Source organism: Brevibacillus agri, assembly GCF_004117055.1.
Classification (GTDB): Bacteria; Bacillota; Bacilli; order Brevibacillales; family Brevibacillaceae; genus Brevibacillus; species Brevibacillus agri.
This window is the reverse complement of record NZ_CP026363.1, coordinates 5305001-5361693: the sequence shown is the minus strand read 5'-3', so window position 1 is coordinate 5361693 and position 56693 is coordinate 5305001. Positions and strand designations below refer to the sequence as shown.

Below are 56693 nucleotides of genomic sequence, written 5' to 3'. Positions count from 1 at the left end.
TGGGTGGTCAGGTGGGATTTGCGCGGGCAAGCTCCTTACTCCCAAACCGTTTTGGCCCACCCCAATGTGAATCTGGTGTTTGAAGAGGGCGCCACAGGCATATTCGGTGTCGCTTTGTCCACGTCCTCGCATTTGCTGGCTGGCCAAGGCCATGTGTTCGGAGTGAAGTTCAAACCAGGCGGCTTTTATCCATTTTGGCAAAAGCCGGTTTCGCAGTTGTACGGCACGGTTACTACGTTGGAAGAAGTGTTTCAGGTGGAGACAGCCCCGCTGGAAGCCGAGATGCTTGCCATGCCGGAAGACGCCCAGATGGTTCGCCGCATCGAAGCGTTTTTGGGCGAGCGTCTGCCGGAGCGCGATCCGAATGTAAAGAGAGTAAGCGAGCTGGTCGGCTTGATTCAGGCAGATCGGACGGTGCTGAAGGTAGAGGATGCGAGCCGACTGTCCGGAATGAGCATCCGGACGATGCAGCGCTTGTTTGACCGCTATGTTGGCGTCAGTCCGAAATCGGTAATCCAGCGCTACCGACTGCACGAAGCGGCGCAGATGATCGACCAGGGAGCCGTCAGCGACTGGCTGGACTTGTCCATCGCGCTCGGCTACTACGACCACTCGCATTTTATCCGCGACTTCCGGGCGATTGTCGGTGTATCGCCGCAAGAATACCGGCAGACCCAAACTTTATAATTGTAAACAAAGTCCCCTGTGACGTCGCTTTTTCGCGATGGGAGGGGGCTTTTTGTTTTGCCTCGGTGAGCGGCGATACTCCTAAGATTTGCATAGTTTTTCTTGTGCGAGGCATACTTCATGTAATGAAGAATGTGAATTTATTTCCCTTAATATAATTTGATCTTTGAATAAAACATAATTAAACTTGCTTAAAATGTCTTCAATATTACTAAAAATGCAGTATATTTGTTGAAGTAGCTTTCCATGGAGTGTTACACATACAAAGGGGGTCAACACTAATGAAAAAAAGCGTATTTGCAGCGATGAGTTCCATCCTGGTTCTGAGTGCGGCGCTGGCTGGCTGTGGCGGCGGCGAGAAAGCAGGAGAGCAAGGAAATTCTGCTGGAAGTGAACAAACTAGCGGTCCAAAAGTTCTGCGCATGAACATGAAGAGTGAGCCGCCGACGGCTGACCCTGGCTTGGCTGAAGATTCCACATCCGGTGCTGTTTTGCGTGCGACTTTTGATGGTTTGACTCGTATCGGTGAAGATGGCAAACCGCATGAATCCGTAGCGGAAAAAATCGACGTTTCTGAAGATGGACTTACTTATACATTCCACCTGCGCGACAGCAAATGGAGCAACGGTGACCCGGTAACAGCGAAAGACTTTGAATACGCGTGGAAGCGAGCGCTCGATCCGAAGCTCGGCTCCACTTATGCTTACCAATTGTACTACCTGAAAAACGCTGAGGAGTACAACACCGGAAAAGCGAAAGCAGAAGATGTGGGCGTGAAAGCAACCGATGACAAAACATTGGTTGTTACGTTGAAAAACCCGACTCCGTTCTTCCTGGAGCTGACTGCTTTCTACACCTACTACCCGGTGAACCAAAAAGTGGTCGAATCCACACAAAACTGGGCGGGTGACGCCAAAACGCACGTAGGTAACGGTCCGTTCAAGATCGAGACTTGGGAGCATAAGAGCAAGCTCATTCTCGCGAAAAACGAAAACTACTGGGATAAAGATGCTGTAAAACTGGACAAGATCGACTTCTCCATGGTAGAGGATGAAAACACCGAGCTGTCCATGTTTGACAACGGCGACCTCGATTGGGCAGGTGCTCCTACAAGCGCACTCCCAACAGATGCAATCCCGGCACTGAAAGAGTCCGGCAAAATGCAAACCCGTGCGATTGCGGGTACGTACCTGTACAAATTCAACACGGAGAAACCGCCGTTCAACAACGCGAAAATCCGTAAAGCGTTCGCTTATGCGATTGACCGCAAAACGATCATCGACAACGTAACGCAAGCGAACCAGGAGCCGGCAATGGGTCTGGTACCTCCAACAATGGCTGTGGCAACTAGCCCGTACTTCAAGGACGGCGACGTGGAAACAGCGAAAAAACTGCTGGAGGAAGGGATGAAGGAAGAAGGCATCACCAAGCTGCCAACTCTGACTCTTTCCTATAATACGTCCGAAGGTCACAAGAAAATCGCGGAAGCTATCCAAGACCAATGGAAAAAAGCGCTCGGCGTAGAAGTGAAGCTGGAAAACAAAGAGTGGAAAGTATTCCTGGACGACCTGCACCAAGGCAAGTTCCAGATCGCTCGCTCTAGCTGGACTGGCGACTACAACGATCCGTACACCTTCCTGGATCTGTTCAAACTGAAAAAAGGCAGCAACAACGATACCAACTGGGAAAATCCCAAGTATCAAGAGCTGCTGAACCAATCCGCGGTGGAAAAAGACCCGGAAAAACGCAAACAAATCCTGGCGCAAGCGGAAGCGCTGCTCATGGACGAAATGCCAGCCGCGCCAATTTACTACTACACGCATTCCTATGTGAAGAGCGACAAAGTACAAGGCGTTGTGCTCGACGGTCTCGGCTTCGTAGACTGGAAATGGGCAGACATTAAATAAGAAAGCCAAGCGAACGATAAGAAGAAGGGCGAATAGCCCTTCTTTTTTTGGCGAAAAATAAAGCGCAAAGGATGGGAGATTCTTCATCTATCAACAAAATGGGGAGGAGAGCTGTTCGCAACTATAAATATTTTTAAAATTCAAACGAGGCGTGGGACAAGCCTCTCACTGACGCTGTCTCATGGTAATCTTGTGTGCAGCAAAGAAAAAGGTGGGGAGGTCCATGGAGAAAACCGCGATAAATCAACATTTTCAAGCTGTCTATACTAACGGGAATCATTTTCCATCGAGTTTTATCAATAAATTATTTTTTATAAATCATTAATCATCTTTATAAATAAATAAAAATTTATTAAATCATTCTAAAACATATCATTAGCGTTGCATAAAAAATGAATCCATCTATTGTCAAATTATTCTGAATGACATTTTCAACTTCACAACCAAAAACGAGAACAGCCAAGCAAAAGGTAGCCACTATCCATTTGGTAGTTTTATACATTTATTACAACATCGACAACAACAAACAACACTTACTTCCTTTTCTGTCGCCCTCTGGATGTTCGTTTGGATTGGTAATCCATTCTGCCTATCCATTGTTCAAAGGTCTGCCAGAGAAACACTTTGAGCCATCTACTGATTTGCAGCAGACTGTGCTGACTGTTTCTTTCCAGCTTTACAAGAAGCAACAAGCAGTAAGCAATGAGAGCGAGAAAAACTTGATTCCAGACCGCATTTTCACTTGTTCCATAGAACGTCTTGATCTTTGCGTGTTGTTTCATCCATTTGAAAAACAGTTCTATTTGCCAGCGCCAACGGTAGATGTCGCTCAATTCTTCTGCTTCTAAGTCGAACCGATTGGTGATGATTCGAATACGATTTCCTTTCGAATCATGCGTTTCAATCAGTCGTAACACATTATCCACCCGTTTTTGTGGCGTTCCAAGAAGGATCATGGAGTCAGATAAAACGGAGCTTTCTGGTGGTACTTTGAAAGTATACAAATGACGAGTTTCCGCGTTATCCTTGAGACGTGAAGCAAAAAAGATGCCCTGATCGGTATACTCATCGAACTTTTCATAATCCACGTACCCTCGATCAAAGACGTACATGGCTCCGATCTCATCAATCAGCGACTCCATTTGGGTGCGGTCATTGGATTTGGCACAAGTTAGGGAAATCTTTTCAGGATAGACATCCTCCTGGCTTGCGAAAACGAGACGAAGATGAATTTTGATTCCTGCCTTTGTTTCGCGAAAGGTTGCCCACTTATACTTTTGCAAACATAATCCAATTGTAGTGGAATCAATGATCTTTATGTGTTTTCGAAGAGAGCAGGCTTTTCCGGAAACGCGTTGAATTTGCTGGACAAGGTCGACAAAAACTTCTTCAAGCAAAGCAGGTTCTACCCGATTGTTTTTTCGACTAAGCTGTGCGGGGCTGATCGATGACAGTCCTAATTCTTGCTGAAATTTCTTTGATAGAACATCGTCAGCAATGGCTCGAAGCCCTTCGCGTTGCTGAAGTTGGGCATGTAAAAATAGGAGAAGATACGCTTTTGTCGTCAGCTTCTTCACGTACTTGTCTTGATCCGTTTCGTCAATTCGTTGTTGAAGTTTCATAATATTGATGGGTGCAACCCATTTACCAAATGAAGAAAATAGGGTATTCTTGTCCATGAGCTATCCTTTGCGTTGGATTTGGACAGGAACTACCTGACCTTTCCAGTGTAAAGGATTTTTTTGTTCCCTAGACAACCAAATACCAAAGATTATGTGTATTTTGAATGATGGGAAAAGATTAATGCAACGCTAGTGAAAACATATTTAAAAATAATATAAAAGCATGTATATTGAAAAAAGATTTAGAAAAGGGGGATTACTTGTATGAAAAAGAATGTTTTCGTAGCAATGAGTTCTATCCTCGTTCTTGGTGCGGCACTCGCAGGATGCGGCGGCGGCAACCAAGCAGCGCCAGCAGATAACAACGCAGCAGGCAATAAAACAGAAACCACTGCACCAGCAGCGGGACCAAAAGTACTGAAATTGAACCTGCACTCCGAGCCGCCAACAGCAGACCCAGGTATCGCGGAAGACACTACTTCCAGCACAATCATCACTGCTACCTTCGAAGGTCTGACTCGCGTAGGCAAAGACAACAAAGTGCATGAAGCAGCAGCAGAAAGCTATACCGTATCTGAAGACGGTAAAAAATATACATTCAAAATTCGCGATGCAAAATGGAGCAACGGCGATCCTGTAACAGCGAAAGACTTCGAATTCGCCTGGAAACGCGCGCTCGATCCGAAAACAGCTTCCAACTACGCTTACCAACTGTACTATGTGAAGGGTGCGGAAGCATTCAACAAAGGTACTGGTAAAGTAGAAGACGTTGGCGTAAAAGCGCTCGACGACAAAACACTGGAAGTGGAACTGACAAACCCAACTCCGTTCTTCCTGGAGCTGGTAGCGTTCAAAACATACTTCCCGGTTCACCAAAAAACAGTTGAAGCCAACGACAAATGGGCTACTGACGCGAAAACAATCGTGGGTAACGGTCCATTCAAAATGGAAACATGGGAACACAAGAGCAAACTGGTTGTCGTGAAAAACGAGAACTACTGGGATAAAGACAACGTAAAACTGGACAAAATCGAGTTCTCCATGGTAGAGGATGAGAACACTGAGCTGTCCATGTTTGAAAACGGCGAGCTGGATTGGGCAGGTGCTCCAACTTCCGCATTGCCAACTGACGCGATTCCTGCTCTGAAAGAGTCTGGAAAAATGACAACCCAACCAATCGCGGGTACTTACTTCTACCGCTTCAACACAGAAAAAGCGCCATTCAACAACGCGAAAATCCGTAAAGCGTTTGCTTACGCGATCGACCGTCAAAGCCTGATCGACAACATCCTCCAGGCAGGTCAGTTGCCAGCAACCGGTTATGTACCACCGAGCATGGCTCTGAACAAAGATGGCTACTTCAAGGACAAAGACCTCGAAACAGCGAAAAAATTGCTGGAAGAAGGTATGAAAGAAGCTGGCATCAGCAAGCTGCCAACTCTGACTCTGTCCTACAACACTTCCGAAGGTCACAAAAAGATCGCAGAAGCAATCCAAGACCAATGGAAGAAAAACCTCGGTGTAGACGTGAAGCTGGAAAACAAAGAGTGGAAAGTATACCTGGATGACGTACACCAAGGTAAATACCAAGTAGCTCGCGCTGGTTGGCTGGGTGACTTCAACGATCCGATCAACTTCCTGGAAATGTTCAAGGAAAAAGACGGCGGAAACAACGATACTCGTTGGGAAAATCCGAAGTACAAAGAGCTGCTGAACCAATCCGCTCTGGAAACAGATCCGGAAAAACGGAAAGCGATCCTGGCTGAAGCTGAGCAAATCCTGATGGATGAAATGCCAGTCATGCCAATCTACTTCTACACGCAATCTTGGGTGAAAAACGACAAGGTTGACGGCGTAATCATCGACGGTCTGGGTGCTGTTGACTACAAATACGCTGACATCAAACAATAATAGAAGCAAAGCAACCGATTTAAGGAAGAGGGGCGTTTTTGACGCTTCTCTTCTTTTTTGTTTGAAAAGCGGGTGTTGATCGGGGCTGAAAATTCTCACCCGAAAAGGGGCGAACCATTTTTTTCCTAGTCGAGTTGCATCAAAACTAACTAAAAGAAAAAACATCCAAAAATCCCTTTTTCTTGTATACTGATGATAGAAGTGTATACAAAAAAACGAGGTGCTTGATCGTGAAAAAGAATGTCGTTGCAGTCGCAGGTGCGATGCTGATTCTCGGCGGGAGCTTGGCAGGGTATGCGGATGCCGGGCAAGCGGCGGAGCCAAAAGCAAAAGTATTAAGAATGAACATGCATTCCAATCCCCCAACCGTAGATCCGGGCATTGCTGAAGATTCAACGTCCGGCACAATAAGCAGGGCAATCTTCGAAGGGTTGACTCGTTTGGGCAAAGACGGAAAAGTACATGTAGCAGCGGCAGAAAGCTATACCGTTTCGGCTGACGGCAAAACTTATACGTTCAAAATTCGCCCTGCCAAATGGAGCAATGGCGATCCGGTCACCGCCTATGACTTCGAATACGCCTGGAAACGTGCGCTAAGCCCCAGGACAGCATCGAATTACGCCTACCAGCTCTACTATTTAAAAGGAGCGGAAGCGTATAACAAGGGAACCGGGACGGCGAGTGACGTTGGTGTCAAAGCCGTCGACGCCAAAACATTGGTTGTGGAACTGACGAATCCGACCCCGTTTTTCACGGAGTTGACGGCTTTTTACACCTATTATCCTGTTAACAAAAAAGTCGTGGAAGCCGACAAGGAATGGGCAAGCAATCCCAAGACGATAGTAGGGAACGGTCCGTTTCAAATCGAGACATGGAAGCCCAAGCACCAGCTCGTTCTGACGAAAAACCAGAACTACTGGGACAAACAAAATGTAAAATTGGACAAGATTGATTTTTCTATGATTGATGACGGGTATGTAGAGCTGGAGATGTTTCGCAACGGCGATCTGGATTGGGCAGGCGCCCCTTTGTCTGAAGTCCCCATGGATTTCGAGCTTTCCTGGAAGTCGCCTGCGCTGTTTCATACGCAAGCGATCGCGGGCACTTACTTCTACCGCTTCAACACAGAGCAAGCGCCTTTTCACAATGCCAAAATCCGCAAAGCTTTTGCTTATGCACTGGATCGTCAAGCTTTGGTGGAGACCATGTTGGCCAACCACCTTCCCGCGACAGGTTTTGTGCCGCCGAGCATGGCTGTTGCATCTGGTGGCTACTTTACAGACAATCACACAGAAGAGGCCAAAAAGCTGCTTCAGGAGGGCATGAAGGAAGCGGGAATCGCAAAACTTCCTCCCATCACCGTCTCCTATAACACGTCGATGGGCCATAAAGCGATTGCTGAAGAAATCAGGGACCAGTGGAAGAAAAAGCTCGGGGTAGACGTGAAGCTGGAAAACAAAGAGTGGAAAGTATACATAGAGGACGTACACCAGGGGAAATACCAGATTGCGCGTGCGGGTTGGCTAGCCGACTTCAACGATCCGATCAACTTTTTGGAAATGTTCAAGGACAAAAACGGCGGAAACAACGACACGGGCTGGGAACACCCCAAATACAAAGAGCTCTTGAACCAATCCGCTTTGGAGCAGGACCCGGAAAAACGGAAGGCGATTTTGGCCAAGGCCGAGCAAATTTTAATGGACGAAATGCCGATTATGCCGATCTACTACTATGCCCAGAGCTGGCTGCAAAGCGAGAAAGTCGACGGCGCGATTTTGGACGGGCTCGGCATGATCGACTTCAAGTACGTCGATATCAAGCCTTAATCTTATATAGAGGAAATGATTCAAAGAAGAGGGGTGCCGCTGCCCTTCTTCTTTTTTTCTCCCGCATGGACAAATGACCAATCCATTGTGCTCCTGGCTACATAGAGTAAAAAGGAACAAACTGCAACCAGGGGGGATCGCTGTGGATATTGGCAAACTGCTCAGTATTGTAAGGTCAATTCCCAAGGATAAGCTGAAGACGGATGCAGGCTTGAAGGAAGTCATCCGCGATTTGGGCAAAAAAGCCGGTAAAAACTTCACGGATAAGGAACTGAACGGATATGTGGCGCAGTTTCGGCATATGTCCAAGACAGAAAACGTCGGCAGCCTGCTGAACAAGCTTTCCAAAAAAGGCGTCAACGCCAAAGACATCGACAGCCTGAAAAAGCGCTTTAAATAAAGGGGGGCTTACCAGGAGGGAGGTGGGATTATCGCTGCCAAAACGAGAAAGAAAAAGAAACAGGCCGGTGCCCAGGGGCAACTGATAGAGACGATGAACAAGCTGGCGGATGCGCACAATGTGAGCAATGCTCAGGTGATGCGCGAGATGAGCCAGATGAAGCAAGAACTGCAGGACATGAAGGATACGCTCGGAAGGCTGAAGGCCGCTCCCAATCAGGGGCCGCGGCGCAGCATTCTGTTTGGACCGCGCCGGCGTCCGATTCCCGTGCAGTCCGTCCCTGAGAAAGCAAAGCCTGCGATTTCCATTGAGGATTTGCTGCCATTGCTGCCGCATTTGAGCGGGGCTATCCCGCAACTGAAAAATCCGAAGGTGGCCGATTCCATCAAAGTGCTGTCCAATCCGGCCGTCCTGTCGATGATTCAACAGTTTATCGCCAACGGCGGCTTGAACATGCTGAAAGCGCCTGTAGAAGAAGTGAGCAGACGAGAACGGCGCGGGTTGTTTCGCTAATCGACAACTTTCTTGGTTTTCTGGACTGCTTCTTTGTCAAAAAGGAGCAGTCTTTTGTCTTTTTGGTACGAAAAGACTATAAACTTTACAGATGTTGACGCGTCTAATAGAATGGTGAACGTTGCACAATGGTCTAACGCCACACAACAGAACAGACATCACGGAGGAGGTCAGGATGAAAAGACGATTTTACCCTCTGCTTCTGGCGCTGCTGGTCCTGCTGCTTATCCCCGGTTGGGCGGCTGCGGCAAGTAGTGCAACTGAGGAAGCCGTCAACCTGATGATCGGTGGACAAGCAGTGACCCCGGACGTGCCACCAGTCATCAAGAGCGGGCGGACATTGGTTCCCGTGCGTGTCATCGCAGAAGGTTTGGGCGCGGATGTCGCCTGGAACGAAGCGAAGCGGACAGCGGTGATTACACGGGGTACGACGCAGCTTTCCCTCACATTGGACTCGCGCACAGCGCTATTGAACGGCAAGCAGGTAAAGCTGGATACGCCGCCTGTCATCTCCCAGCAGCGCATGCTGCTCCCTCTGCGGTTTGTCGGGGAATCGCTCGGGATCACTGTAGGGTGGGACAACAGCTCCCGCACCGTCATTGCTAACGAAACGCCACAGGTTACGCTGAACGGCCGTGCTCCTGAAAAAGCGATCAAGCTGTATCAAGTGTCGGACACCATGTACGTGTCTGCCGATGCGGTCGCGGAGCAGGTCGGACAAAAAGGCTTTGTATGGAATCGCCCGGAACGCGGCATGACGATCGACAGTCAACTGGTTCTTCCAATTGAGCAAGTAGAGGACGAGCTAGGCGGTTCGATCACTTGGAACAAGAAAAAGAATCTGCTTGAAATCGAAAGACTCAATCGGCTGACAGGTGTTACAAAGGATGGGGATCGCGTACATATTGAGATGAAGCTGCCCGTGCAGGCCAATTCTTTTGTGCTCACAGGCCCCCATCGCATCGTGCTGGACCTCCCGCAAACCGCTTTGGCGGACGATTTGGTGGAAGAGTTGAAAAAGAACGAAGAAAACGGCAGTATCGGAGAGTCAGAGGAGCGCAAGCAAGCAGCTTCTTCCGGCGAAGAGGACGAGCAGTCAGCAGCCAGCGAGCCAAAAGAAGAGCCGCTGATCGCAAGCCTGCGGTACAGCCAGTACAGTGCTTCGCCAGAGACCGTGCGTGTCGTGATTGAGCTGAACCAGAAGAGCGAGTATAATCTGGCCTATACAAAAGACGGCATTGAAGTGAAGCTGACGCCCAAGCCTAAGAAAACAGGCTACCTGATCGTAGTCGACGCGGGTCATGGCGGAAAAGACCCAGGTGCATTGGGCGTGGCGGGCAACCACGAGAAAGACTACACGCTGGCTGTCGCCAACAAAGTAGTCGCTTTGCTGAAGCAATATCCGGAGTTTCAAGTAGTGCCTGTGCGCACGACAGATGTGTTCTACGAGCTGTCCGAGCGTGTGGCAATCGCGAATGAGCTGGAGGCGGACCTGTTCTTGTCCATTCACGCCAACTCGTTCCCGAAACCGACGACAGGCGGTACGGAAACCTTCTATTACAATGCAAACAGCAAGACGTTTGCGCAATTGGTGCACAAGCACCTACAAGGAGCAACGCAGTTCCCGGATCGGGGAGTCAAGGCGAGCGGCTTTTACGTTATCAAGAACACGAAAATGCCAGCCGTGTTGACAGAGACAGGTTTCCTGTCCAATCCGCAAGAAAATGCGCTGCTGACCTCGCCTGCATTCCAGGACAAAATCGCGAAAGCCCTCGTTGCGGCTATCCGTGAATACTATCAGTCTTATCAGTAAGGGAGGCTTTCACGATGAAAAAAAGTCGGATGATCTGGGTGGCGGCTTTGGCTGTGCTGCTAATGGCTGGTTGCGGACAAAATGCGGCTCCTGCACCGCAGCCTACGGCACCTGTTGAACAGCCATCTGGCACGAACACTGACCCATCGACAGCAGAGCCGACACTCAACAAACAGGTCGTTACCGTCTACTATTCCGACGGCGACCTGATGGAGCTGCAAAAAGAGGAACAAGAAATCACTTTTGCAGAAGACATCGAAAAGTACAAGAAAACCCTCTCGCTTTTGGAGAAGCCGACAAAAGCAGAAGAGCACTTTCCGCTCTGGAAAGACTTCCGATACCATGACATCACTTTTGCGGATGGCACGTTGACGATTGATGCCGACAGCAAAAACCAGTACAACCTCGGCTCAAGCGGCGAAGGGATGGCGCTGGACGCGCTGAAGAAAACCTTTTTTCAGTTCCCGGAAGTAAAGCAAATCGTCTTCCTGGAAGATGGCAAAAAAGTCGAATCGTTGATGGGCCATGTCGATGTATCGGAGCCATTGACGCGCGACAACTAAACAGGCAATCGCCGAGTGAAGGCGGCACAACCTGGTAGCATCCAGGCTGTGCCGCCTTTTTGCTGTTTCGTCAAGCGGCTTGTTTTCGTTTTATACAGGGTTGGCTCCATCTTTAAAAAAGCTTAACAATCGCATCACAATCCTACAACATTCGACCTGTATAGTTTGTACTTGTAAGAGAGAAAAACAAACCGAACCTGTTAAGGAGGATTTTCATCCAATGAAAAAACTCAGCAAAATGTTTATGGCGCTGACATTTGTAGGGGCACTGCTCGCCGGATGTGGCAGCAACAGTGCGGCTCCATCGCAACAACAACCAGCGCAGCAACAACCAGCTACCCCGGCTCCGGAAAGCAACTCTGGTTCGACTACAACAACATCCGGTGAACCGATCACAGCAGTTGGTTCCACCGCTTTGCAGCCTCTGGTCGAGCAAACGGCCAAAGACTTTATGGCGAAAAATCAAGGTGTACAAATTCAAGTACAAGGCGGGGGAAGCGGAACAGGGCTGAGCCAGGTAGCAAGCGGCGCAGCAACAATCGGTAACTCCGACATTTTCGCAGAAGAGAAAAAAGGCATTCCGGCAAACGAACTGGTTGACCATAAAGTAGCCGTTGTCGGAATGGCAGCAGCGGTTAGCCCGCAAGTAAAAGTAGACAACCTGACCAAGCAACAACTGATCGACATCTTCACTGGCAAAATCACCAACTGGAAAGAAGTTGGCGGCGATGACATGAAAATCACGCTGGTGAACCGTCCGAAGTCTTCCGGTACTCGTGCAACATTCAGCAAATTCGCACTGGACGGAAAAGAAGAAGCAGAAGGCATCACAGAGGATTCCTCCGGTACTGTTCGCAAAATCATTGCCGAAACACCGGGCGCAATCGGCTACCTGGCTCTGTCCTACTTCAATGACTCCGTAAAAGCATTGAAACTGGATGGCGTGGAAGCAAACGCAGAAAACATCGCAACGAACAAATACCCAGTGTGGGCATACGAGCACATGTACACAAAAGGCGAGCCTACTGGTAACGCAAAAGCGTTCCTGGATTACATCCTGTCTGAAGAAGTGCAAAAGAAAACGATTGTCGATCTGGGCTTCCTGCCAATCACAGACATGAAAGTAGAACGCGACGCTGAAGGAAAAGTAACACAAAAATAAGACACTCACGGGTCAACAGCAAAATAGAGGGGTGGAGGGGCCTTACCCCTCATTTTGCTTGCGCGAAAGCCGTTTTCTTTCTAGGAGGGAGAACATGAACCATCGTATTGAAGGGGTAGAGACAAATCGCCAATCGCTGATTGCGCGAAAAATGCTGACATATAACAAACGTCAATTTACAGAGAACATGACGGGCCGAACGATTGCCATGGTCTGTGCGGCCTTGCTGGTCATCGTCGTTTTGTCGATTACGTACTTCATCGCTTCAAAAGGGCTGTCCACCTTTTTTGTCGACGGCGTCAGTATCAGCGAATTTTTAACACAGGTGAAATGGGACCCGGAGGGCGAGCCTGCACTCTACGGTGTGTTCCCGTTCATTCTCGGATCGTTTTTGGTGACGGCTTTGGCTGCGTTGATCGCGGCACCGCTCGGGATCGGGGCGGCTATTTTCATGACGGAAATTTTTCCGGGCTTCGGCAAAAAAGTGTTGAAGCCGGTGATCGAGCTTTTGGTTGGCATTCCATCCGTTGTGTACGGATATGTTGGTCTTACTCTTCTGGTTCCTTTTATTCGCGAACAATTTGACGTTCTTGGTTTCAGTCTTTTGGCAGGGGGGCTTGTGCTTGCCCTGATGATCCTGCCTACGATCACCAGCGTGGCGACAGACGCCATTGAAGCCGTACCGCAAGATTTGCGCAACGCTTCTCTCGCTTTGGGAGCCACACGCTGGCAGACGATCTGGAATGTGGTGCTGCATTCTTCGCTTCCCGGCTGCCTGACCGCGGTTGTATTGGGGATGGCTCGCGCTTTTGGCGAAGCGCTCGCCGTACAGATGGTCATCGGGAACACGACGAAGCTTCCGGGCAGTCTCTTGGACCCGATCAGCACGCTGACCAGCGGCATCACGCTGAACATGGGGAATACGATTCAGGGAACCCCGTACAACAATGCACTCTGGTCCATGGCGCTTCTGCTGCTTCTGATGTCGTTCGTCTTCATTATGATCTTGCGCTTTTTGGGCAGAAAGAGGCTGGTGAAGTAGATGAGAGCGAGACTGATGGACCGCGTTGCTACGATCGTTTTGACGTTGATTGCCGCTTTGATTATCGGCACGCTCATTGGCTTGCTCGGCTTCATTTTGACGCAAGGCTGGCACAAGCTGAACCTGGACTTTTTGACCTCGCCGCCAGATATCGTCAATGCAGGGGGCGGGATTGGTCCGCAGTTGTTCAACTCGTTTTATTTGCTGGTCTTGACCATGCTGATCGCCTTGCCGATTGGAATCGGAGCAGGTATTTATATGGCTGAATACGCGCCGGATAACAAGTTTACGCAGTTTATCCGCATGAGTATAGAAGTGCTTTCTTCTTTGCCGTCCATTGTCGTTGGTTTGTTTGGCTTGCTCGTCTTCGTAAACATGACAGGCTGGGGCTATACGCTTTTCTCCGGTGCCCTCGCGCTGACCGTCTTCAACCTGCCGCTGCTCGTGCGCGTGACAGAGGATGCGTTGCGCAACGTGCCGCGCAGCCAAAAAGAAGCGAGCCTGGCGCTTGGCATCACCAAATGGCGGACAATTGTCTCCGTCATTCTTCCGGCGGCTTTGCCTGGGATCATTACGGGGGCGATTCTCGCTTCCGGACGCGTCTTCGGGGAAGCGGCTGCCTTGCTGTTTACCGCAGGGATGTCTTCACCGAACCTGAACTTTGCTGATTTCTCGCTGAACAGCCCGACTTCGCCGCTGAATCCGTTCCGCCCGGCCGAAACGCTGGCTGTGCATATCTGGAAAGTAAACAGCGAAGGGCTGACGCCGGATGCGCGCGACGTGGCGGATGGCGCTGCCGCTGTGCTGATTATTGCCGTGCTGCTCTTTAACGTCTCGGCCCGCTGGTTCGGGACGTGGGTGTACAAAAAGATGACGTCAGGTTCCAACTAAGGAGAGGTGATAGCGATGTCCGTACTCACCATGCAAGATACGATTATTCAGACGAACAATGTCTCGGTTTACTACGGGGATAAGCAAGCGGTCAAAAATATTTCGATGGACATTGAACGCAACTCGGTGACGGCCTTTATCGGGCCGTCCGGCTGCGGGAAGTCCACGCTTTTGCGCAGCCTGAACCGGATGAACGATCTCGTGCCTTCCTGCCGCGTCACAGGCTCCATCGTCGTCGACGGCATTGACATCAACAGCCAGCAGGTCAACATCGAGAGCTTGCGGCAAATCGTCGGAATGGTGTTTCAGCGCGCCAATCCGTTTTTTAAATCGATTTATGAAAATATCGCCTTCGCTCCGCGCTTTCACGGAATGACAGACCGCCGCGAGCTGGATGAGCTGGTCGAGACGAGCTTGCGCAAAGCGGCGTTGTGGGACGAGGTAAAAGACCGTCTGCGCGACTCTGCGCTCTCCCTGTCAGGAGGACAGCAGCAGCGCCTGTGCATCGCCCGCGCCATTGCCATGCAGCCGACGATTTTGCTTCTGGATGAGCCGGCTTCCGCGCTCGACCCGATCTCGACGATGAAAATTGAAGAGCTGGTCACGCAGCTAAAGGAAGAGTACACGATCGTGATCGTGACGCACAATCTGCACCAGGCGGCCCGCATCTCGGACAAAACGGCATTCTTTTTGCTCGGGGAGCTGATCGAGATGGACGAGACCGCAAAAATTTTCACCTCGCCGGAAAACGATAAGACCGAAGCGTATATTAGCGGCCGTTTTGGCTGAACCGCACAAAAAAATGCCTTCCTTGCGCCTGACGCGCAAACGGAGGGCTTTTTGCATGGTGCAACGCAGTCTGGAATGGGTGTGCTATAGCGCCGTGCAGCTTGCCGGGGCCGACGTTTTCTCCTACCTGTTTCTCTACAGATGTGCAATCGTACAAGAAAAAAGCCTTCTATGCAGAAGGCTTTTCCACTGCCCGGAAGAAGTGGATTTCCTGCTCCAAATCTTCCACGATGCCCGCCAGCCGCTCGGAATCGTGCAGGAACTGCTCCGAGAGGGAGAGGCTTTCCTGGTTGGCCGCGACCGCTTGCTGTGTGCCCGAGACGACTTCCTGGGCGGATTCCGCCAGGCTGTCCACGCGGCGGGAGATGATCTGGCTTTGGCTTGCGATGGATTCGGCCAGATGTCTGATCGTTTCAAACTGCGCGGTGAGCGCTTCGCTGATGGCGAAGGTTTGCTGGAAAATATCCGTTGCCTGATGCAGCGTCGAAATGCCGTTGACCGTGGCGTGATCGGTCGTTTCCAGACATGCGGCCACCCGTTCCATCCGGTTTTCCCCTGAAGCGATGACTTGTTGAATGCGGGCCGTCGCTTCTTCTGTCTGTTCAGACAGGAGGCGAATTTCGTCCGCGACGATCCCGAAGCCGAGTCCCGCCTGGCCGGCTCGTGATGCTTCGATGCGGGCGTTGAAAGACAGCAGCTTCGTTCGTTGGGAGATCGAGGAGATCCAGCCGAGAATCTCGCGGATGTCGTCCATGCTCTCGCGCATCGAGCCCATCGCCTGGAGGGAGGCTTTCATGTCTGTCGATATTTTTTGCATGTTGTCCTTCAGCAAATCAATCGAGGTAGCCGCTTTGGCGCTCTGCTCCCGCGACTTTTCGTTTTGCCTGACCGCTGTTTCCATCGACTGTGTAATGCGTGTCATTTCTGCTGTAATTCCGGCCATCGTGGCGTGGATGTCGTCGATTTGCACCTGCTGGTTGTCCATTTCTTGCGCCAGCCGCTCGGTGACGGAGACGACCTCTGTCTGCATGGCGTGAGAGTGTCGCGAGCCTTTGCCCACATGCTCGGCCACCTGTTTGACGTCGGCGATCACGTGCTGGATTTTGCCGATGATGGTGCGGATTTGCCCGCTCATCCGATTGAAGCTGTCGGCGAGCTGGCGGATTTCGTCGTTGGTCTGGACGTGCATCGTCTGAAACAGGTCGCCTTCGCTGAACGCCGTCATTTTTTGCTGCACCTCTTTGACGGGCTTGATAATCTTGCGGACGTACAAGTAGAGCAGCAATGCCAACGAGCCTAATCCGACGAGGGAGACCGCGAGTATCGTCAACTGCAGGCGGCGCACCTCCTGTTTGACCTCGGATACGGACTGCACGACGATCATGCCCCATTTGAGCGCCGGGTCGAATTTGTAGGCGGCAAAGGCGTCCATGCCGTTTATATGAAACGATTCAAAGCCGGAATTGCCCGCAATGACATTGGCGACGACAGGCAGCTCGGTCAGGAGCGGGCGCTGCAGGGCGTAGGCTTTATCCGGGTGAGCGAGCAGCTTCCCTTGCTGGTCGACAATCATGGCGTATCCGGTTTGCCCCAGCTTGATCTGTCCGATTGATTCACTGAGCTTCGGCACGGAGACGAAGGCCACGACGACGCCGACAGGCTCTTCCTCCTCGTTGCGCAAAGCCATGGAGACAGCGATCTTCGGAAATTCCGTGGCGGAAAACTGAAAGACGTCCGAGACGAATGCGTTTGGCTTGTCCCAGGCGCCTTTGTACCAGTCGGCTGTTCGCGGATCGTAGGAGCTGTCCAGCGGCGAGCCGGGGAAGGTCAAATACCGCCCGTCTGCTGTCACGACTTGTATTTCGGAAATGGTTGGATTGTTGTTCACCATGTCGGTAAAAATGCCGAAGCTTTGACTGTTCGTGACCTTGCTGTTTTTGTACGTGGAAGCATAGGAAGCCAAGGCGGTGATGATGGACTGGACGCGGCTGTTCACTTCCTGCAAGGCGGCACTCGATGCATCGTGGAGCTGCTGCTTTGTCTTTTCGTTGAGCGTGCTCTCGGATTGATAACTGATAAAAAAAGCGGCGATCGCCATCATGCTGACAACCATGGTCAGAATCCCGAAAAATAATCTGGTGAAAATCGAACGGTACTGAAACGACGTGTTGCCCAATGTTCGTATTTTTCTCGGCATTACATGCTCTCCCCTTATTCGACAAAACGTTCAGCTTTATTGTAGGGGGTACTATGGGGAGCGTATATGGTTTGTCAGAAACATTTACCATAACTTTACCTGGCTTTAAAACTTTAAGGAAACTTAATATACTTCACATCAAAGCATAACATTCGCACGCTATAGTGGTTGGGAAGACAGATGCTACAACCGCGAAGGAGCGAAGGACGCATGAGTGTTATTTCGGTGAGAGAGTTAAATCTCTTCTACGGTAACAAACAAGCCCTCTACAATATAAATCTCGATGTTGAGCCGAATTCCATTACCGCGCTGATCGGGCCGTCCGGTTGCGGGAAGTCCACGTTTTTGCGAACGCTGAACCGGATGAACGACTCGGTGCCAAATACGAAAATCACCGGCGTGGTAAAAGTGTTCGATGAAGACATTTACAGTTCCAGCGTGGAAGTCGAGCGCTTGCGCAAAAATATCGGGATGGTGTTCCAACACCCGAATCCGTTCCCGAAAAGCATCTACGACAATGTCACGTACGGACCGCGCCTGCATGGCCTGATGGATCGCCACAAGCTCGACGAGATCGTGGAGACAAGCCTCAAGGCCGCAGCGCTGTGGGACGAGGTGAAAGACGTGTTGAAAAAGCCCGCAACCGGGCTGTCCGGCGGGCAGCAGCAACGGCTCTGTATCGCCCGGGCGCTCGCTGTTCAGCCGCAGGTGATTTTGATGGATGAACCGACATCCGCTCTCGACCCGATCTCCACAGCCAAAATCGAGGAGTTGCTGGAGGAGCTGAAAGACACGTACACGATTGTCATCGTTACGCACAACATGCAGCAGGCGGCGCGCATCTCCGACAAAACGGCGTTTTTCCTCAACGGAGAGCTTGTCGAGTTTGACCAGACGCCAACGATTTTCCAAAATCCCCGGGACAAACGGACAGAAGACTACATTACTGGCCGTTTCGGATAACAACTGTTTGTAGTAAGGTAGAGGAGCGGCCCGCTTGCGGGTTCGCTCTTTTTTGCATGGAGGGGAGACATAGCAGGTGGTCTGGATTTCCTTGTTCATTTTTATCGTCACGTTGACGCTGGTCATCTGGCAGCCAAGAGGCTTGTCGATCGGCTATCCCGCCGTCGGGGGAGCGGTGCTGGCGCTGTTGACGGGCGTGGTGTCTCTCGACGATGTGGCCGAAGTGACCTCGATCGTTTGGAACGCCACGTTTGCGCTGGTCGGCATCATCATCATTTCGCTACTGCTGGACGAGATCGGCTTTTTTGAATGGGCGGCCTTGCACATGGCCCGTTTGGCAAAAGGAAATGGCCGGCTGATGTTCGCCTACGTCATTTTGCTCGGGACATTGGTGTCGGCCCTGTTCACCAATGACGGCACGGCGCTGATTCTGACTCCGATTGTGCTCGCGCAGGTTCGGGCACTCAAGCTGGACGGGGGTGCGGTTGTGGCGTTTGTCATGGCCAGCGGCTTTATCGCGGACACCAGCTCGTTGCCGTTTGTCGTCAGCAACCTCGTCAACATCGTATCCGCCGACTATTTTGACATCGGCTTTGCCGAGTACGCGGTGCGGATGGTTTTGCCTACCTTGTTTTCCGTAGCAGGGAGTTTGTTGGTTTTATTCCTTTATTATCGCAAAAGCATCCCGCATTACGTGGATTTGTCCCAACTGAAGCAACCCGGTGAAGCCATTCGTGATGCAAGACTGTTCCGCCTGGCGTGGCCGATCCTCGCTGTGCTTTTGCTCGGCTTTTTCATTAGCGAGTCCATCCATGTCCCGGTGTCGTTTATCATTGCTTCCGCCGCCCTCGTCTTCTGTCTTGCCGCCCGAAAAAGCAAGGCGATTGCCATGGGCCGAATCATGCAGGAGGCGCCGTGGGTCGTCGTCATTTTTTCTATCGGGATGTATGTCGTGGTCTGGGGCTTGCACAATGCGAGGCTGACCGATCTGGTAAAAGCGGCGCTCGATACGCTGATGGAGTACGGTTTGCTTGCGACGACGCTCGGGACGGGGCTGATTGCCGCTGTCTTGTCTTCGGCGATGAACAACCTGCCTACCGTGATGTTCAATGCATTGGCGATTGGCAGCACGCAGGCGGAAGGCGTCTTTCGCGAAGCGATGATCTACGCCAACATCATCGGAAGCGATTTGGGGCCGAAAATTACGCCGATTGGCTCGCTCGCCACGCTGCTCTGGCTGCACGTGCTGGGGCGCAAAGCGGTCAAAATCACCTGGGGGCAATACTTTCGGACGGGGATCGTGCTGACGGTACCGACCTTGCTGATCGCTTTGCTCGGGCTGTACCTGACGCTTGTTTTGGGAAACGAGCAATGACAAAAGCTTGCTGATGCAACAGCTCAGCAGGCTTTTTCTTTTTGCCGGAATAAGAGAGGCGGTCAGGGGAAAAATAGGCGCAACGTGCGTAAAAAGGAGGATGTTTCCATGTGGCAGAGCTGGCCGATAGAGCGTGTGCTCATTTTGTTTACGGGACTGGCGTTTGTCTTGATTGCCGTGCAGGTCACCCTTTTTCATTCCAGGCAAAACTTCCGCCATTGGGCGATGTGGGTGCCTGTCATTGAGCTGCCTATTTTTGCGGTGACGGCGATTGTTTTATCGTTCGTAAATGCGGGATGGCTGCGCGTAGTGTTTGCCTTGATGATGTTCGTCGGGATGGGCGGCGGCGTGTACGGGGCTTACTTGCATGCTGCCGGAGTCAGACAGCGGGTAGGAGGCTTTTCGCAATCGCAAAACTTCCTCGTCGGCCCGCCCGTCATTTTGCCTCTGCTCATTACTGCCATCGCGGCTTTGGGGCTTCTTGCCCTTTTCTGGGGGTGAAGATAGATGGCCAAGCATAGACGTTATCCTTCCTATGACGTGTGGGAGCAGCATCAAAACTGGGACGTTCACACGAGACAAGTCGTTGGAGCCAGAAAAATGCCGCAGGTTGCCCATCGGTACTTGCAGCAGGCGGAAGCTTTGCTGTTGCAGGCAATCGTAAGCGTCCTCGTCGACGACCATCGGCTGGAGGTGCTGACCTTTGTTGTCGCGCACCTGGACGATTCGCTGGCGAGCGCGATCGGGGAGGCGCAGCGCAAGGTCGGGGTTCCGCCGAAAAAAGAGCTGTACCGTCTGGGACTGGCAGGGGTGGAGGCGGAGAGCCACGCCGGGTACGGGACGGAATTTGGCGCGCTTTCTGCCGCAGAACAGCAGGAGGTGCTGAGGCAAATCTCCACGGGCAACGTCAAGGATACAGAGGCATGGAGCCAGGTCGCTCCCGTCGATTTTTTCAAAAAGCTGCTGCATGACACAGTGCAGGCGTATTACTCGCATCCGCTCGTCTGGTCAGATATCGGCTACGGCGGGCCTGCTTATCCCCGCGGTTATGTGCGTGTGGAAAAAGGATTGACGGACCCATGGGAGGCGAGGGCAAATGGCGAATAAAGAGCAGGAGCAGCGCGCAGGCGATAGCCAGGAACGCGGTACACGGCAGATGGAAAACAGGAAATACGCCGACGGAGCGGATGTATGCATCGTCGGAGCGGGAGCCGCAGGAGGCGTGCTGGCATATGAGCTGGCAAAAGCTGGCTTGCGCGTCGTCGTGCTGGAGGCAGGGCCTTTTTGGGACCCGCAGCGCGACTTTGCCAGCGACGAACTGGAGATGCAGCGTCTGGCCTGGCAGGAGACGAGGCTGGTAGCGGGAAACGATCCTCTGCGCCTCGGGCACAACAACTCCGGCCGGGGAGTCGGCGGAGGAACGGTGCATTTTACCGGGGTGTTTTTGCGGTTTCACGAGAGCGATTTTATGACGAAAACGATAGATGGCGTAGGGGAAGACTGGCCGATCACGTACCGCGATTTGGCCCCGTACTACGACAAGATCGAGCGGGAAATTGCCGTTTCTGGCCCGAGCCATTTTCCTTGGGGCGCTTTTCAGGGACCCTACCCTTACCCGGTCCGCGAGCCGATCAGCGCGAATGCGCAGTTGTTCCGGGAAGGCTGCGACAAGCTCGGGATCGAGAGTGTGGTCGCTCCGCTGGCGATTTTGTCGGCTCCGTTCGACGGACGTCCGCCCTGTATCAACCGCGGCTTTTGCAACCAGGGATGCATGCCCAACGCCAAATACAGCGGCCTGATCCACCATATTCCGAAGGCCATTGCGGAAGGGGCCGAGGTGCTGTCAGACTGTATGGTCACGGAAATTCTCATGGCTGGCGACCGGGTCAGCGGCGTGTTGTTCTCGCACAACGGGCTGATGCATCGGCAAATGGCGCGGGTCGTCATCCTCGCCGGCTTTGTCGTGGAGACGCCCAGGCTGCTGTTCAATTCCGCGACCTCGCGCTTTCCCGACGGGCTGGCCAACTCCAGCGGCTGGGTAGGCAAGGCGATCATGCCGCATTCCAGCCATGACGTCTACGGCCGCCTCCCGGAAGAAGTGCGCCTGTACAAAGGGACGCCAGTGCTTGCCCTGACCCAGCATTTTTACGAGACAGACCGGGAACGCGGCTTTGCCAGAGGGTACACCTTGAGCGCACACGGGGCAAGACCTGTTTCCATGGCGGGGGCAATTGCGACGGAGCGGGAAGACCAGACCTTTTTATGGGGAAAACAACTGCGGGAAACGATGCTCGACTACAACATGTACGGGCGAATCACGCTTGTCGGCGAAGTTTTGCCTCACCCTGACAATGCCGTCACGCTCAGCGGGGAAAAAGACGAGTACGGAATGCCGGTGCCCAAGGTCACTTTCAGCTATCAGGAAAACGATCGCAAACTCTATCAGCATGCGATCGGCCAAATGAACCGGATCATGGAAGCCATGGGCGGCAAGCCGGAGCACGTCGTCTCCGATACCGCGCATTTGATGGGTGGCTGCCGGATGGGGAACGACCCTGCGCAATCGGTTGTGAATGAATTTGGGCAGTCGCACGACATTCCCAATCTTTTCATAGCGGGCGCTTCCACGTTCGTGACATCGGGTGGCAGCAACCCGACAAATACAGTAATGGCGCTGGCTGCGCGCACCGCAGACAAGCTGGTCGAAGCGATGCGGCAACGCGATGTTTAAGAAGTGTTCAAGGAACTTTTACGTTCATATCTTCCCCATCTTATAAGCCATATAGTATACTGGGAAACAGATATGCAAGGCAAAGGTGGGTTCGTATGGAAACGGATTTGATGCAGGTTTTGTTTTTGTCCGAGGTTTATAAGCTGCTTGGTGACAAGACGCGCTTGACGATCATGGCTCTTTTGCAAGTACAATCGTTATGTGTCCGTGATCTCGTGGAGATTCTGCAAACTTCCCAACCCTCTGTTTCCCAGCACTTAGCTAAGCTAAAGACACATGGTTTGGTCAAAGAGCGTCGCAAGGGACCATGGGTATTTTACTCCGTTAATACAGAATGCTCTCCTGCAGTCAAGCAAATCTTGTCACACTTGCCGGATATGTCACCGATTGTCAAACAAAAATCAGCCGAGAGTGAACCTTCCTTCGGCTGATCGGTCGTAGGAAGCGTTGGATCAGTTAAGATCCAACGCTTTTTTTAAACGGATAAGAAAGTATAAATTTTGAGGAAGGGGAGTACCCATCCTTGTTAAGTTATTTGTAAAATAGAGTCATGGAGACAAACATTCTTAGAGAAATTTTCTTTGATGAGAATCAACATTGGGATCGGTTTGAAAAGAAGCATGGTAGAAAAATACGACCCATTGTCCGAAAAGAAGTGGAGAAATTTCGTAACTGTGGCAATCCAAAGAATGGGTTTAAGCTATTTGTATGTGAAGGGTGTCATGATGTTAGACGGGTACCGTATCGATGTAAGGGGAGGTTCTGCACAACTTGCTCTGTTGGGGAAACCGAGGAATGGAGTCGGTTGCTCGAACACGAAGTATTTCAAGTCAATCATCGCCATATTATCCTAACGATCGATGAAGGCTTACGGGACGTGTTCCTCAAACATCGCAAGCTGTTAAAGGAGTTTATGGACGAAGGCGCGCGATTTATCCGAGAATACTTTGAAAAGAAACATAAAGTAAATCCAGGCATTATCGTAGGCTTGCATACATTTGGATCACGTATTAACTTTAATCCGCATCTACATTTGTTGGTCACAATGGGAGGGATGAAGCAGAACGGTGAATGGAAAACCTACGACTTCCTTCCGTTCGAGATGCTTCGAAAGCAGTGGCAAACCATTGTATTAAAGCTCATTAGACGTCTTCTGACAGAAGAGGAAAAAAAGGAAGTACAGCGCCTTCTACAAAAGGCCTACTCCGCTAACGGGGAAGGCTTCTATGTGCATGCTCCGAAACAAAAAGGGAACATAAAAGCGCAGTTGGCTTATATTGGCCGATATATTCGTCGACCCGCCATCGCTCTTGGCCGGATTGAGGAATATGACGGCCAATTTGTGACGTTTCGGTATAAGGATAAAACGGATGGGCAGGAAAAAACAGAAACCGTAACAGTAGAAGAATTTATTGCTCGCCTCATCAGACATATTCCGGACGAACAATTTAAAACGATTCGTTATTATGGTGTGTATGCCCGAAGAGTGAAAAACCTTTGTAAAAAGGTTCTTTCAGCGTGGCAAAAAACTGTGAAAAGGTGGATCGTAAAAGCAAAGCATGTACTTCGTCGAAGAACATGGCGAGAGAAGATGATAAATTATGCAGGGAAAGACCCTATGGTTTGCCCAAAGTGTGAGTGCTACTATGAATACAAGGGAGAAGCCTGCCTAAAAGATGGACAACTTACGGTCGCCTTTGCTGTTTGCGATCTATCTCGGCGTTGTCTGGAAAGGATGATTGAAGATCTCACAGGTGTCAAAAAAGAAAAAGGCAAAGAAAAATCACAAAGCATTACTCGACAGTTTCCGAAGGAAACAAGAGAGGAACGAAGTCGTCAAATATGTTTGTTTGACGTGTCATGAAACAGAGGATGTACCTCTAAGTGTTGTTCGTGATTTTGATGCAATGGATGATGGTGACCCAACCGTGCCACCGCAATTTGGTTGTGAGTACTGTGGAAACCCCATGTATCCTGAGTATTATAAAGGTTTACATGGCTATGAATACAAACTTTCGGATATCCTCTAGCGCAAAAAAGGACAGTCAGGGCGTTTTTCCCTGACTGTTTTTCTTAGTTCTTCCTTGTCGAAGCCGTGAATGACGAATTGCTCCCCGTTTTCCTTTTCGATAAACGTAACAGGGGTCATGCTGGCGCCAAGGTTGATTGCTTCCTGGAAATACGCATCGTTTTTGCGGATATCTCTGTCTTCAAAAGCGACGTTTTGGGATGCCAGCCACATTTTTTCTTCCTGGCAAGGGCCGCACGTAGTTTGGGTATAGACAATAACGGTTTGAGCCATACAGGTGCTCCTCTCAAGTGTAGTCGAACAACATAATTCGCGGTTGCTGACGGATTTCCTGCGCAGCAAAACAGTTATAGGATGCCCCGTCCTGCCCGAAAAGGACGCAGCCGTCCGCGCCGTTCTGTGATGCCTCGATCTGGAAAAATGAGGATGGATACCAGCGAGGGGGGCGGTACAAATTATATTCAGTGACGTCGAGGAGGTGAATGGAACGATGCCTAAACAAAACAAGCAAAACGGTTTGAACAAAGCAAACCAAGCAGCTCAGGCGCAAAACACTGCGACTGAATTCGCGAGCGAAACAAACGTAGCGGAAGTTCGTCGTCAAAACCAGCAATCCGCTCAAAAATCCGGCCAACAAGCAGGTCAAGCTACTGAGTAGTAGCTATGGACAACAACCCTCGCTATATGCGGGGGTTTTTTCGTTTTTTCATCCGCGCTTGCAAAAAGGCCGAGGAGGATGGTACTGTGACAGCAGAATCTACAAGCTGGGAGGGCGAGAGTCCCATGATTATCGGCATTGGCGTGGATATCGTGGAAATTGAGCGGATCGCCGCCTTGATGAAGCGACAGGAAAAGGCGATCGGACGGTTTTTGACCGAAGCAGAAAAGAAGCTGCTGGCTGGCAAAGCGGAATCGAGACAAGCGGAAATGGTGGCGGGCAGGTTTGCGGCGAAGGAAGCCGGAGCGAAAGCGCTCGGGACAGGCATCGGCCATGCGCTCGGCTTTTTGGATATGGAAATTACCCCGAGCGAGACGGGCAAGCCGATGATGCGAGTAGACGGCGACGTTTTGACCAGGCTCGGTTTGGACCCGCAGCGCGTTCGCGTACACGTAAGCATTTCCCACAGTCAGACACACGCCATGGCACAGGTAGTTGTGGAAGAGCTGTAAACTTGTCTGCATATTGGGACGAGGATGGACATACATTTATATCGCGTAGATCAGGAGGGACTACCTGCTCTTACACAGGAAGGGTAAGTCTTCAGCCGATCAAGCGATATCGCGTCCTTTTGTACCCAGTACAGCATTTTGACACGATGAGCGCGGCCAGAGGCGAAAGACTGACAGATTTCCCAGGAAATAGACAGGGGTGCCCTTCTTTGTCGAAAAAGTTGACAAGGAGGAGTTCATTGAATGAAGAGGGCAGCTTTACCACTGGTGTTATTGTTGGTCTTTACGTTGCTGCTCGGCGGTTGCTTCGGTCAGAAAACACCGGAAGATGTGGTGAGTGACCTGAACGGGACGCTGGGAAAAATGAGCGGGTACAAGTCTCAGGCAGTTTTGACCATGCAGACGGGCTCTACTCCAATGGAGTACGACGTTCAGGTTTGGTATGAAAAGCCCACCAACTATCGGGTAGCTCTTACTTCCAAACAGCGCGGAATCACGCAGATCATTTTGCGCAACAACGAGGGAGTATTTGTACTGACTCCACATCTGAACAAGAGCTTCCGCTTCCAGAGCGGATGGCCGGAAAACAACGGCCCCCTGTATTTGTACGAGACGCTGGCGAAGAGTATCATCGACGACACGGAGCGTCAGATGAAGATGGAGGAAAAGCAGTACGTGTTTGAGGTGAAAGCCAATTACACCGGCAATCGCTCTCTGACCAAGCAAAAAATTTGGCTGACCGAAGACTTCAAGCCTACCCATGCAGAGATTATGGATTCGAGCATGAAGCCGCTGGTGAAAATCGACTTTACCGAATTTTCGTTCAATCCGACATTTGACAAGGATGCCTTTGACAAAGATCGCAACATGACGACCAGCTCGTTGACGGCGATTCCTACCATGGCAGGGGCGAATGGACAGGTTGCCCAGCAGCCGAACAGCCAGTTTGGCGTCATCGTTCCAACGTATGTGCCGGAAGGAGTCAAACAGGGCGATATCGAGCCTGTCACGCGCGACGGCGTGAGAACGGTCATCCTCAATTACAAGGGAGCTTACAACTACAAGCTGATTGAAGCCCGTCCGACAGAAGCATCCGTCTCGTATGAACAGGGCATGCCGGTCAACCTCGGCTTTACGGTTGGGGTGCTGGCGCAAACGGGTGAAAACACGCGACTTCTGACGTGGGAGCTGGACGGAGTAGAATTTACGATCGCCGGCGATTTGCCTGAAGAAGAGATGGTGAATGTCGCCCAGTCGACATATGGTCTCGGCGGGAAATAAGAAAGAAAATACGGGAGAGGGGACGGGGCGTGACCGTCCTCTTTTTTTGTGCATAGGGGAAGCTTTTGGCTCTTACAAATACTCCTTGACTTTCCCGCAAGTTTTCCATTTTTCTCAAACAGGAATCTAGGACGTGTCTGAAAACTAAAGAAAATGTGGTATGATTTAGGAAAAACGAATGGAGCAACGAGCATGATTCAAAGACGGTACGAAATAAACGATGAACAGTGGGAACAAATTCAGGACATGTTCCCCCCCTATCGAACAGGACGTCCGTCCAAATTAAGTAATCGTACCATGTTTAATGCCATTCTTTGGATTGCCCGAAGTGGTGCGGCTTGGCGAGATTTGCCGGAAGAACGTTATGGTTCATGGAAAACGGTCTACAGTCGCTTCTGCAAGTGGAGAGATACCGGATTACTTGTCGCCATCTTCCAAGCTCTTCACGTAGAACCTGACTTTGAAAACTTGAGCATCGATTCTACATCGGTCAAAGCTCATCAACACAGTGCGGGTGCTAAAAAAACGCAGAAGGACACGAAGTAAATCAGCACATAGGCGTCAGCCGTGGCGGAAAGACAACCAAACTTCATACCGTCGTCGATGGATTAGGGAATCCCCTCGCTTTTCTTCTCACGGGGGGGCACGTCTATGATTCCGTTCCAGCGATCAATTTGCTTCAAGGGTTTGATCTTACGGGAAGCCATATTGTTGGTGACAAAGCCTACGGCTCAGAAGGCATTCGGCATTGGATTACGGCTAAGCAGGCAGCGTACACCATCCCGCCTAAAGCGAATAATAAAAATCCTTGGAAAGTGGATTGGTACCGCTATAAAGAACGGCACTTGGTGGAGTGCTTCTTCAATAAAATCAAACATTTTCGACGAATCGCTACTCGTTACGACAAGCTGGCCAAATCATTCCTAGCGTTTGTATATGTCGCGTCCATCTTTAAACTAACTCAATAATGAGTTTTCAGACACATCCTAATAAAGCCCCTGTACACTTGGACTTGTACCAGGGAGATGCGGTACATAACTACAGCAGATGAAAGGGTTGAGCAAATATGTTTAGCAAAGCAAAACTGGGTATGCTTTTGGGCACGATGGCAGCGGTTCTGAGTATCGGGAGCTTGGGCAGCGCCCTGGCAGCAGATACAGCGCAAACAGAGGCGCAAGCACAGCAATTGAACAAACCGGCAGAGGTGAAGTTCGCATTCAACAAGCTGGGTCACCCGGGCGGATTCGCGAAAGGAATCTCCTTCAAAGAAAACACTGAGCTGTTGTCCTTGCTGAAGCTGGATGCAGCCAAGCTGGAGGAAGAGCTGAAAGCAGGCAAGACGCTGGCAGCCATAGCGGAAGCGCAAGGCGTGTCTGTGGATGACGTCGTAGCGCTGTTGGTCAAACAGCAGGAAGCCAAGCTGAAAGAAGCGGTCGAAGCAGGCAAGCTGACACAGGAACAAGCCGATAAGATGAACGAAAACGCGGCAGAGCGCGTAAAAGAAATGGTGCAAAACACGCATCCGGGCAAAGGACCAGGCAAAGGCTTCGGATTTGGCCTCGACAAAAACGAAGAACTGCTGTCCTTGCTGAAACTCGACGCCGCCAAACTGCAAGAAGAGCTGAAAGCAGGCAAGACATTGGCAGCCGTAGCGGAAGCGCAAGGCGTATCCGTGGATGATGTGGTAGCCCTGCTGGTAAAAGAGCAGGAAGCCAAGCTGAAAGAAGCAGTGGAAGCAGGCAAGCTGACACAGGAACAAGCCGATAAACTGAACGAAAACGCAGCAGAGCGCGTAAAAGAAATGGTGCAAAACACGCATCCGGGCAAAGGACCAGGCAAAGGCTTCGGATTTGGATTTGGCTTCGACAAAAACGAAGAACTGTTGTCCTTGCTGAAACTCGACGCCGCCAAACTGCAAGAAGAGCTGAAAGCAGGCAAGACATTGGCAGCCGTAGCGGAAGCGCAAGGTGTATCTGTGGATGATGTGGTAGCCCTGCTGGTAAAAGAACAGGAAGCCAAATTGAAGGAAGCGGTCGAAGCAGGCAAGCTGACGCAGGAGCAAGCGGACAAGCGCAGCGAGGAGCTGGCTTCCATGGTGCAAAAAATGGTGGAAGGCAGCTTTGAGAAAATCGCCATCCGCAAACATGACCTGAAAAAAGAAGAGCAAGGCACAGCGAGCGAGCAATAACAGCGCTGCAAACAAGTCAGGCGGGAGCACATCTCGCCTGGCTTTTTGCGTCTCTGTCGCTGTCTCCGTCTCCCTTCCTCCGCATATGGCAGGCCGGACTGCATGGCGAGATATCTTTCGCCACGCAAAATAACGCTCCGGGATCGCGCGCAGTCGGCCGATTTGCCCCTGTAAGCTCGCGTGTGCAGGAGGAAAAAGGACAAACCCCGAATTGACACGCAGCAGGAAAACACGATACATTCAAGGTAACTTATACCGTAATGAGGTGGCATGCTGTAAGATGAAAAAACCGTCTACCGATGTTTTGTACCAGGAAGAGTCGACCTACGTGGACATGCTGTTGCGAAAAAGCTGGAGTATGCGCATCGCAGAGACTGTCGCCTTCGTTTTGGGCATGATGATTCTCGCCCAGTTTTTTCCGAGCAATGACACGACCTTCAAAGTGCTTGCCTTTGCGATTGCCATTGCGGTCGTCGGCCTGGCACCGTTCCTGTACAAGGCGACCATGCGTCCTGTGTACAAGCTGACGAAGACTCACCTGATTGTCAGCATCTCTGGCAAAGAAACCAGCTACCCGCTGTCAGAAGTGGAGCAAGTTTACGAAGGCCGCCATTTCTACCGTTTGGGAGGCAAAAAAGAATCGCTGATGGTTTCCAGGCAGTTTCTCAGCCATTTGAATGAGCGCTTGTTTTACTATCATAAAGGGAACAAGAGGAGATAGAAATGAAACCGTTTTGTCGTGACACTTGGGTTGAGGTTGATTTGGACGCCATCCGGGCCAATGTCGAGACGTTCCGCGGCCACTTGCCGAAAAGCACGGGCATTATGGCTGTCGTCAAGGCAGACGGCTACGGTCATGGCGCTGTGCATGTCGCCAGAGAGGCGCTGGCAAGCGGTGCCGACTCTTTGGCAGTAGCGATGCTCGATGAAGCGATCATCCTGCGGACAGCGGGCATAGACGCGCCGATACTGGTGCTCGGGTACACCCCGGCTGATTCGGTCGAGCAAGCCAGCAGGCTGAATGTAGAACTGACGGCGTACAGCCCGGAATGGATCGTTTCAGCGAATCAGCGGCTGGAACAGGCTGAGCTTCGCCCTGTCGGTGTGCACGTCAAAACCGACACAGGCATGGGACGCCTGGGCGTTCGGACGACAGATGATTTGCTCGAAGTGGTAGCGGCGCTTGAAAACAGCGCCAAGCTGGAATGGACAGGCATTTTCACGCACTTTGCCTGCGCGGATGAACCGGATACGACCCATGTGCGACGACAACACGAGACGTTTCAATCCTTTTTGCAGGCGCTGCGCGAGCAAGGGAAAAAGTTGCCGAAAGTTCACTGCTGCAATACGGCGGCAGCGATCGCTTTTCCCGATTGGGGGTATGATACGATCCGTTTAGGCATAGGTTTATACGGATTGTATCCTTCTCCGTACATGAAAGAGCGAGCGGACGTCCCTCTTGTCCCTGCTCTTTCCCTGAAAACCAGAATTGCGCATGTAAAGACCGCTGTAGAGCCGTTTACGGTCAGCTATGGCGCTACGTACACAGCAAAGCTTGGCGAGCGGATCGCGACGCTGCCGATCGGATACGCAGACGGGTACTCCCGCCTCTTGTCCAATCGGGGAGAAGTGTTGTACAATGGTTCCCGCTATCCAATTGTCGGGCGAGTCTGCATGGACCAGATCATGGTCAGGCTGGAGCCGGGCGCAGGGCAGGTCGATGAGGAGATCGTTCTGTACGGTAAGCAGGGAGACGAGGAAATCTCGCTGGATGAGGTTGCCGCTTTGCTCGGAACGATCAACTACGAAGTTCCCTGCATGCTGAATTACCGGATTCCGCGCGTCTATGTTCGCAACAAGGAAGTGGCCGAAGTGTTCCATCCATTGGCGATGAAACACGCGCCAGGAAAAGTGTAAATAACTAGCAAACAAAAACCAGCAGGAATTTTGTATTGGAGCGCGAATATTAGTTAAGCGCAAATGTGGGCTTTTTTGCCTGAAAAGCGTACGGATAGGTATATTTTTGCAATGGTTTCGACATAATGGTATTGTTCATGCTGGCTGTTCTTTCAAGAACTGGCATGGTAGATGGAAGTTACGGTCATGGTTGGAGGTGGATTTGTCTTGTCGAAGTCAAACACGAAACGCATCATGATCAGTTTGCCGCAACACTTGCTACAAGAAGTGGATGGCGTCATTCAAAAGGAGAAATCCAATCGCAGCGAGTTCATTCGCCAGGCGATGCATTTGTATTTGAAGGAGCGTAAAAAACGTACGATCCGCGAGACAATGCAAAAAGGGTATATGGAGATGGCGAAGATTAATCTGAAAATGGCATCGGAGGCTTTTGGCGCTGAAGAAGAGGCTGACCATACTCTTGTCCGCTTAGTTAGCGGGGTGTGACCAGTGATTGTCAAACGTGGCGATGTATTTTTCGCGGACCTGTCACCGGTCGTTGGCTCTGAGCAAGGAGGCGTGCGGCCTGTTTTAGTCATTCAGAACGACATTGGAAATCGATTTAGTCCGACGGTCATCGTCGCCGCCATTACGGCCCAAATTCAGAAGGCAAAACTGCCTACGCATGTGGAAATTGACGCAAAAACATATGGATTTGATCGTGACTCCGTCATTTTGTTGGAACAAATACGAACCATTGACAAACAGAGGCTGACTGATAAGATTACCCATCTTGACGACGAGATGATGGATCGGGTCAATGAGTCTTTGCAAATCAGCTTGGGACTCATTGATTTCTAAAAATGAATCAGGCACTGGAGAGGAAAAGCCACTTGGGTGAAGCAAGTGGTTTTTTTGACGGATAAGAAAGTATAAATTTTGAGGAAGGGGAGTACCCATCCTTGTTAAGTTATTTGTAAAATAGAGTCATGGAGACAAACATTCTTAGAGAAATTTTCTTTGATGAGAATCAACATTGGGATCGGTTTGAAAAGAAGCATGGTAGAAAAATACGACCCATTGTCCGAAAAGAAGTGGAGAAATTTCGTAACTGTGGCAATCCAAAGAATGGGTTTAAGCTATTTGTATGTGAAGGGTGTCATGATGTTAGACGGGTACCGTATCGATGTAAGGGGAGGTTCTGCACAACTTGCTCTGTTGGGGAAACCGAGGAATGGAGTCGGTTGCTCGAACACGAAGTATTTCAAGTCAATCATCGCCATATTATCCTAACGATCGATGAAGGCTTACGGGACGTGTTCCTCAAACATCGCAAGCTGTTAAAGGAGTTTATGGACGAAGGCGCGCGATTTATCCGAGAATACTTTGAAAAGAAACATAAAGTAAATCCAGGCATTATCGTAGGCTTGCATACATTTGGATCACGTATTAACTTTAATCCGCATCTACATTTGTTGGTCACAATGGGAGGGATGAAGCAGAACGGTGAATGGAAAACCTACGACTTCCTTCCGTTCGAGATGCTTCGAAAGCAGTGGCAAACCATTGTATTAAAGCTCATTAGACGTCTTCTGACAGAAGAGGAAAAAAAGGAAGTACAGCGCCTTCTACAAAAGGCCTACTCCGCTAACGGGGAAGGCTTCTATGTGCATGCTCCGAAACAAAAAGGGAACATAAAAGCGCAGTTGGCTTATATTGGCCGATATATTCGTCGACCCGCCATCGCTCTTGGCCGGATTGAGGAATATGACGGCCAATTTGTGACGTTTCGGTATAAGGATAAAACGGATGGGCAGGAAAAAACAGAAACCGTAACAGTAGAAGAATTTATTGCTCGCCTCATCAGACATATTCCGGACGAACAATTTAAAACGATTCGTTATTATGGTGTGTATGCCCGAAGAGTGAAAAACCTTTGTAAAAAGGTTCTTTCAGCGTGGCAAAAAACTGTGAAAAGGTGGATCGTAAAAGCAAAGCATGTACTTCGTCGAAGAACATGGCGAGAGAAGATGATAAATTATGCAGGGAAAGACCCTATGGTTTGCCCAAAGTGTGAGTGCTACTATGAATACAAGGGAGAAGCCTGCCTAAAAGATGGACAACTTACGGTCGCCTTTGCTGTTTGCGATCTATCTCGGCGTTGTCTGGAAAGGATGATTGAAGATCTCACAGGTGTCAAAAAAGAAAAAGGCAAAGAAAAATCACAAAGCATTACTCGACAGTTTCCGAAGGAAACAAGAGAGGAACGAAGTCGTCAAATATGTTTGTTTGACGTGTCATGAAACAGAGGATGTACCTCTAAGTGTTGTTCGTGATTTTGATGCAATGGATGATGGTGACCCAACCGTGCCACCGCAATTTGGTTGTGAGTACTGTGGAAACCCCATGTATCCTGAGTATTATAAAGGTTTACATGGCTATGAATACAAACTTTCGGATATCCTCTAGCGCAAAAAAGGACAGTCAGGGCGTTTTTCCCTGACTGTTTTTCTTACTATGGGGGCAGGAATCGCTGTATGTGTAGCGAATGTGTTTGGTGAGAATAGTAGACAAAAAGTGACACGATTTGCTATTACTTCCGAGGTAGAGAAAAAAACTTCGATCGCATTCATTTCATTATTTCTACCTATTAAGTGAGGGCGGAAGGGGTTTTTTGATTGTGGCAGAGCTGTAGTCCTGAGACAATCAAGATAGAACGAGAAGCAGACATAGTGACAGCGAGGCAAGTGGGGCGAAATATGTCGAGACAGCTCGGCTTCGGTACAATCATGCAGTCCCGAATCGCCACTTCCATCTCTGAACTGGCTCGCAACATTTTTTTGTACGCGGGCACTGGGACGATTACCATAGCGCCGATCGAACAAAACGGTGTGATCGGCTTGCAGTTGACAGCAATAGATGCGGGGCCGGGAATCCCGGACATCCGCAAGGCATTGGAAGACGGCTACTCCACTTCCGGTGCGCTAGGAGCAGGGCTGCCTGGGGTCAGGCGGATGATGGATGAATTTGAGATCCACAGCTCTCCTGGCGAGGGCACGCGTGTTGTCGTCGTGAAGTGGAACAGCCCGATAGAGGAGGGGGTAGATAGATGGTAACCCGAAGCCTGGAAGAAGAGTACGTAAAGCTTCTTCGGGATTACCTGAACGGCCCAGGCGAGGATCAGCTATACGTCGCCCAGCAGATGGGCAAATGGCTGCTCGCGCGCAATGTTTCGCCAGAGGAACTGACAGACATGCATGGGCGGGCATTGGAAAAGCTGGGGGAGGTACCGGAGTTCGTGCGTGCCTCCTTTTCTGTCCTGACCGAAGTGATGATTGAATACGGCAATGAACACCGATCCGTACATAGCTGGCGAAGCCGGCATCAACAGATGGAGGCAGAGCTGACCGTGGCGCAGACGATGCAGCAGACGCTTTTGCCGAGCCAACTGCCCGTTTACCCCGGACTGGAAATTGGCCTTGTCAGCATAGCCGCCAAGCAAATGTCGGGGGACTACTACGATTTTATTTGCCAGGATGCAGAGCGGTTTTGCCTGACTGTCGCAGATATTACCGGAAAAGGCATTTCCGCGGCCATGTGCATGTCCATGCTCAAATACGCGATAGACAGCTTGCGGGAAATGCCGCTTGGCCCTGACGAAATGCTTCACCACCTCAACCGGATTGTCGGGCGCAATATCGACCCCAGCATGTTTGTGACCATGCTCTACGGGTCTTACGATACACACGAGCATTGTTTCCGTTACGCAGTGGCGGGGCACGAGCCAGGCTTTTTGTACCGGGCTGCGGAAGGCGCGTTTTACGATTTGGCGGGCCAAGGCTCCGTGCTGGGACTCAGCCCGAACAGTGAATACGAAGTGCAGGAGGTTCGCCTGGAACCGGGAGATGTTCTGATTCTTCTGACGGATGGTGTAACAGAATGCAAAAAAAGCCGATATTATTTGCAAAGGGATGAGCTCGTACTTCAGATGCAAGCCGAAGTGGGCGTCCATGCCCAGAAAATGGCGAACGCCCTGTACAACAGGCTGCTTACGCTCTCCCAATTTGAACTGCTGGATGATTACACCATGATCGTACTTCGCAGAACATGAAGCAATGCAAAGGAGGGAGATGGCGATGGATTTGTTTTTGGAAACAACCAGCCAGGAAACAGAGCATCGAGTGGTCCTCGGGGGCGATATTGACGCGCATACCGGACCAAAAGTGAAGGAGACGCTCATGTCCCTCGCGAATGAGCCAGGCACAAGCCACCTCTTGGTTGATTTGGAAGCCGTCGAGTACATGGACAGCACGGGCATAGGAATTTTCATCGCGGTCATGAAAGCGTGCAAGCAAAAGGAATGCGCGTTTGAGGTTCAAAAGTTGTCTCCACGCGTGGAAAGGCTGTTTCGCATCACGGGCTTGTACGAACATATTGCCATCCGCAAAGGAGAGAGCGAGTAATGGCTCAACAAAAACCTCAAGCTGACGTGATCCGGTTGACGCTGCCCAATCAGACGGAATATTTGGGCGTAGCGCGGCTCACTGTGTCCGGGATCGCGAATCGCATGGGCTTTTCCTATGAGGAGATTGAGGACATCAAGCTGGCGGTAGGGGAAGCGTGCACGAATGCAGTGAAACACGCGTACAAGCAAAAAGAAGAGCTTGGCTTTATCCACATAGAATGTCAGGTTTGCCGGGATCGTCTGTGTATCGAGGTAAGCGATCAAGGCGTAGGGTTTGCGAGTGAACTGATGCCGGAACAACTGACACCGATTTTTGCAGGCAGAGACCTGGAGGATCTGGATGAGGGAGGTCTGGGGCTTTATCTGATCCACACGCTCATGGATGAAGTCGTGATTCGCTCTGAATCGGGAGTGGCGGTCTCCATGACCAAGTATGTTCGGCGGGATGGGGTGGCTGGCGATGACTGGACAAGCTCGGAAACGGAAGTATAGTCCGGAGGAGCTGCGGCAGCTCATTCACCTGTATGGGCAGACGCGAGATGACAGCCTGCAGGAGCAACTGGTGACAGCCTATACTCCTCTGGTAGAGACGTTGGCCAAAAAGTTTGTGCGCGGACAAGTCATGTACGAAGACCTCGTTCAAGTGGGTATGATCGGCTTGCTGGCTTCTTTGCGCCGGTTCGATCCTTCCTTCGACAGAACGTTTGAAAGCTTTGCGATCCCGACCATCGTCGGGGAAATCAAGCGGTATATCCGGGACAAGACGTGGAGCGTGCACGTTCCGCGTCGCGTGAAAGAGCTCAGCCCCAAGATCAAGCGCGTGGTGGACGAGCTTACAGCCAAGCTGCAGCGTTCGCCGCAAATCTCAGACATCGCAAGCTGCCTGGGCGTGACGGAAGAGGCTGTCCTGGAAACGCTGGAGATGGGGCGGAGCTACCATTCCCTGTCGATGGACAGCGAGCTGGAAGCAGACAACGACGGCAACACGATCACACTGCTGGACCTCGTCGGCCAGCAGGAAGCGGGCTACGGACAAGTCGAGCAAAACCTGATGCTCGACCGGGCACTGCACGTTCTGGACAAGCGCGAAAAAGAAATCATACATTTAACCTTTTATCAAAATTTGAGCCAGAAGCAGGCCGGAGACATCATGGGCATGTCCCAGATGCACATTTCCCGTTTGCAGCGCAGGGCGCTGGGCAAGTTGCGGGAGGCTTTGCGGGTAGAACAACTGGAAACGGCAAAGACAGCGACATAGACATAACGGGAAAATGGGAAGAGGGGCGTGTGCGCCTCTTTTTTTTGTACAGATAAGAATTTATAAGATTCTTATCCAGTGTAAGGGCAACTAAGGCTGCGTCAATGGCTTGGCGCAGCCAAGTTTTCTAACGCTTTTCCAGACGTTTCTAGCAAATGTGGTACAATAAACGGCGAAGTACGAGCGCAGGAGGAATGTATGGAGCTTACATTGATGATCCAGACAATCGCCCAGGATACGGGCGTCAAACCTCATCAGGTGGAACGCACGGTTGCCCTTTTGGATGAAGGCAATACGGTTCCCTTCATTGCCCGTTATCGCAAGGAGATGACCGGGCAGTTGGACGAAACGCAAATTCGGGCGATCGAGGAACGCGTGCGTTATTTGCGCAACTTGTCAGTACGAAAAGAAGAAGTCGTCCGGCTCATCGAGGAGCAGGGCAAGCTGACGGAAGAGCTGAAAGCAGCGATTGAGCGGGCGACGAAGCTGCAAGAGGTGGAAGACCTCTACAGGCCGTACCGGCAAAAACGCCGCACGCGCGCGACGATGGCCAAGGAAAAAGGGCTGGAGCCACTCGCCAACTACTTGCTGAGCTTGCCCAAGACAGGCGATCCCGAACAGGAAGCACAAAAATACGTAGACGCGGAAAAAGGCGTAGACACGATCGCGCAAGCCTTGCAGGGGGCGATGGACATCGTCGCCGAGCACTTTTCCGACGATCCGGATATCCGCCAGTGGGTTCGCCAGCGCACCGTGCAAAAAGGGCTGCTTCTGACCGAGCAAAAGGTGGAAGAAGCAGACGAGAAAAACGTCTATCAAATGTACTACGCATACAGCGAGCCGTTGAAAAAGGTCGTTCCGCACCGCGTGCTCGCCATCAACCGCGGCGAGAGCGAAGGCATCTTGAAGGTGACGGTAGAAGCGCCTGTGGCGGAAATTTTGGCCTGGATGCAGCGGCGGCTCATTCCCCGCGACACCGTCGTGCGCTCTTTGCTGGAACAGACGATTGAAGACGCGTACAAGCGCCTGATCGCCCCGTCGATTGAGCGTGAGGTGCGCGCGGAGCTGACAGAGGTGGCAGAAGAACGGGCCATCCACATTTTTGCGGAAAACTTGCGCAATCTGCTGCTGCAGCCTCCCGTCAAAGGCAAAGTCGTCCTGGGCGTCGACCCGGCATTCCGGACGGGCTGCAAGCTGGCAGTCGTCGATGAGACGGGCAAGCTGCTGGAAGTAGCGGTAGTCTACCCGACCCCTCCGGCAAACAAGGTGGCAGAGGCTTCGGCCAAAGTCCGGCAACTGATCGAAAAGTATGACGTCAGTGTGATCGCGATCGGCAACGGTACAGCTTCCCGGGAGACCGAGCAGTTCATTGCCAACCTTCTGAAAGAGTTGAAGCGCCAGGTGATGTACATCATCGTCAATGAGGCGGGGGCGTCGGTGTATTCGGCTTCCGCGCTGGCCAAGGAAGAGTTTCCGGACCTCGATGTGGCGGAGCGCAGTGCTGCCTCCATCGCGCGGCGTCTGCAAGACCCGCTGGCCGAGTTGGTCAAAATCGACCCGAAATCGGTTGGCGTAGGCCAGTACCAGCACGATGTATCCCAGGCGAAGTTGGCGGACAGCTTGCAATTTGTCGTCGAATCGGCGGTCAACCACGTCGGGGTAGACGTCAACACCGCTTCTCCTTCGCTTTTGCAATACGTTTCCGGCATCAGCAAACAGGTAGCGGGCAACATCGTGAAAAAGCGCGAAGAGATCGGCATGTTCACGTCGCGCGCCCAGTTGAAGGAGGTCCCGCGGCTGGGAGCCAAGACGTATGAGCAGTGTATCGGCTTTTTGCGCATCGTCGGGGGAACCGATCCGTTGGACAAGACCCCGATTCACCCGGAGTCGTACCCGGCTACGCACAAGCTGCTGGCGATGATCGAGATTGCGCCGCAGGAGATCGGCAGCGAGCGTTGCAAGGAGCGCCTGCAGTCGCTGAATATCGAGCAGACGGCAGAGCGGCTCGGAATCGGCGTGCCGACGCTGACAGACATCGTGGAAAGCCTCCTGCGTCCCGGACGCGACCCGCGCGACGAGCTGCCGAAGCCGCTTTTGCGCAGCGATGTGCTACAGCTCTCTGACCTTGGCGTCGGAATGAAGCTGCAAGGCACCGTCCGCAACGTGGTCGACTTCGGCGCGTTTGTAGATATCGGTTTGAAAAATGACGGCCTCGTCCACATTTCTCGCCTGAAAAAAGGCTTCGTCAAGCATCCGCTCGACGTCGTCACCGTGGGAGATATCGTCGACGTGTGGGTCGTAGAGATCGACGAAAAACGCCAGCGCGTGGGGCTGACCATGATCGCTCCTGGCGAGGCGTAAGACACATAAAAAGGCGGCCTCCTGCTACTCGGGACGGCCGCCATGTTTTTCCCAATATAAGAACCAGCAACTGTTCAGCAAACGAATTTGTCGAACGTCCTTCCCGCTGAAGGCACGCTGCAACTGCTTACGCATCCACTGGGGCATGTAGGTACCTCCTGGAATTATTCGCCTATTGGCAATGTATGCACAAAGGCGACCAGGAGGTACTTATTTTCCAAAAAACTTATTCTTCGTCACGCAAAAATTCCAGTTGGGCTTGCAGGGCGCGAATCTCGGTCAACAGCGAGATCAAAGGGTACTGGCTCTCCGGGAGAGCAGCGAAACGCTCTTCCAGACTGCTGACGTAATCCAGTCCATCCACGATAGCCAGCTCGCTTCCCAGAAGCTCCAGGTCAGCGCACTCTGCCAGAACGGTCGGCAGCTCAGGCCGATCGGCGATGGTCAGCTTGTCGATCTCCTTGTGCAGTCGCTTGAACAGGGCCACAAGCTGGTACATATGCGTTTGTGGCAGCGCAACGAACTTCAGCCCGACTTTTTCCTGCAAAATCAAATAGCGCATAAGCTCCTCCAAACCAATCTACTTTTCTTCCACCCAGTGTAGCCCATCTATCTGGCACTTTTCAACAGGAACTGCTATCGTGAACAGTAGAGAGGAGCGTTAGAGAGGACATGACCGATACGGAATTGCAAAAGCTGGTGGAGCAAATATCCAGTCAATTTTTCGCCAAGCCGTTTCGCCATCGGGCCCGCTTCAACAGCAGACTGCGCACGACAGGCGGGCGGTATTTGCTGCGCTCTCACGACATCGAATTGAATCCCAAACATCTGGAGGAGCACGGAGAGGCGGAGCTGGTTGCGATCATCAAGCATGAGCTGTGCCACTATCACCTGCACCTGGAGAAAAAAGGCTATCGCCACGCAGACCAGGACTTTCGCAGGCTGCTTGCCCAAGTCGGCGGAAGCCGGTATTGCCAGCAGGTCGGCACGGGACGCACGGTTTTGCCTTATCGCTATGAGCTCGTCTGCCGGGCGTGCGGGATGACGTATAAACGCAAGCGCAAAATGGACCCTTCCCGCTATCGCTGCGGGCGCTGCAGAGGGGGGCTGGAGCTGCGAGAGCTGAAAAAGTAGCGGCTTCGCTGTGGGCACCGGCTTTCTTGCGCGCATTTTGAAAGCAGAGGTATAATGGACTCACTATGCAAAAAAGGAGCGTTTGTGGTGGCACATGATGAATTTTCCCTGATCCGGCAATGGACGAGCCGTTCGGACGGACAGGAGAAAGACGGCTTGACCGTCGGGCTCGGGGACGATGCCGCCGTTTTTTCTCCTGCGCCAGAGATGGAAGTCGTGGCCTGCTGTGACGCGATGGTTGAGACGGTCCATTTTTTAAAAGAAACAATGAGCCCAAGCGACATCGGCTACAAGGCGGTCACGAGCAACGTAAGCGACGTCGCGGCGATGGGCGGCTACGCCCGCTATGCGCTGGTCAGCATCGCAGTAGCGCCGCACTGGACGCCGGAGGAATGCCAGGGCATTTACGACGGCATATACGCCGCGTGCGAAGCGTACAACGTGAGAGTCATCGGCGGCGATACCGTTTCCGCCCCGGATGCTCTGCACTTGTCTGTCACCGTGCTGGGCGAAGTAGAAAAAGGACGCGCGATTCGCCGCTCGCAGGCGCGGCCGGGACAGGTCGTTTTTGTGACCGGCCATGTAGGCAGCTCTGCCGCCGGCTTGCATGTGCTGCTGCACGGTGACCAGACAACGGTTGAGCCGTCGGGTCGCTGGGCGAAACTGATAGAAGCCCATCAGCGCCCCCGCGCGCAGGTGGAGGCGGGCAGGCTGCTTCTGGAATCGGGGGCGTGCGGGGCGTTAAATGACGTGAGCGACGGCTTGGCTTCTGAGCTGTGGGAGATCGCCGAGGCAAGCGCCGTCAGCATGTGCGTCGATGCGGACAAGATTCCTGTCAGGGAGGATGTTCGCGCCTATGCGCTTCTGAGCGGGCAGGACCCGTTGAAGTGGGCGTTTTACGGCGGAGAGGACTATCAACTGGTAGGAACGCTGGAAAAAAGCCAGGTGGAGGCGGTGCGTGCGAGGTTCGCGGCGGCAGGCATTTTGCTGACCGTCATTGGCGAGGTTGAGGAAGGCAAGCCCGCCCAGCCGAAGCTGTCATTGCGCTCGGGCGATAGCCGCACCGATCTGCCCAAGGCAGGCTACAATCATTTCAGGCAGCGGGAGTAAGCGAGGAGTGGATGAAAAATGGGCTATACTTGGAAGCTTGCGGGCGCAGAGGAAACGCAGCGCTTTGCCGAGCAACTGGCGAAAAGTCTGGCGCCAGGCGACTTCCTGGCGCTGGAAGGCGGTCTGGGGGCCGGAAAGACGACGTTTACCCAAGGGCTGGCGCGCGGACTTGGCGTTCGCCAGGTAGTGAACAGTCCGACGTTTACGATCATAAAAGAATATCAGGGGCGTTTGCCGCTTTATCATATGGACGTCTACCGCGTGGGCGATGATCCCGATTCTCTCGGCCTGGACGATTACTTTTTTGGCGAAGGGGTTTGTGTGGTAGAGTGGGCTTCGCTGCTTGCGGATTACTTGCCGGCGGATCGTCTGACGGTCTATCTGCGCACGGCAGGCGAGGAAGCGCGGAGCATCGAGCTTTGTCCCCAGGGAGAGCGTTACGTGAAATTGTGTGAGGAGTTTGATTTTGATGCGCGTACTGGCGATTGATACATCCAATCTGGTGTTGAGCGTTGCGGTTGTGGAGGAGGAGCGCGTCCTCGCCGAAATGACGACGAACCAGCAAAAAAACCATTCGGTGAGGCTGATGGACTGCATCAGCGAGCTGCTGGATGCGACAGGAACTTCTCCCGAGCAACTGAGCGGCTTTGGGGTAGCGAACGGACCAGGCTCCTATACAGGAGTGCGCATCGGGGTGGCTACGGCAAAAAGCATGGCCTGGTCGCTGAATGTGCCTGTCATCGGCGTGTCCAGCCTGGAGGTTGTCGCCATGAATGCCTTGGGCTTTCCCGGGCTGATCGTGCCGTTGTTTGACGCTCGCCGGGGACAGGTGTACGCGGGCTGCTACCGCACAAACGGCCTGGAATCGGTAGAAGTGCAGGGGAAGGAAAAAATCGTCTTGCTGCAGGAGTGGCTGCCGCAGCTCAGGGACTTGGCGCAGGGAGAGCCTGTTTTGTTTTTGGGCGAAGATGTGCGGATTCATCGGAAGGCGATTGAGCAGGAGCTGGGGGAGCAGGCCCGGTTTGCCTCTCCTGCCGCCAACCACCCGCGCGCAGCCCACATCGGGTATGCGGCGTTGCGCCGACTGCAGGACGGAGGCAGTGCGCACGAGCTTGTCCCTGAATATTTGCAGCTAGCGGAGGCAGAAGCGAAGTGGCTTGCCCAAAAGCAGGCGGGGGCCGTAAAGGAGTAGAAGCATGAGCCAACCAATTGACCTGGAATATCGTTTCATGACGATGCAGGACGTCGGGGCTGTGGCCGAGCTGGAACGGTTGTCGTTTTCCACCCCCTGGCCGCATGAAGCGTTCGTCAACGAGCTGACGAAAAACCCGAACGCCCGCTATGTCGTCGTCGTCCACCAAAATCGGATCGTCGCATACTGTGGTATGTGGATCGTGGTTGATGAGGCCCATATTACCAACGTGGCCGTACATCCGCTGTTTCGCGGGAAAAAAATCGGCCTGGGGCTCATGATTAAGATGATGGGAGTCGCGAGAATGTTTGGAGCGAAAAGCATGACGCTGGAAGTTCGGCCCTCCAACACCGTAGCGCGCAACATGTACACCAAGCTCGGCTTCCGGGAGCATGGCGTGCGCAAAGGATACTATTCGGATAACAATGAGGACGCAATCATTATGTGGGTGACTTTGTAATGAACAAGACCAAGACGTCGCGCTACGAGATGCGCATACAAGAAGCTTACGAGGCGCAGAAAAAGTCCGGCGCGCCCGTGTACATTTTAGGGATTGAAACCAGTTGCGACGAGACTTCGGCATCTGTGGTCCGCGATGGCCGGGAGGTGCTGTCCAATGTCATTGCTTCTCAAGCCGATATTCACAAGCGCTTCGGCGGTGTCGTGCCGGAGGTCGCTTCCCGCAGGCACGTGGAAAACATCACGCTGACGATCGAGCAGGCTTTGGCAGAAGCAGACAAAAAGCTGGAGGACATTTCCGCCATCGCGGTGACATACGGCCCTGGCCTCGTAGGTGCGCTCCTGGTTGGCGTAGCGGCGGCGAAAGCCATTTCACTGGCGCGCGGAATCCCGCTCATCGGCGTTCATCACATCGCAGGCCATATTTACGCGAACCGGCTGGTGCAAGAGATGGAATTTCCGCTCATCGCCCTGGTCGTCTCCGGAGGCCATACCGAGCTCGTCTGGATGAAGGAGCACGGCCAGTTCGAGATTTTGGGAGAAACGCGGGACGACGCCGCTGGCGAAGCCTACGACAAGGTAGCGCGCGCGCTGAATCTGCCGTATCCCGGCGGGCCGCACATCGACCGCCTCGCGCACGAAGGGGTAGCGAATGTGCCGCTGCCGCGCTCCTGGCTGGAGCCAGACTCGTACGATTTCAGCTTCAGCGGCTTGAAGTCGGCGGTACTCAACACACTGCACAACGCCGCGCAGCGGGGAGAGACGATTGAGCCGGCGAACTTGGCCGCGAGCTTCCAGGACTCCGTAACAGAGGTGCTGGTGGAAAAAACGATCCGCGCAGTGCGTGCCTGCCAGGCGAAGCAAGTGCTGCTGGCAGGCGGCGTAGCAGCGAATCGCGGTCTGCGGGAACGGCTGCAGGCACGCTGCGAGGCGGAAGGAATCCCGCTCGTCATCCCGCCGCTGTCGCTTTGCACGGACAACGCCGCCATGATCGCGGCAGCAGGCTATATCAAGTATGAAAAAGGGCAGTTCGCCGCGCTCGATTTGAACGGCGTGCCTGGGTTGTCGCTGAACGAAAACGAGCAGTAGCCTGGATCGAACAGCAAAGTCCATTCCTTGCGGGGATGGGCTTTTTTGCGTTCCGCGAGTCTTGTCGTCTGGAAAGCCCAACCGTGGGAAAAGAACTTGCTGCCAGTCTCTCCCCGCCAGGAGAGCTGTGCGCCGCCTTTGATTCCGCCCTCGTTCCTGCTGTTGCCCAAGCGTTTTCAGCATTATCCACAAGATCAGGATAACTTTCCGGGTTGTTCTCACAGTCGCCTGTGAATACTGGTGATAACGCGAAAAATGGCCGGGAAATTCACGTATAGCCTGTGGATTATTTTGTGGAATATGTGGATAAAAGACTCTGGTTATCAACAGGAGGTACGCCGTGAAGACAAAATTCGTGTGGCTTTTCTTGGTCATCCTGATTTTGGTTGTTCATACAAATTGCGGAAATTCGCTTGCTGCCAACGAAAAGCGCCAGGTCGTCGTGCTATTTGTAGACGGGCTGTCTTTTTCCGATCTGGAAAAGCTGAAACGCCTGCCGCCTGTGGATAAATGGATCGGCGAGGCGGCAGCAGGTGCCTTATCCATGCGCACGCCGGGGCCACGGACAGCGGCCAACGGTTACTTGCTGATGGGCAGCGGCGCCCAGGCTCTCTATACCGAGCGCAGCGGTACGGCCTATCACCCGCAAGAAGCGCTCTCCCCCAAAGAGACGGCAGGAGAGCGGATGCAGGAGCTGGGCGGTTACCAAGCGCAGGACCTGGCGCGTTCTGCCATCGTTTTTCCCGGTATTTTCCGGCTGCACGAGGATAACCGGGACAAACCGTATTCCTCCCGGCTTGGGCTGTTGGGCACGACGCTTGCCGCGCACAAGATTCGGGTAGCTTCCTACGGCAACGGCGATGTCGAGGAAGCCAGGCAGCGGCACGCTGTCCTGTTTGCCATGGACCAGGAGGGAAGAGTTCCGGCAGGGGATGTGTCCGGCAAAAGCACGTTGTTCGCGCAGGGCTATCCGTTCGGGGTGAAAACGAATTACAGCTACTTGCGCGAGCGGATTCAGGCAGACCGCACATCCGGCCTGATTGCGGTACAGCTTTCCGACTTGTCCCGCCTGTACCAGCTTGGCCCGGACATGGAGCCGGGGCAGTTTGCCAGACAGTATCAACGGGTTTTGCACGATCTGTCGCAGTTTCTCGACGAGCTGCTCTCCGCGCGCGGGGAAAACCAACTGGTGCTGCTCGTGTCGCCAGCAGTCAACCCGGTAGCCGTAAAAGAAAAGGCGCTGCTGTCGCCGCTTTTGAGCTGGTCAGGAGAAGGAGCGGGGCTGCTGACCTCAGCGACTACGCGGCAGGCCGGCCTGGTAAGCGGACTTGACGTATTGCCGACGGTGTTGTCCTGGCTGGACGTGCCTGTTCCGAAAGGCTTGGCGGGTCATGTCATGCACAGCACGGAGAGGGGGACGCTGCCGCTGTTGAGCCATCAGGTGGAGAACATTCATCATACGTACGCCACGCGCTCTTCTGTCCTCTATACGTACGTCATGCTGCAAATTGTGACGTTGGCGTTCGCGGCATTGCTGTGGCTGTGGGGCAGGAGAAGAGAAGGCGCAGGCTTGTCCCGCATACGCAGAGGTGTCCGTCTGGCGCTGCTCGCGCTGCTCTGGTTTCCCTTTTTGCTGTTGGCCGAGAGTTTGCTCGATTGGCAGGTTCACGGTTCAGTCGTTCTCGGGGCGTTGATTATGGCCGCGCTGGCAGCGGCCTTTTGGCAGGAAAACCACTCCCTTGCCCGCGTCACGCTGACCGCAAGCGCCGTAACCGTTGCCGCCTTGCTGCTCGACGGCTGGTCGGGGGCAACGCTGATGCGGCAGTCGTTTCTCGGCTACGACCCGGTGATCGGGGCGCGTTTTTACGGCTTGGGCAATGAATACGAAGGCGTCATGATCGGAGGAACGATCATGCTGGTCGCTTCCTTGTACCAGCTTTACCGGGAGCGGAGCCGGGCGCTTTTCGGGGCGAGCCTGCTGCTGCCTGCTGCCTCGGCCGCTATGTGCGGCATTGTCCTGTACTACATGGTCGCGCCGGATTTGGGCACGGACGCAGGCGGCTTTCTCGCCGGGCTGGTCGGCTTTTTTGTCGCCTTTTCCCGGCTGCACGGCTGGCGCATAGGCAAAAAAGGCCTCCTGCTTCTGGCAGGCGGCCTCATGCTTGGCGTTATAGGGTTGATGGCGGCGAGCCTCGTTTCCGATCAGCCTCCCACTCACGTCGGTAGAGTAGCCCAGCAAATAATGGCAGGCGAGTGGGCGGAGATCGGGCAGATGGTCGAGCGGAAGCTGGCGATGAACTTGCGTTTGATTCGCGTCTCGATCTGGAGCAAGGTGTTTGCCGTTTCGCTCATCGTACTCGGGCTGCTCGCCTTGAAAAACGACCGCTTTCTCCGTCATCTGGCACAGGATACGCCGTATTTGGTAAAAGGCTTCGCGGGCGTCATTGCTGGAGCGCTGGCGGGACTTGCGCTCAACGACTCGGGAATCGTGACCGCTGCGACCTGCATTTCGTTTCTCGTCGTGCCCGCTCTGTACGCGGCGCTGGAGGAGCCGACACAGGAGCGCTGCTCGACGTGAGTCGCAAGTGAAGCGCGACGACACCGCCTGCATACGTTCATGCGGTCAGACAGTCGCTATTCCTCCGACAGCGTGCTCCATTCGTCGTACAACTGCTCCAGCTCCTGCTTGGCGGCTTGGATCAGGTCGTTGCGCTCTTTGGCTTGCACGTGATCGCTGTAGATTTCCGGGAGGCACAGCTCTTCCTCCCATTTGACGATGTCGGCTTCCCGCTTTTGAATCGTCGTCTCGATTTCTTCCAAACGGCGCTGGCGTTGACGCTCGCGCCTTTTTGCTTCCTTGTCCAGCTCGTAGGACGATTTTTCCGGCTGGGCTGCGGCAGTAGACCCCTGCTTTTTCACAGGCTGCGCCGCTTGCTCGGCGGCAAGCTCTGCCAGCTCCTGCTTTTTCTCCACGTAGTAATCGTAGTTGCCCAAGTAGCTCGTCACGCCATCGCCCGTCAGCTCCAGCACGCGGCTGGCTATCTTGTTCAGGAAGTAGCGGTCGTGGGAGACGAACAGGATCGTGCCCGGATAGTCGTAGAGCGCGTTTTCCAGCACTTCTTTGCTGAAAATGTCCAGGTGGTTCGTCGGCTCGTCAAAAATCAGGAAGTTGGCCTGCTTCAACATCAGCTTCGCCAGCGAGACACGCGCGCGCTCCCCGCCGGACAGATCGCTGATTTTCTTTTGCACATCGTCGCCGCTGAACAGGAAGTTGCCGAGCAGCGTCCGCACGTCTTTTTCCAGCATGTGCGGATACTCGTCCCATATTTCGCCGAGCACCGTGTTGCGCTCATTCAGATTGCGATGCTCCTGGTCGTAGTAGCCGATCGTCACATTGCTGCCGAAATGCACGTCGCCCGCGAGCGCCTTCAGTTGCCCGACAATCGTTTTCAGCAAAGTCGACTTGCCGATCCCGTTTGGCCCGACCAGTGCGACACGTTCCTCGCGTTCGATTTCAAACGTCAGGCCGCGGGAGAGGACGGCATCCGGGTAGCCGACAGACAGGTTGTTCGCCTTCATGACGATCGTTCCGCTCATTTTGGCTACGTCGAAGGAAAAATTCACGGACTTGTTGTGCATGATCGGTTTGTCCATGCGCTCCATTTTTTCCAGCGTCTTACGCCTGCTCTGCGCCCGTTTGGTCGTGGTGGCGCGAGCGATGTTGCGGGCGATGAAGTCTTCCAGCTTGGCGATTTCCTCCTGCTGCTTCTCGAAGCGCTTCAGCTCCTGCTCGAGACGAGCTGCCTTTTCATCGAGGAAGCGGCTGTAGTTGCCCACGTACCGGGTAGCGCGAGTCCGCTCGATTTCATAGACGACCGTCACCAGCTTGTCGAGGAAGTAGCGGTCGTGGGAGACGACGAGAATCGCGCCCGGATAGTTTTGCAAATACGTCTCCAACCAGGTGAGTGTCTCGATATCCAGGTAGTTGGTCGGCTCGTCCAGCAAAAGAATCGTAGGGGATTGCAGCAGCAGCTTGGCTAGTGCCAGCCTTGTTTTCTGTCCGCCGCTCAACGTCTTGATCGGGGTCTGGTAGTCCATGTCCGCAAAGCGCAAGCCGTGCAGGACTCCGCGAATGGCGCCTTCGTAGCTGTAGCCGCCTTTTTCCTTGAACGCTTCCGAGCGGAGCGAATAGTTTTCCAAAATTTGCTGATAGCGCTTTTCGTCCGCAAGCACGGCCGGGTCGCCCATTTTGGCCTCCAGCTCCCGCAGTTCTTGTTCCTCTGCCCGCAAATGGTCGAAGACGCTCAACAGCTCATCCCAAATACATCGCTCGGATTCAAGCCCGCCGTTTTGGGCCAAGTAGCCGACCGTCACATCTTTCGGGATGCGGACCAGCCCGCTGTCGTAGCTCAGCTCGCCCGCGAGTATTTTCATCAGCGTCGATTTGCCCGCGCCGTTCACGCCGACAAGCCCGACCCGCTCTCCTGTTTGTATTTGCAGAGAGATGTCTTGTAGAATGGTTTCGATGCCATATGTTTTTTCTATATGTTCAGCCTGCAGCAAAATCATCTGATTCACCTCTTTATATAGTAATGCAAGTGTAGCCTAGAGACGGCGCACGGGACAAGCCTTCAGGGGGCGGTCCTTGTGCGGCAAGGAGAGGGAAGAGGTTGCCATGGACCAAAAAACGAATAAAAAACAGTTGCGAAGCCATATTTTGGAGAGGCGCAAAGCCATGCCGCCAAACGAGCGCCAGCAATACGCTGCCCGGATATGCCGCCATCTGCTGGAAAATGAGCGGCTCGCGGCAGCGGGGGCAATCATGGCCTTTCATCCTTTTGGAGACGAGGCAGACATTTTGCCGTTCATTCAGGAGGCGATGAAAAGAGGGCAGGAAATATGGCTGCCACTCGCCCTTGTCGAGCAGCGCCGCCTGATTCCTTACCGCTATACAGGACCGGAAATGCTCAAGCAGGGCGTGTACGGGATCATGGAGCCGGACCCGGCAAAGGCAGAGGAAGCAGAGCTTGCCCGCCTGGACGCCGTAGTCGTGCCCGGTGTGGCGTTTGACAGGCAGGGCGGCAGAATGGGCTACGGCGGAGGTTTTTACGATCGGTTCCTTGCCGGGCTGGACAAACCGCCTTTTTTGCTCGGCGTCGGCTTTTCCATGCAGGTAGTCGAGCATGTCCCACTTGAGCCTCACGATATTCGTCTGGATGGAATGGTGACGGAAAACGGCTTTTTCCAATCGTGAAGGTTTTGTGTCAGGAGGTTCCTTTTTCTTGTTGTGCCCTCTACACTATGGACAAAAAAGTGTACAATACTAACGAATGAGAAAACGGAGGAATGAACTGTGGGTAAATGGAAGGTAGGCGTTATCTCGGCGAGTGATTCGATTGCCAGAGGGGACCGGGCTGATGATCGGATTCCCATCATCCGCAATCTGACAAGGGATTGGCTGGACGTAGATGTAGCTGTCTACCGTGCCGTTACTGATGATATGGAAGAGCTGCAGGAAAACATGATTGAGCTGGTGGACCGCGAAAAATGCGACCTGCTGATCGTGACCGGGGGAACTGGACTGAGCCCGCGCGATGTGACGCCGGAAGTGACCGCCTGGGTGATTGACAGACCAGTGCCAGGACTTGCGGAAGAAATGCGCCGCGCCGGCTTGCAGCAGTCCCGACGGGCGATGCTGACACGCGCGGTAGCGGGTACACGCGGCAACTCGCTCATCATTAACCTTCCCGGAAATTCAAAAGGGGTAGAAATCTGTTTCAACGCCATCGGCGACATGCTCGCGGATGCTTTGCACATTTTGCAAGGGACAGGCGAAGCCAATGAAGATTGGGGAGGATTGGGTTGGTAGAAAAACCGAAAATGCGGGAAGTTCCGGTGCGAGAAGCGATCGGCATGATGCTGCCGCACGACATGACGCAAATTTTGCCTGGTGAGTTTAAAGGCCGCCTGTTTAAAAAAGGACATGTTATCACGGAGGCGGATATCGAGCCGCTTTTGTCCATTGGCAAGGAACACATTTACGTGCTGGAGATGCCAGAAGGCTTCATTCACGAGGAAGAGGCGGGCATCCGGATCGCCAAGGCCGTATCCGGTCAAGGTTTGACGCTCACGCCTCCGTACGAGGGCAAAGTCTCGATGAAAGCTTCGCGGACGGGTCTTGCCAAAGTCAACGAGGAAGCGGTACACGCCATTAATGCATTGGAGGGCATTGCCTTCTCCACGATGTACGGCGATCAGATCGTGCACCCCGGCCACACGCTGGCTGCCACCCGAATCATTCCGTTGATTATCGAAGAAGAGCGCATTGTGGAGCTGGAGAAGCTAGCTAAGCAGTTTGACGGCCCGATCATCGAGGTGAAGCTGTTCCAGGAGAAGCAGGTCGGCCTTGTGACGACCGGAAGCGAAGTGTTTTCCGGCCGGATCGAAGACAAGTTCGGCGCTGTGATCCGCAACAAGGTGGAAGCGCTCGGCTCTACCGTAGTCGATCAACGTTTTGCTCCGGACGATAAAGAAGCGATTGAAAAACAAATTCTTTCGTTCCTCGACGAAGGCGTTGATCTGGTGCTCGTCACAGGCGGCATGTCCGTCGACCCGGATGACAGGACGCCGGGAGCGATTGCCGGAGTGGGAGCGGAAGTGGTCCGTTACGGCACGCCGATGCTGCCAGGCTCGATGCTGATGGTCGCCTATAAAGGGGACGTCCCGATCCTCGGTCTGCCCGGAGCCGTGATGCATGAGCCGTTTACCTCATTCGATGTATTTTTGCCGCGCATTCTTGCAGGAGAACGAATAGTCGCTTCCGACATGACGAGACTCGGTTATGGCGGTTTACGGAAGTGCTAGCTGGTTAGACTGTCAAATAACAGGAAAAAGGAGTGAAAAGCATGAGTACGATTGGGATTCCTGGATTAATTTTGATTCTGGTGTTGGCGCTGGTGCTCTTTGGGCCGAAAAAGCTTCCGGAACTGGGACGAGCAGTAGGCCATACGTTGAAAGAGTTTAAAAACGCAACGCGCAGCCTGACGAGCGACGACGACGATGACGAAGAAGCGAAAAAGAAGGAGCTGGCTGCAAAAGAAGCACCAGCCAAAACGGCTGTCGTCACGGAGAAGGACGCCTTTGACCGCGAAAAAATCGAGCGGGAAGTGCGTGAACGCCTGGAGCGCGAGCGTCTGGAAAAAGAAATTCGCGAAAAGCTGGAAAAGGAACGCCTTCAGATGGAAAAAGAGCAGCAGAAGGCCTAATCAGGTAAGGTGGTTGCCATGAAAGATCAGGAAATGACAGTGGTTGAACACCTAACGGAGCTGCGCAAGCGCATCATATGGGTGCTGGCTGTTTTCGTTGTCGCACTGATAGCCGGCTTTTTCTTTGCCGGTCCGTTGATTGAGTATTTGAAGCAAGAGCCGATCGCCGATGGCGTGCCGATTATTTCCTTGCATCCATCCGATGCTCTTCGCGTCTACATGCAGTTTGCCTTTTTGATTGGCGCGGTAGTAGCGCTGCCCGTTGCGCTCTATCATCTCTGGCGCTTCGTCTCGCCAGGCTTGCAGGAGCATGAGCGGCGCGGTTCGCTTTACTTTATTCCGGCGGCTTGTTTGCTTTTCATCACGGGCATTTTGTTTGGGTATTACGTCGTTTTTCCGATGATTATGCAGTTTATGACCGGCATGACCGCGACCATCGGGGCTGATCCGAACTACGGAATCGCTGAGTACTTCGGCTTCCTGTTCAACATGGTCATCCCTTTTGGCATCCTGTTTCAATTGCCGATTATCGTGATGTTTCTGACCCGTCTGCGCATCCTCAATCCGATGCGGCTGGCAAAGGTGAGACGGTTCGCCTATTTTGGGCTGGCTGTAGTCGGCATTACGTTGACGCCTCCCGAGATCGTCAGCGACATTATGGTGACGATCCCGCTTTTGCTGCTCTATGAGCTGAGCATTTGGCTGTCGCGCATCGTCTACCGCAAGCAACTGCGCGAAGAAGCGGAGTGGGAAAAAGAATTTGGCGGCTTTGAAACGGACGAACTGGTACGATAAGGACGATCACAGAGAAGACCCCTTGCTATCGGGACGGATAGCAGCGGGTCTTTTTTGATGAAAAAAATCGGCTGGGCAAGGCTGTCACCGCTCTGCAGCAGCCACGATGCGAATGACCGCAAACAGGTAGGAGATACTAGAAAAGTTAGGAAGGGGAGGTGTTAGGGCAACATGTGGCTAATTTTATGCTTGACCTTGTTTTTTTCGGCTGGCTCCGCCAATGGCGGAGAGCAGGTAGAGCTGTTCGATTCGGACAAGCAGCAGGTTGTCGCGACGTTTGCCAATTCGGACGTGTTTCAAAAAGAGGCGCAGCAACTGTTACGCACCGTAAGCGGGCGCGTGTTGGAGCTGAATCCGTCGCTCGACCACGTGATGATCGTCAAAATCCCGCTGGCACCGCCGCAGAGGTTGCAGCATGCCCCGTCTGGCATCGACACGGAGATCGCGGAGATGTTCGTCATCATGCCGAAAAAAGAAGGCAGGCGCCCGTGGCTGATTTTGCACACCAAAGAATACGAGACAGTCGTAGTCGAGTTTTCCGGAGCGGTGGATCAGCTCAGGGCGAGCGTCCGTTTGCGCTGACAGCGGCTTACTTGCTCGGCGTGAGGAAGGTTTGGGTGAAATAGTCGGTAATGACGCCGACGCCAAGCTGGGTGAAGTCTTTTTCCAGGATGTTTTTCCTGTGGCCGGGGCTGTTCATCCAGCTTTCATGCGCTTCGATTGCGTCGGGATAGCCTGCTGCGATGTTTTCTCCCGCCATGCTGTAGGCGATTTTGGCCTGCTTCAGACGTTCAAACGGGCTGCTTCCGGTCGTCGCGGAAACATGATCGAAGTAATCGTTCGTTTCCATGTCCAGGCTGTGGGCTCTGGCTACTTTTGCAGCTTCCTCGTTCCATTGCAGGGGAGGCAGCTTGTAGCGGTAGCGGGAGACATTGACGAGATCGAGCGTTTGCCGCTCATTGGCCAGGTTGACCTGTTCCCGTTCGCCCACGCTCAAGGCCGGAGGATCGAAATCCGGGGCTTGCCCCTGGTACGACCATTTCGTTTCGTAAAACCCGCCGCGCAATAGCATTTGCGTGTCGATCAGGCGCAGTCCGGTCACTTTGCTGCCATTTTGCTTGTCCAGGTAAAAAATGTGCGGGATGCCGTTCTTCATGACGAGCGGACGCTGCTGCTTCTGGTTGGTAATCTGGATGGTGGCTCCCATATAGGAAAAGGTGAGCGTATTTTGCGGGCTGTATTGCCGCTCCAGCGCTTGCAGGCTGCTGCCCACCCCGATGTTGCCCAGCATTGCGGTCGGAGCGAGAGAGTACAGGTCCACTACTTTGCCGTTGGCGATGCCCACCTGGACGTAGCGGGCCGGATCGCGGTTGTACACCCACCATTCGTAGCCAAGGCTGCTCGGGTCTTTGCGCGCCGGCTCGCCCAGCAGCTTGCGGACTTCCTCGGCAGGCGTCCCGATAGTCAGCCCGAACAGCGTAGCGGACTCTTGCTGCGAAGAGGCGTCTGTGGCTGTAGCTTTTGCCGGAGCAGTTGGCGCCGGCGCGCTTGCGGGTATAGCCTTGTCCGGTTTGGGAGCAGCCGGAGAAGTGCTGTTGTCGGCAGGCAGCTCCGTCGGGATCGTCGGCGGCTGACCGACCCAGGCAAAATGAGAGGCTTTGTCCCAGCCAACTGGTTTGTTCAGGTGCCGTCCGATCATGGAAAGCGGGACGTAGAGCGTTCCCCGATACTCCAGGGAAGCGGGCACCTCCTGGCCTCTTTCTACGTAATACCCTTGCTTTCCGCCAGTGGCGATTTGGCGTCCGTCCCAAAAGATGGCGGAAGGGTAGATGTTTACCCGTATAAAGGAAGTGGTGTCCGATGAGAACAAACGGCTGATTCCCAGCACACCGAGGGCAATCAGGCCGATCCAGAGCCATTTATGCATGGAACATATCCCTCCTTGGCAGGCTTGTCTGATCGTTTGTTTGATTTATATGAGCCGGTCTGTTTGCTAGAACCGTTTTGCTAGAAAAATCATTTGCTAGAGAAACTGCAAATGGAGACTAGCGGTTGAGAAAAAATGAGGGAAACTACTTGCAAAGTACATAGCGATTCATTATTATAGGAATTGGGTGTTAGCACTCATAACAAGTGAGTGCTAACAACAGAAAAATTTGTTTACCTACATTTTTTGAGGAGGGTGTTTTTAGTGCTTAAGCCATTGGGTGACCGTGTGGTAATCGAAGCTATCTCCAAAGACGAAACGACTGCAAGCGGTATCGTTTTGCCTGATACTGCAAAGGAAAAACCGCAAGAAGGCCGAGTAATCGCAGTTGGTTCTGGCCGTGTTGCCGACAACGGCGAGCGCATCGCTTTGGAAGTAAAAGAAGGCGATAAAGTAATCTTCTCCAAATACGCTGGTACTGAAGTAAAGGTAGACAATAAAGAATACCTCGTGCTGCGCGAATCCGATATCCTCGCGATCATCGGTTAAGGCTCTTGACATAGGAAGTCGAACGACAATACACATAACAGGAGGTTGAGTTTTAGATGGCAAAACAAGTCAAATTCTCTGAAGACGCTCGCCGCTCCATGCTCCGCGGTGTGGAAACTTTGGCAAACGCAGTGAAAGTAACTCTCGGACCAAAAGGACGCAACGTGGTTCTGGAGAAAAAATTCGGTTCTCCGCTGATTACAAACGACGGCGTAACCATCGCGAAAGAAATCGAGCTGGAAGACGCTTACGAAAACATGGGTGCGCAACTGGTTAAAGAAGTTGCTACCAAAACGAACGACATCGCAGGTGACGGTACTACTACTGCAACCGTTCTGGCTGCAGCTATGATCCGCGAAGGTCTGAAAAACGTAACAGCCGGCGCTAACCCGATGGTAATCCGTCGCGGTATGGAAAAAGCTGTTCGTGCTGCTGTAGAAGAAATCAAATCCATCGCGAAGCCAGTTGAGAACAAGTCCTCCATCGCACAAGTTGCTGCGATCTCCGCTGACGATCAAGAAGTGGGTAACCTGATCGCAGAAGCTATGGAAAAAGTGGGCAAAGACGGCGTCATCACCGTTGAAGAGTCCAAAGGCTTCGTAACTGAGCTGGAAGTAGTAGAAGGTATGCAATTTGACCGCGGCTACGCTTCCCCTTACATGATTACTGACACTGACAAGATGGAAGCGGTTCTGAACAACCCTTACATCCTGATTACTGACAAAAAAATCTCCAACATCCAGGAAGTTCTGCCTGTACTGGAGCAAGTGGTACAAAGCGGCAAACCGCTCCTGATTATCGCAGAAGACGTGGAAGGCGAAGCGCTGGCTACTCTCGTAGTGAACAAACTGCGTGGTACCTTCACAGCCGTAGCGGTGAAAGCTCCTGGCTTCGGCGATCGCCGCAAAGCTATGCTGCAAGACATCGCTGCTCTGACTGGCGGCGAAGTAATCACAGAAGAGCTGGGTCTGGACCTGAAATCCACTAAGCTGGAGCAACTGGGCCGCGCTGGCAAAATCGTGGTTACCAAAGAAAACACAACCATCGTTGAAGGTGCTGGCGACAAAGCAGCTATCGAAAGCCGCGTATCCCAAATCCGTCAACAAATCGAAGACACTACTTCCGACTTCGATCGCGAAAAACTGCAAGAGCGTCTGGCTAAACTGGCTGGCGGCGTAGCAGTTATCAAAGTCGGTGCAGCTACTGAAACCGAACTGAAAGAGAAAAAACTCCGCATCGAGGACGCTCTGAACTCTACTCGCGCTGCAGTAGAAGAAGGTATCGTACCTGGCGGTGGTACTACTCTGATTAACGCGATCAAAGCGGTAGAAGCAATCAAAGTAGAAGGCGAAGAGGCTGTAGGTGTACAAATCGTACTCCGTTCCCTGGAAGAGCCGGTTCGTCAAATCGCTGCGAACGCAGGACTGGAAGGTTCTGTAATCGTAGAGCGCCTGAAAAAAGAAGCAGTGGGCATTGGTTTCAACGCAGCTACCGAAGAGTATGTAAACATGCTCGAAGCTGGTATCGTTGACGCAGCGAAAGTAACTCGCTCCGCACTGTCCAACGCTGCATCTGTAGCAGCTATGTTCCTGACTACAGAAGCAGTAATTGCTGACAAACCAGAAGAAAACAAATCGCCTATGGGCATGCCAGACATGGGTGGCATGGGCGGCATGGGCATGATGTAAGAAAGCGGTTCGCCGTTTTCTGCAAAAAGAGGCAGACATTAGTCTGTCTCTTTTTTAATGTGCGGAAACCTGCTTGCGCCAAAAGAGCGGGGTGAGGCCGGAGTTTCTGCTGTGGGCGCTTTTTGGCGACTGGTGAATACGATGAGGAGTGGGGGGCTTTTGCTGCTGGACAGTTATGGCAGTAGCTTTTGTCTACGGATGAACGCGTCCTGGCCGTTTACGGGAGAGGGGGAGAGCGATGAACAAGCGCTGGATTACTTTGGATTTGGATGGAACGCTGATGCAAAATCCTTTCGGTGCCTGGGTATTTCCAGAGGTGGCGAGTACAGTTTCCAGAAAGCTCGGGCGTGAGCATGACATCGTTGCTGAACTGATCGCGGAGCATGAAAAGCGAATGGCCCTGCGCCAATGGGTGGCAGCCTACGACTGGGATGATATGCTGTCT

At 52.7% G+C, this 56693-nt stretch carries 59 protein-coding genes (2 of these 59 running past the window's edge); 52 read left to right on the top strand and 7 right to left on the bottom strand.

The features are described from left to right. The 3 genes from BA6348_RS27580 to BA6348_RS26360 all read left to right on the top strand — a co-directional run. Positions 1 to 70, top strand: the 3' end of a protein-coding gene (locus tag BA6348_RS27580; RefSeq protein ID WP_242507418.1) for a hypothetical protein. 119 nt of this gene lie to the left of the window's left edge; 70 of the gene's 189 nt are visible here — the last part of the coding sequence; its start codon lies off the left edge, out of view; it ends in the stop codon at positions 68 to 70. Continuing rightward, positions 4 to 687, top strand: coding sequence for a helix-turn-helix domain-containing protein (locus BA6348_RS26365; RefSeq protein WP_340640806.1), 684 nt, complete (start codon positions 4 to 6; stop codon positions 685 to 687). Before BA6348_RS27580 ends, BA6348_RS26365 begins: the two co-directional genes overlap by 67 nt. Positions 688 to 968: 281 nt before the next feature. After that, positions 969 to 2594, top strand: coding sequence for a peptide ABC transporter substrate-binding protein (locus BA6348_RS26360; RefSeq protein WP_007776885.1), 1626 nt, complete (start codon positions 969 to 971; stop codon positions 2592 to 2594). Between the two features lie 533 nt (positions 2595 to 3127). Here the strand turns inward: BA6348_RS26360 and BA6348_RS26355 are convergent. Continuing rightward, positions 3128 to 4273, bottom strand: a complete 1146-nt coding sequence (locus tag BA6348_RS26355; RefSeq protein ID WP_025845287.1) for an IS4 family transposase — start codon at positions 4271 to 4273, stop codon at positions 3128 to 3130. 207 nt (positions 4274 to 4480) lie between these two features. On the opposite strand from BA6348_RS26355, the gene BA6348_RS26350 reads away from it, so the two are divergent. The 10 genes from BA6348_RS26350 (at position 4481) to pstB (BA6348_RS26305) (ending at position 15126) form a co-directional block, all read left to right on the top strand. Next, the gene (locus BA6348_RS26350) at positions 4481 to 6127 is read left to right on the top strand and encodes a peptide ABC transporter substrate-binding protein (RefSeq protein ID WP_005835494.1); all 1647 of its coding nucleotides are present in this window, start codon (positions 4481 to 4483) and stop codon (positions 6125 to 6127) included. A 230-nt stretch (positions 6128 to 6357) separates the two neighbouring features. Beyond that, positions 6358 to 7953, top strand: a complete 1596-nt coding sequence (locus tag BA6348_RS26345; RefSeq protein ID WP_122953394.1) for a peptide ABC transporter substrate-binding protein — start codon at positions 6358 to 6360, stop codon at positions 7951 to 7953. A 142-nt stretch (positions 7954 to 8095) separates the two neighbouring features. Then, positions 8096 to 8353, top strand: a complete 258-nt coding sequence (locus BA6348_RS26340) for a hypothetical protein (RefSeq protein ID WP_005835490.1) — start codon at positions 8096 to 8098, stop codon at positions 8351 to 8353. Positions 8354 to 8446: 93 nt separating this feature from the next. Continuing rightward, positions 8447 to 8866: a hypothetical protein gene (locus tag BA6348_RS26335; protein ID WP_005835488.1), complete on the top strand. Its 420-nt coding sequence runs from the start codon at positions 8447 to 8449 to the stop codon at positions 8864 to 8866. A gap of 175 nt (positions 8867 to 9041) precedes the next feature. Next, positions 9042 to 10679, top strand: a complete 1638-nt coding sequence (locus tag BA6348_RS26330; protein WP_005835486.1) for an N-acetylmuramoyl-L-alanine amidase family protein — start codon at positions 9042 to 9044, stop codon at positions 10677 to 10679. A gap of 14 nt (positions 10680 to 10693) precedes the next feature. Further along, the gene (locus BA6348_RS26325; protein WP_007776898.1) at positions 10694 to 11242 is read left to right on the top strand and encodes a GerMN domain-containing protein; all 549 of its coding nucleotides are present in this window, start codon (positions 10694 to 10696) and stop codon (positions 11240 to 11242) included. Between the two features lie 220 nt (positions 11243 to 11462). Next, positions 11463 to 12404: a phosphate ABC transporter substrate-binding protein gene (locus BA6348_RS26320; protein ID WP_005835481.1), complete on the top strand. Its 942-nt coding sequence runs from the start codon at positions 11463 to 11465 to the stop codon at positions 12402 to 12404. A 94-nt stretch (positions 12405 to 12498) separates the two neighbouring features. Then, the gene (gene pstC / locus BA6348_RS26315) at positions 12499 to 13446 is read left to right on the top strand and encodes a phosphate ABC transporter permease subunit PstC (RefSeq protein ID WP_005835479.1); all 948 of its coding nucleotides are present in this window, start codon (positions 12499 to 12501) and stop codon (positions 13444 to 13446) included. Beyond that, entirely contained in the window at positions 13447 to 14337 is an 891-nt protein-coding gene (gene pstA, locus BA6348_RS26310) for a phosphate ABC transporter permease PstA (protein WP_007776903.1), read from the top strand. Positions 14338 to 14352: 15 nt separating this feature from the next. Next, the gene (pstB, locus tag BA6348_RS26305) at positions 14353 to 15126 is read left to right on the top strand and encodes a phosphate ABC transporter ATP-binding protein PstB (RefSeq protein WP_007776906.1); all 774 of its coding nucleotides are present in this window, start codon (positions 14353 to 14355) and stop codon (positions 15124 to 15126) included. Positions 15127 to 15295: 169 nt separating this feature from the next. Here the strand turns inward: pstB (BA6348_RS26305) and BA6348_RS26300 are convergent, their stop codons facing one another. Next, positions 15296 to 17323, bottom strand: a complete 2028-nt coding sequence (locus BA6348_RS26300) for a methyl-accepting chemotaxis protein (protein WP_005834685.1) — start codon at positions 17321 to 17323, stop codon at positions 15296 to 15298. Between the two features lie 210 nt (positions 17324 to 17533). Between BA6348_RS26300 and pstB (BA6348_RS26295) the strand changes: the two genes are divergently transcribed. The 7 genes from pstB (BA6348_RS26295) to BA6348_RS26265 all read left to right on the top strand — a co-directional run bounded on the left by pstB (BA6348_RS26295) (position 17534) and on the right by BA6348_RS26265 (position 24256). Further along, on the top strand, positions 17534 to 18286 hold the full coding sequence (gene pstB / locus BA6348_RS26295) for a phosphate ABC transporter ATP-binding protein PstB (RefSeq protein ID WP_005834683.1): 753 nt from the start codon (positions 17534 to 17536) through the stop codon (positions 18284 to 18286). A gap of 76 nt (positions 18287 to 18362) precedes the next feature. Beyond that, a complete protein-coding gene (locus tag BA6348_RS26290) occupies positions 18363 to 19661 on the top strand; it encodes an arsenic transporter (RefSeq protein WP_025845707.1) in 1299 nt (432 codons plus the stop codon). Between the two features lie 108 nt (positions 19662 to 19769). Continuing rightward, positions 19770 to 20162 (top strand): hypothetical protein, encoded by a 393-nt coding sequence (locus BA6348_RS26285; RefSeq protein WP_005834680.1) that lies wholly within the window; start codon positions 19770 to 19772, stop codon positions 20160 to 20162. Between the two features lie 6 nt (positions 20163 to 20168). After that, positions 20169 to 20768: a gluconate 2-dehydrogenase subunit 3 family protein gene (locus BA6348_RS26280; protein ID WP_025845705.1), complete on the top strand. Its 600-nt coding sequence runs from the start codon at positions 20169 to 20171 to the stop codon at positions 20766 to 20768. A gap of 49 nt (positions 20769 to 20817) precedes the next feature. Then, positions 20818 to 22392 (top strand): GMC family oxidoreductase, encoded by a 1575-nt coding sequence (locus BA6348_RS26275; protein ID WP_026558267.1) that lies wholly within the window; start codon positions 20818 to 20820, stop codon positions 22390 to 22392. A gap of 95 nt (positions 22393 to 22487) precedes the next feature. Then, the gene (locus BA6348_RS26270; RefSeq protein WP_005836907.1) at positions 22488 to 22823 is read left to right on the top strand and encodes an ArsR/SmtB family transcription factor; all 336 of its coding nucleotides are present in this window, start codon (positions 22488 to 22490) and stop codon (positions 22821 to 22823) included. 119 nt (positions 22824 to 22942) lie between these two features. Next, on the top strand, positions 22943 to 24256 hold the full coding sequence (locus tag BA6348_RS26265) for an IS91 family transposase (protein ID WP_081494728.1): 1314 nt from the start codon (positions 22943 to 22945) through the stop codon (positions 24254 to 24256). Positions 24257 to 24418: 162 nt separating this feature from the next. Here the strand turns inward: BA6348_RS26265 and BA6348_RS26255 are convergent, their stop codons facing one another. Further along, positions 24419 to 24694: a glutaredoxin family protein gene (locus BA6348_RS26255; RefSeq protein ID WP_005830191.1), complete on the bottom strand. Its 276-nt coding sequence runs from the start codon at positions 24692 to 24694 to the stop codon at positions 24419 to 24421. 217 nt (positions 24695 to 24911) lie between these two features. Between BA6348_RS26255 and BA6348_RS26250 the strand changes: the two genes are divergently transcribed. The 16 genes from BA6348_RS26250 to BA6348_RS26170 all read left to right on the top strand — a co-directional run bounded on the left by BA6348_RS26250 (position 24912) and on the right by BA6348_RS26170 (position 39040). Then, the gene (locus tag BA6348_RS26250) at positions 24912 to 25079 is read left to right on the top strand and encodes a gamma-type small acid-soluble spore protein (RefSeq protein ID WP_005830192.1); all 168 of its coding nucleotides are present in this window, start codon (positions 24912 to 24914) and stop codon (positions 25077 to 25079) included. Between the two features lie 125 nt (positions 25080 to 25204). Next, positions 25205 to 25591: a holo-ACP synthase gene (gene acpS / locus BA6348_RS26245; RefSeq protein WP_007776935.1), complete on the top strand. Its 387-nt coding sequence runs from the start codon at positions 25205 to 25207 to the stop codon at positions 25589 to 25591. A gap of 243 nt (positions 25592 to 25834) precedes the next feature. Beyond that, positions 25835 to 26872, top strand: coding sequence for an outer membrane lipoprotein-sorting protein (locus tag BA6348_RS26240; protein WP_005830195.1), 1038 nt, complete (start codon positions 25835 to 25837; stop codon positions 26870 to 26872). A gap of 192 nt (positions 26873 to 27064) precedes the next feature. Then, positions 27065 to 27840 (top strand): IS5 family transposase gene (locus BA6348_RS26235; protein ID WP_170206163.1). Its coding sequence is split into 2 segments (ribosomal slippage): positions 27065 to 27392 and positions 27392 to 27840, totalling 777 coding nucleotides; the frame shifts between segments, so codons are not numbered across the junction. A gap of 98 nt (positions 27841 to 27938) precedes the next feature. Next, on the top strand, positions 27939 to 29060 hold the full coding sequence (locus BA6348_RS26230; RefSeq protein ID WP_122953518.1) for a coiled-coil domain-containing protein: 1122 nt from the start codon (positions 27939 to 27941) through the stop codon (positions 29058 to 29060). Between the two features lie 280 nt (positions 29061 to 29340). Next, on the top strand, positions 29341 to 29781 hold the full coding sequence (locus BA6348_RS26225; RefSeq protein WP_005830198.1) for a hypothetical protein: 441 nt from the start codon (positions 29341 to 29343) through the stop codon (positions 29779 to 29781). 2 nt (positions 29782 to 29783) lie between these two features. Then, positions 29784 to 30977 carry an alanine racemase gene (gene alr, locus BA6348_RS26220; RefSeq protein WP_005830200.1) on the top strand — a complete coding sequence of 398 codons (1194 nt, stop codon included), beginning with the start codon at positions 29784 to 29786 and terminating at the stop codon, positions 30975 to 30977. Positions 30978 to 31163: 186 nt separating this feature from the next. Then, entirely contained in the window at positions 31164 to 31463 is a 300-nt protein-coding gene (locus BA6348_RS26215) for a CopG family ribbon-helix-helix protein (protein WP_025845698.1), read from the top strand. A gap of 3 nt (positions 31464 to 31466) precedes the next feature. Next, on the top strand, positions 31467 to 31817 hold the full coding sequence (locus BA6348_RS26210) for a type II toxin-antitoxin system PemK/MazF family toxin (RefSeq protein ID WP_005830205.1): 351 nt from the start codon (positions 31467 to 31469) through the stop codon (positions 31815 to 31817). 128 nt (positions 31818 to 31945) lie between these two features. Continuing rightward, entirely contained in the window at positions 31946 to 33259 is a 1314-nt protein-coding gene (locus BA6348_RS26205; RefSeq protein WP_081494728.1) for an IS91 family transposase, read from the top strand. Positions 33260 to 33715: 456 nt separating this feature from the next. Continuing rightward, positions 33716 to 34072 carry an anti-sigma regulatory factor gene (locus BA6348_RS26195; protein ID WP_007776946.1) on the top strand — a complete coding sequence of 119 codons (357 nt, stop codon included), beginning with the start codon at positions 33716 to 33718 and terminating at the stop codon, positions 34070 to 34072. Then, positions 34066 to 35067, top strand: a complete 1002-nt coding sequence (locus BA6348_RS26190) for a PP2C family protein-serine/threonine phosphatase (RefSeq protein ID WP_007776949.1) — start codon at positions 34066 to 34068, stop codon at positions 35065 to 35067. The genes BA6348_RS26195 and BA6348_RS26190 overlap by 7 nt, the downstream gene beginning before the upstream one ends. Before the next feature lie 25 nt (positions 35068 to 35092). Continuing rightward, complete coding sequence (locus BA6348_RS26185; RefSeq protein WP_005830210.1) at positions 35093 to 35419, top strand: anti-sigma factor antagonist; 327 nt, start codon at positions 35093 to 35095, stop codon at positions 35417 to 35419. Continuing rightward, positions 35419 to 35913: an anti-sigma B factor RsbW gene (rsbW, locus tag BA6348_RS26180; protein ID WP_005830211.1), complete on the top strand. Its 495-nt coding sequence runs from the start codon at positions 35419 to 35421 to the stop codon at positions 35911 to 35913. The genes BA6348_RS26185 and rsbW overlap by 1 nt, the downstream gene beginning before the upstream one ends. After that, positions 35882 to 36679, top strand: a complete 798-nt coding sequence (gene sigB / locus BA6348_RS26175) for an RNA polymerase sigma factor SigB (protein ID WP_005830213.1) — start codon at positions 35882 to 35884, stop codon at positions 36677 to 36679. The genes rsbW and sigB overlap by 32 nt, the downstream gene beginning before the upstream one ends. A 198-nt stretch (positions 36680 to 36877) precedes the next feature. After that, complete coding sequence (locus tag BA6348_RS26170; protein ID WP_122953165.1) at positions 36878 to 39040, top strand: Tex family protein; 2163 nt, start codon at positions 36878 to 36880, stop codon at positions 39038 to 39040. 24 nt (positions 39041 to 39064) lie between these two features. Here BA6348_RS26170 and cmpA read toward each other — a convergent pair whose 3' ends face one another. Next, complete coding sequence (gene cmpA, locus BA6348_RS26165; protein ID WP_005830216.1) at positions 39065 to 39187, bottom strand: cortex morphogenetic protein CmpA; 123 nt, start codon at positions 39185 to 39187, stop codon at positions 39065 to 39067. Positions 39188 to 39266: 79 nt separating this feature from the next. Continuing rightward, positions 39267 to 39602 (bottom strand): hypothetical protein, encoded by a 336-nt coding sequence (locus tag BA6348_RS26160; RefSeq protein ID WP_005830218.1) that lies wholly within the window; start codon positions 39600 to 39602, stop codon positions 39267 to 39269. A gap of 110 nt (positions 39603 to 39712) precedes the next feature. On the opposite strand from BA6348_RS26160, the gene BA6348_RS26155 reads away from it, so the two are divergent. From BA6348_RS26155 to BA6348_RS26125, 7 genes are all read left to right on the top strand, one after another. After that, positions 39713 to 40174 carry a SprT family protein gene (locus tag BA6348_RS26155; RefSeq protein ID WP_005830220.1) on the top strand — a complete coding sequence of 154 codons (462 nt, stop codon included), beginning with the start codon at positions 39713 to 39715 and terminating at the stop codon, positions 40172 to 40174. An 87-nt stretch (positions 40175 to 40261) separates the two neighbouring features. Next, positions 40262 to 41284, top strand: coding sequence for a thiamine-phosphate kinase (thiL, locus tag BA6348_RS26150; protein WP_122953166.1), 1023 nt, complete (start codon positions 40262 to 40264; stop codon positions 41282 to 41284). A gap of 18 nt (positions 41285 to 41302) precedes the next feature. Continuing rightward, positions 41303 to 41773, top strand: a complete 471-nt coding sequence (tsaE, locus tag BA6348_RS26145; RefSeq protein ID WP_007776954.1) for a tRNA (adenosine(37)-N6)-threonylcarbamoyltransferase complex ATPase subunit type 1 TsaE — start codon at positions 41303 to 41305, stop codon at positions 41771 to 41773. Then, positions 41754 to 42476, top strand: a complete 723-nt coding sequence (gene tsaB / locus BA6348_RS26140) for a tRNA (adenosine(37)-N6)-threonylcarbamoyltransferase complex dimerization subunit type 1 TsaB (RefSeq protein ID WP_007776957.1) — start codon at positions 41754 to 41756, stop codon at positions 42474 to 42476. Before tsaE ends, tsaB begins: the two co-directional genes overlap by 20 nt. 4 nt (positions 42477 to 42480) lie before the next feature. Beyond that, positions 42481 to 42936, top strand: a complete 456-nt coding sequence (gene rimI / locus BA6348_RS26135) for a ribosomal protein S18-alanine N-acetyltransferase (RefSeq protein ID WP_005830227.1) — start codon at positions 42481 to 42483, stop codon at positions 42934 to 42936. Then, on the top strand, positions 42936 to 44024 hold the full coding sequence (tsaD, locus tag BA6348_RS26130; protein WP_122953167.1) for a tRNA (adenosine(37)-N6)-threonylcarbamoyltransferase complex transferase subunit TsaD: 1089 nt from the start codon (positions 42936 to 42938) through the stop codon (positions 44022 to 44024). Before rimI ends, tsaD begins: the two co-directional genes overlap by 1 nt. Before the next feature lie 340 nt (positions 44025 to 44364). After that, the gene (locus BA6348_RS26125; protein ID WP_122953168.1) at positions 44365 to 46602 is read left to right on the top strand and encodes a hypothetical protein; all 2238 of its coding nucleotides are present in this window, start codon (positions 44365 to 44367) and stop codon (positions 46600 to 46602) included. Between the two features lie 56 nt (positions 46603 to 46658). Here BA6348_RS26125 and BA6348_RS26120 read toward each other — a convergent pair whose 3' ends face one another. Next, positions 46659 to 48593: an ABC-F family ATP-binding cassette domain-containing protein gene (locus tag BA6348_RS26120; RefSeq protein ID WP_122953169.1), complete on the bottom strand. Its 1935-nt coding sequence runs from the start codon at positions 48591 to 48593 to the stop codon at positions 46659 to 46661. 106 nt (positions 48594 to 48699) lie between these two features. On the opposite strand from BA6348_RS26120, the gene BA6348_RS26115 reads away from it, so the two are divergent. From BA6348_RS26115 to BA6348_RS26090, 6 genes are all read left to right on the top strand, one after another. Beyond that, the gene (locus BA6348_RS26115) at positions 48700 to 49278 is read left to right on the top strand and encodes a 5-formyltetrahydrofolate cyclo-ligase (protein ID WP_005830233.1); all 579 of its coding nucleotides are present in this window, start codon (positions 48700 to 48702) and stop codon (positions 49276 to 49278) included. Between the two features lie 99 nt (positions 49279 to 49377). Beyond that, entirely contained in the window at positions 49378 to 49893 is a 516-nt protein-coding gene (locus tag BA6348_RS26110) for a MogA/MoaB family molybdenum cofactor biosynthesis protein (RefSeq protein ID WP_005830235.1), read from the top strand. Further along, positions 49887 to 50888, top strand: a complete 1002-nt coding sequence (locus BA6348_RS26105; protein ID WP_026558260.1) for a molybdopterin-binding protein — start codon at positions 49887 to 49889, stop codon at positions 50886 to 50888. Before BA6348_RS26110 ends, BA6348_RS26105 begins: the two co-directional genes overlap by 7 nt. 41 nt (positions 50889 to 50929) lie before the next feature. Beyond that, positions 50930 to 51289, top strand: a complete 360-nt coding sequence (gene tatA / locus BA6348_RS26100; RefSeq protein ID WP_005830238.1) for a twin-arginine translocase TatA/TatE family subunit — start codon at positions 50930 to 50932, stop codon at positions 51287 to 51289. A gap of 18 nt (positions 51290 to 51307) precedes the next feature. Further along, positions 51308 to 52084, top strand: coding sequence for a twin-arginine translocase subunit TatC (tatC, locus tag BA6348_RS26095; protein WP_005830239.1), 777 nt, complete (start codon positions 51308 to 51310; stop codon positions 52082 to 52084). 171 nt (positions 52085 to 52255) lie between these two features. Then, positions 52256 to 52666, top strand: a complete 411-nt coding sequence (locus BA6348_RS26090) for a hypothetical protein (RefSeq protein WP_007776978.1) — start codon at positions 52256 to 52258, stop codon at positions 52664 to 52666. A gap of 7 nt (positions 52667 to 52673) precedes the next feature. Here BA6348_RS26090 and BA6348_RS26085 read toward each other — a convergent pair whose 3' ends face one another. Continuing rightward, positions 52674 to 54011 (bottom strand): CAP domain-containing protein, encoded by a 1338-nt coding sequence (locus BA6348_RS26085; RefSeq protein WP_122953170.1) that lies wholly within the window; start codon positions 54009 to 54011, stop codon positions 52674 to 52676. A 264-nt stretch (positions 54012 to 54275) separates the two neighbouring features. On the opposite strand from BA6348_RS26085, the gene groES reads away from it, so the two are divergent. The 3 genes from groES to BA6348_RS26070 form a co-directional block, all read left to right on the top strand. Further along, positions 54276 to 54560 carry a co-chaperone GroES gene (groES, locus tag BA6348_RS26080; RefSeq protein WP_005830242.1) on the top strand — a complete coding sequence of 95 codons (285 nt, stop codon included), beginning with the start codon at positions 54276 to 54278 and terminating at the stop codon, positions 54558 to 54560. A 56-nt stretch (positions 54561 to 54616) separates the two neighbouring features. Then, positions 54617 to 56248 carry a chaperonin GroEL gene (groL, locus tag BA6348_RS26075; protein ID WP_005830243.1) on the top strand — a complete coding sequence of 544 codons (1632 nt, stop codon included), beginning with the start codon at positions 54617 to 54619 and terminating at the stop codon, positions 56246 to 56248. Positions 56249 to 56486: 238 nt separating this feature from the next. Next, positions 56487 to 56693: the 5' portion of an HAD family hydrolase gene (locus tag BA6348_RS26070; protein ID WP_122953171.1), read on the top strand. Its footprint extends 576 nt past the window's final position; 207 of the gene's 783 nt are visible here — the first part of the coding sequence; its start codon is at positions 56487 to 56489; its stop codon lies off the right edge, out of view.

Coding starts and splice junctions, on each gene's coding strand:
- tsaE (WP_007776954.1), top strand. CDS start 41,303: ATGGGCTATACTTGGAAGCTTGCGGGCGCAGAGGAAACGCAGCGCTTT.
- BA6348_RS26255 (WP_005830191.1), bottom strand. CDS start 24,694: ATGGCTCAAACCGTTATTGTCTATACCCAAACTACGTGCGGCCCTTGC.
- pstB (WP_007776906.1), top strand. CDS start 14,353: ATGTCCGTACTCACCATGCAAGATACGATTATTCAGACGAACAATGTC.
- BA6348_RS26190 (WP_007776949.1), top strand. CDS start 34,066: ATGGTAACCCGAAGCCTGGAAGAAGAGTACGTAAAGCTTCTTCGGGAT.
- BA6348_RS26335 (WP_005835488.1), top strand. CDS start 8,447: ATGAACAAGCTGGCGGATGCGCACAATGTGAGCAATGCTCAGGTGATG.
- tatA (WP_005830238.1), top strand. CDS start 50,930: ATGAGTACGATTGGGATTCCTGGATTAATTTTGATTCTGGTGTTGGCG.
- BA6348_RS26160 (WP_005830218.1), bottom strand. CDS start 39,602: ATGCGCTATTTGATTTTGCAGGAAAAAGTCGGGCTGAAGTTCGTTGCG.
- sigB (WP_005830213.1), top strand. CDS start 35,882: ATGACTGGACAAGCTCGGAAACGGAAGTATAGTCCGGAGGAGCTGCGG.
- BA6348_RS26265 (WP_081494728.1), top strand. CDS start 22,943: ATGGAGACAAACATTCTTAGAGAAATTTTCTTTGATGAGAATCAACAT.
- tatC (WP_005830239.1), top strand. CDS start 51,308: ATGAAAGATCAGGAAATGACAGTGGTTGAACACCTAACGGAGCTGCGC.
- BA6348_RS26320 (WP_005835481.1), top strand. CDS start 11,463: ATGAAAAAACTCAGCAAAATGTTTATGGCGCTGACATTTGTAGGGGCA.
- BA6348_RS26115 (WP_005830233.1), top strand. CDS start 48,700: ATGGACCAAAAAACGAATAAAAAACAGTTGCGAAGCCATATTTTGGAG.
- BA6348_RS26300 (WP_005834685.1), bottom strand. CDS start 17,323: ATGCCGAGAAAAATACGAACATTGGGCAACACGTCGTTTCAGTACCGT.
- rimI (WP_005830227.1), top strand. CDS start 42,481: ATGAGCCAACCAATTGACCTGGAATATCGTTTCATGACGATGCAGGAC.
- BA6348_RS26225 (WP_005830198.1), top strand. CDS start 29,341: ATGAAAAAACCGTCTACCGATGTTTTGTACCAGGAAGAGTCGACCTAC.
- pstC (WP_005835479.1), top strand. CDS start 12,499: ATGAACCATCGTATTGAAGGGGTAGAGACAAATCGCCAATCGCTGATT.
- BA6348_RS26325 (WP_007776898.1), top strand. CDS start 10,694: ATGAAAAAAAGTCGGATGATCTGGGTGGCGGCTTTGGCTGTGCTGCTA.
- BA6348_RS26090 (WP_007776978.1), top strand. CDS start 52,256: ATGTGGCTAATTTTATGCTTGACCTTGTTTTTTTCGGCTGGCTCCGCC.
- BA6348_RS26170 (WP_122953165.1), top strand. CDS start 36,878: ATGGAGCTTACATTGATGATCCAGACAATCGCCCAGGATACGGGCGTC.
- BA6348_RS26120 (WP_122953169.1), bottom strand. CDS start 48,593: ATGATTTTGCTGCAGGCTGAACATATAGAAAAAACATATGGCATCGAA.
- tsaD (WP_122953167.1), top strand. CDS start 42,936: ATGAACAAGACCAAGACGTCGCGCTACGAGATGCGCATACAAGAAGCT.
- alr (WP_005830200.1), top strand. CDS start 29,784: ATGAAACCGTTTTGTCGTGACACTTGGGTTGAGGTTGATTTGGACGCC.
- BA6348_RS26330 (WP_005835486.1), top strand. CDS start 9,042: ATGAAAAGACGATTTTACCCTCTGCTTCTGGCGCTGCTGGTCCTGCTG.
- BA6348_RS26185 (WP_005830210.1), top strand. CDS start 35,093: ATGGATTTGTTTTTGGAAACAACCAGCCAGGAAACAGAGCATCGAGTG.
- tsaB (WP_007776957.1), top strand. CDS start 41,754: ATGCGCGTACTGGCGATTGATACATCCAATCTGGTGTTGAGCGTTGCG.
- BA6348_RS26270 (WP_005836907.1), top strand. CDS start 22,488: ATGGAAACGGATTTGATGCAGGTTTTGTTTTTGTCCGAGGTTTATAAG.
- BA6348_RS26085 (WP_122953170.1), bottom strand. CDS start 54,011: ATGCATAAATGGCTCTGGATCGGCCTGATTGCCCTCGGTGTGCTGGGA.
- BA6348_RS26250 (WP_005830192.1), top strand. CDS start 24,912: ATGCCTAAACAAAACAAGCAAAACGGTTTGAACAAAGCAAACCAAGCA.
- pstA (WP_007776903.1), top strand. CDS start 13,447: ATGAGAGCGAGACTGATGGACCGCGTTGCTACGATCGTTTTGACGTTG.
- BA6348_RS26355 (WP_025845287.1), bottom strand. CDS start 4,273: ATGGACAAGAATACCCTATTTTCTTCATTTGGTAAATGGGTTGCACCC.
- BA6348_RS26205 (WP_081494728.1), top strand. CDS start 31,946: ATGGAGACAAACATTCTTAGAGAAATTTTCTTTGATGAGAATCAACAT.
- BA6348_RS26275 (WP_026558267.1), top strand. CDS start 20,818: ATGGAAAACAGGAAATACGCCGACGGAGCGGATGTATGCATCGTCGGA.
- BA6348_RS26195 (WP_007776946.1), top strand. CDS start 33,716: ATGTCGAGACAGCTCGGCTTCGGTACAATCATGCAGTCCCGAATCGCC.
- pstB (WP_005834683.1), top strand. CDS start 17,534: ATGAGTGTTATTTCGGTGAGAGAGTTAAATCTCTTCTACGGTAACAAA.
- BA6348_RS26240 (WP_005830195.1), top strand. CDS start 25,835: ATGAAGAGGGCAGCTTTACCACTGGTGTTATTGTTGGTCTTTACGTTG.
- acpS (WP_007776935.1), top strand. CDS start 25,205: ATGATTATCGGCATTGGCGTGGATATCGTGGAAATTGAGCGGATCGCC.
- rsbW (WP_005830211.1), top strand. CDS start 35,419: ATGGCTCAACAAAAACCTCAAGCTGACGTGATCCGGTTGACGCTGCCC.
- BA6348_RS26155 (WP_005830220.1), top strand. CDS start 39,713: ATGACCGATACGGAATTGCAAAAGCTGGTGGAGCAAATATCCAGTCAA.
- BA6348_RS26280 (WP_025845705.1), top strand. CDS start 20,169: ATGGCCAAGCATAGACGTTATCCTTCCTATGACGTGTGGGAGCAGCAT.
- BA6348_RS26350 (WP_005835494.1), top strand. CDS start 4,481: ATGAAAAAGAATGTTTTCGTAGCAATGAGTTCTATCCTCGTTCTTGGT.
- BA6348_RS26285 (WP_005834680.1), top strand. CDS start 19,770: ATGTGGCAGAGCTGGCCGATAGAGCGTGTGCTCATTTTGTTTACGGGA.
- BA6348_RS26230 (WP_122953518.1), top strand. CDS start 27,939: ATGTTTAGCAAAGCAAAACTGGGTATGCTTTTGGGCACGATGGCAGCG.
- cmpA (WP_005830216.1), bottom strand. CDS start 39,187: ATGCCCCAGTGGATGCGTAAGCAGTTGCAGCGTGCCTTCAGCGGGAAG.
- BA6348_RS26215 (WP_025845698.1), top strand. CDS start 31,164: ATGGTTGGAGGTGGATTTGTCTTGTCGAAGTCAAACACGAAACGCATC.
- groL (WP_005830243.1), top strand. CDS start 54,617: ATGGCAAAACAAGTCAAATTCTCTGAAGACGCTCGCCGCTCCATGCTC.
- BA6348_RS26360 (WP_007776885.1), top strand. CDS start 969: ATGAAAAAAAGCGTATTTGCAGCGATGAGTTCCATCCTGGTTCTGAGT.